This is a genomic window from Chungangia koreensis, assembly GCF_042651785.1.
Classification (GTDB): Bacteria; Bacillota; Bacilli; order Bacillales_A; family Planococcaceae; genus Chungangia; species Chungangia koreensis.
This window is the reverse complement of record NZ_JBHSEC010000004.1, coordinates 1-47,954: the sequence shown is the minus strand read 5'-3', so window position 1 is coordinate 47,954 and position 47,954 is coordinate 1. Positions and strand designations below refer to the sequence as shown.

At 38.8% G+C, this 47,954-nt stretch carries 43 protein-coding genes, 2 tRNA genes, 1 rRNA gene, 2 pseudogenes and 3 riboswitches; of the genes and pseudogenes, 38 read left to right on the top strand and 10 right to left on the bottom strand.

Annotation, left to right across the window (positions count from 1 at the left end):
• The 7 genes from rrf to ACFOZY_RS04330 all read left to right on the top strand — a co-directional run.
• Nucleotides 1-100: ribosomal RNA gene (rrf, locus tag ACFOZY_RS04360) — 5S ribosomal RNA — on the top strand; the annotation flags it as partial.
• A gap of 42 nt (nucleotides 101-142) precedes the next feature.
• Nucleotides 143-218 (top strand) — tRNA-Asp (locus ACFOZY_RS04355).
• Nucleotides 219-396: 178 nt separating this feature from the next.
• A complete protein-coding gene (gene tsaE / locus ACFOZY_RS04350; protein WP_378152663.1) occupies nucleotides 397-849 on the top strand; it encodes a tRNA (adenosine(37)-N6)-threonylcarbamoyltransferase complex ATPase subunit type 1 TsaE in 453 nt (150 codons plus the stop codon).
• Nucleotides 846-1,565: a tRNA (adenosine(37)-N6)-threonylcarbamoyltransferase complex dimerization subunit type 1 TsaB gene (tsaB, locus tag ACFOZY_RS04345; protein WP_378152661.1), complete on the top strand. Its 720-nt coding sequence runs from the start codon at nucleotides 846-848 to the stop codon at nucleotides 1,563-1,565. The genes tsaE and tsaB overlap by 4 nt, the downstream gene beginning before the upstream one ends.
• A complete protein-coding gene (gene rimI, locus ACFOZY_RS04340) occupies nucleotides 1,558-2,016 on the top strand; it encodes a ribosomal protein S18-alanine N-acetyltransferase (protein WP_378152659.1) in 459 nt (152 codons plus the stop codon). The genes tsaB and rimI overlap by 8 nt, the downstream gene beginning before the upstream one ends.
• A complete protein-coding gene (gene tsaD / locus ACFOZY_RS04335) occupies nucleotides 2,009-3,046 on the top strand; it encodes a tRNA (adenosine(37)-N6)-threonylcarbamoyltransferase complex transferase subunit TsaD (protein ID WP_378152657.1) in 1,038 nt (345 codons plus the stop codon). The genes rimI and tsaD overlap by 8 nt, the downstream gene beginning before the upstream one ends.
• Nucleotides 3,047-3,125: 79 nt before the next feature.
• On the top strand, nucleotides 3,126-3,845 hold the full coding sequence (locus ACFOZY_RS04330; RefSeq protein WP_378152655.1) for a YebC/PmpR family DNA-binding transcriptional regulator: 720 nt from the start codon (nucleotides 3,126-3,128) through the stop codon (nucleotides 3,843-3,845).
• Between the two features lie 390 nt (nucleotides 3,846-4,235).
• On the opposite strand, the gene ACFOZY_RS04325 is transcribed toward ACFOZY_RS04330, so the two are convergent.
• Nucleotides 4,236-6,170 carry an ABC-F family ATP-binding cassette domain-containing protein gene (locus ACFOZY_RS04325; protein ID WP_378152653.1) on the bottom strand — a complete coding sequence of 645 codons (1,935 nt, stop codon included), beginning with the start codon at nucleotides 6,168-6,170 and terminating at the stop codon, nucleotides 4,236-4,238.
• A 140-nt stretch (nucleotides 6,171-6,310) separates the two neighbouring features.
• Between ACFOZY_RS04325 and ACFOZY_RS04320 the strand changes: the two genes are divergently transcribed.
• On the top strand, nucleotides 6,311-6,943 hold the full coding sequence (locus ACFOZY_RS04320; protein WP_378152651.1) for a redox-sensing transcriptional repressor Rex: 633 nt from the start codon (nucleotides 6,311-6,313) through the stop codon (nucleotides 6,941-6,943).
• A gap of 37 nt (nucleotides 6,944-6,980) precedes the next feature.
• Here ACFOZY_RS04320 and ACFOZY_RS04315 read toward each other — a convergent pair whose 3' ends face one another.
• Nucleotides 6,981-7,715, bottom strand: coding sequence for a CPBP family intramembrane glutamic endopeptidase (locus ACFOZY_RS04315; protein WP_378152649.1), 735 nt, complete (start codon nucleotides 7,713-7,715; stop codon nucleotides 6,981-6,983).
• A 201-nt stretch (nucleotides 7,716-7,916) separates the two neighbouring features.
• Between ACFOZY_RS04315 and groES the strand changes: the two genes are divergently transcribed.
• Both groES and groL read left to right on the top strand, forming a co-directional pair.
• On the top strand, nucleotides 7,917-8,201 hold the full coding sequence (gene groES / locus ACFOZY_RS04310) for a co-chaperone GroES (RefSeq protein ID WP_378152647.1): 285 nt from the start codon (nucleotides 7,917-7,919) through the stop codon (nucleotides 8,199-8,201).
• 33 nt (nucleotides 8,202-8,234) lie between these two features.
• The gene (groL, locus tag ACFOZY_RS04305) at nucleotides 8,235-9,854 is read left to right on the top strand and encodes a chaperonin GroEL (protein WP_378152645.1); all 1,620 of its coding nucleotides are present in this window, start codon (nucleotides 8,235-8,237) and stop codon (nucleotides 9,852-9,854) included.
• 104 nt (nucleotides 9,855-9,958) lie between these two features.
• On the opposite strand, the gene ACFOZY_RS04300 is transcribed toward groL, so the two are convergent.
• Nucleotides 9,959-10,144 (bottom strand): tyrosine-type recombinase/integrase, encoded by a 186-nt coding sequence (locus ACFOZY_RS04300; protein ID WP_378152643.1) that lies wholly within the window; start codon nucleotides 10,142-10,144, stop codon nucleotides 9,959-9,961.
• A 27-nt stretch (nucleotides 10,145-10,171) separates the two neighbouring features.
• Between ACFOZY_RS04300 and ACFOZY_RS04295 the strand changes: the two genes are divergently transcribed.
• The 10 genes from ACFOZY_RS04295 (at nucleotide 10,172) to ACFOZY_RS04250 (ending at nucleotide 22,948) form a co-directional block, all read left to right on the top strand.
• On the top strand, nucleotides 10,172-10,279 hold the full coding sequence (locus tag ACFOZY_RS04295) for a hypothetical protein (protein WP_378152669.1): 108 nt from the start codon (nucleotides 10,172-10,174) through the stop codon (nucleotides 10,277-10,279).
• A gap of 67 nt (nucleotides 10,280-10,346) precedes the next feature.
• Entirely contained in the window at nucleotides 10,347-10,811 is a 465-nt protein-coding gene (locus ACFOZY_RS04290) for a GNAT family N-acetyltransferase (protein WP_378152640.1), read from the top strand.
• A 393-nt stretch (nucleotides 10,812-11,204) separates the two neighbouring features.
• A complete protein-coding gene (locus ACFOZY_RS04285; protein WP_378152638.1) occupies nucleotides 11,205-11,540 on the top strand; it encodes a hypothetical protein in 336 nt (111 codons plus the stop codon).
• Nucleotides 11,476-12,030, top strand: a complete 555-nt coding sequence (locus ACFOZY_RS04280) for a hypothetical protein (RefSeq protein WP_378152636.1) — start codon at nucleotides 11,476-11,478, stop codon at nucleotides 12,028-12,030. The genes ACFOZY_RS04285 and ACFOZY_RS04280 overlap by 65 nt, the downstream gene beginning before the upstream one ends.
• A 389-nt stretch (nucleotides 12,031-12,419) precedes the next feature.
• Complete coding sequence (locus tag ACFOZY_RS04275) at nucleotides 12,420-13,625, top strand: MBL fold metallo-hydrolase (RefSeq protein ID WP_378152634.1); 1,206 nt, start codon at nucleotides 12,420-12,422, stop codon at nucleotides 13,623-13,625.
• A gap of 11 nt (nucleotides 13,626-13,636) precedes the next feature.
• Complete coding sequence (locus ACFOZY_RS04270) at nucleotides 13,637-17,476, top strand: hypothetical protein (RefSeq protein WP_378152632.1); 3,840 nt, start codon at nucleotides 13,637-13,639, stop codon at nucleotides 17,474-17,476.
• Between the two features lie 357 nt (nucleotides 17,477-17,833).
• Nucleotides 17,834-17,935: riboswitch (purine riboswitch) on the top strand.
• A 122-nt stretch (nucleotides 17,936-18,057) separates the two neighbouring features.
• Nucleotides 18,058-19,215, top strand: a complete 1,158-nt coding sequence (locus tag ACFOZY_RS04265; RefSeq protein WP_378152630.1) for a BMP family lipoprotein — start codon at nucleotides 18,058-18,060, stop codon at nucleotides 19,213-19,215.
• Nucleotides 19,216-19,311: 96 nt separating this feature from the next.
• Complete coding sequence (locus ACFOZY_RS04260; RefSeq protein WP_378152628.1) at nucleotides 19,312-20,844, top strand: ABC transporter ATP-binding protein; 1,533 nt, start codon at nucleotides 19,312-19,314, stop codon at nucleotides 20,842-20,844.
• On the top strand, nucleotides 20,837-21,988 hold the full coding sequence (locus ACFOZY_RS04255; protein WP_378152626.1) for an ABC transporter permease: 1,152 nt from the start codon (nucleotides 20,837-20,839) through the stop codon (nucleotides 21,986-21,988). The genes ACFOZY_RS04260 and ACFOZY_RS04255 overlap by 8 nt, the downstream gene beginning before the upstream one ends.
• Entirely contained in the window at nucleotides 21,989-22,948 is a 960-nt protein-coding gene (locus tag ACFOZY_RS04250; protein ID WP_378152624.1) for an ABC transporter permease, read from the top strand.
• Between the two features lie 104 nt (nucleotides 22,949-23,052).
• Here the strand turns inward: ACFOZY_RS04250 and ACFOZY_RS04245 are convergent, their stop codons facing one another.
• Nucleotides 23,053-23,601: a hypothetical protein gene (locus ACFOZY_RS04245; protein ID WP_378152622.1), complete on the bottom strand. Its 549-nt coding sequence runs from the start codon at nucleotides 23,599-23,601 to the stop codon at nucleotides 23,053-23,055.
• A 301-nt stretch (nucleotides 23,602-23,902) separates the two neighbouring features.
• Between ACFOZY_RS04245 and ACFOZY_RS04240 the strand changes: the two genes are divergently transcribed.
• Nucleotides 23,903-24,412 carry a DUF2062 domain-containing protein gene (locus tag ACFOZY_RS04240; RefSeq protein ID WP_378152620.1) on the top strand — a complete coding sequence of 170 codons (510 nt, stop codon included), beginning with the start codon at nucleotides 23,903-23,905 and terminating at the stop codon, nucleotides 24,410-24,412.
• Between the two features lie 24 nt (nucleotides 24,413-24,436).
• On the top strand, nucleotides 24,437-24,982 hold the full coding sequence (locus ACFOZY_RS04235; protein WP_378152618.1) for a GNAT family N-acetyltransferase: 546 nt from the start codon (nucleotides 24,437-24,439) through the stop codon (nucleotides 24,980-24,982).
• A gap of 63 nt (nucleotides 24,983-25,045) precedes the next feature.
• On the opposite strand, the gene ACFOZY_RS04230 is transcribed toward ACFOZY_RS04235, so the two are convergent.
• Complete coding sequence (locus ACFOZY_RS04230) at nucleotides 25,046-26,836, bottom strand: sulfatase-like hydrolase/transferase (RefSeq protein ID WP_378152616.1); 1,791 nt, start codon at nucleotides 26,834-26,836, stop codon at nucleotides 25,046-25,048.
• A 297-nt stretch (nucleotides 26,837-27,133) separates the two neighbouring features.
• Here ACFOZY_RS04230 and ACFOZY_RS04225 point away from each other — a divergent pair.
• The 3 genes and pseudogenes from ACFOZY_RS04225 to ACFOZY_RS04215 all read left to right on the top strand — a co-directional run.
• Nucleotides 27,134-27,544 (top strand): annotated as a pseudogene (locus tag ACFOZY_RS04225) (cupin domain-containing protein); the annotation flags it as partial.
• Between the two features lie 410 nt (nucleotides 27,545-27,954).
• Entirely contained in the window at nucleotides 27,955-28,485 is a 531-nt protein-coding gene (locus ACFOZY_RS04220; protein ID WP_378152614.1) for a ferritin, read from the top strand.
• A gap of 249 nt (nucleotides 28,486-28,734) precedes the next feature.
• Complete coding sequence (locus ACFOZY_RS04215; protein WP_378152612.1) at nucleotides 28,735-29,010, top strand: DUF1292 domain-containing protein; 276 nt, start codon at nucleotides 28,735-28,737, stop codon at nucleotides 29,008-29,010.
• Between the two features lie 43 nt (nucleotides 29,011-29,053).
• On the opposite strand, the gene ACFOZY_RS04210 is transcribed toward ACFOZY_RS04215, so the two are convergent.
• Both ACFOZY_RS04210 and ACFOZY_RS04205 read right to left on the bottom strand, forming a co-directional pair.
• Nucleotides 29,054-29,127: transfer RNA gene (locus ACFOZY_RS04210), tRNA-Arg, on the bottom strand.
• A gap of 78 nt (nucleotides 29,128-29,205) precedes the next feature.
• On the bottom strand, nucleotides 29,206-29,874 hold the full coding sequence (locus ACFOZY_RS04205; RefSeq protein ID WP_378152610.1) for a hypothetical protein: 669 nt from the start codon (nucleotides 29,872-29,874) through the stop codon (nucleotides 29,206-29,208).
• A 167-nt stretch (nucleotides 29,875-30,041) separates the two neighbouring features.
• Between ACFOZY_RS04205 and ACFOZY_RS04200 the strand changes: the two are divergent.
• Nucleotides 30,042-30,215, top strand: a pseudogene (locus tag ACFOZY_RS04200) (IS1595-like element ISSpps1 family transposase); the annotation flags it as partial.
• A 152-nt stretch (nucleotides 30,216-30,367) separates the two neighbouring features.
• Here the strand turns inward: ACFOZY_RS04200 and ACFOZY_RS04195 are convergent.
• The 3 genes from ACFOZY_RS04195 to ACFOZY_RS04185 all read right to left on the bottom strand — a co-directional run bounded on the left by ACFOZY_RS04195 (nucleotide 30,368) and on the right by ACFOZY_RS04185 (nucleotide 32,195).
• The gene (locus ACFOZY_RS04195) at nucleotides 30,368-30,784 is read right to left on the bottom strand and encodes a DUF6843 domain-containing protein (protein ID WP_378152608.1); all 417 of its coding nucleotides are present in this window, start codon (nucleotides 30,782-30,784) and stop codon (nucleotides 30,368-30,370) included.
• Between the two features lie 53 nt (nucleotides 30,785-30,837).
• The gene (lepB, locus tag ACFOZY_RS04190) at nucleotides 30,838-31,500 is read right to left on the bottom strand and encodes a signal peptidase I (protein WP_378152667.1); all 663 of its coding nucleotides are present in this window, start codon (nucleotides 31,498-31,500) and stop codon (nucleotides 30,838-30,840) included.
• 263 nt (nucleotides 31,501-31,763) lie between these two features.
• A complete protein-coding gene (locus ACFOZY_RS04185; protein WP_378152605.1) occupies nucleotides 31,764-32,195 on the bottom strand; it encodes a MarR family winged helix-turn-helix transcriptional regulator in 432 nt (143 codons plus the stop codon).
• Between the two features lie 139 nt (nucleotides 32,196-32,334).
• On the opposite strand from ACFOZY_RS04185, the gene ACFOZY_RS04180 reads away from it, so the two are divergent.
• The 12 genes from ACFOZY_RS04180 to ACFOZY_RS04125 all read left to right on the top strand — a co-directional run bounded on the left by ACFOZY_RS04180 (nucleotide 32,335) and on the right by ACFOZY_RS04125 (nucleotide 47,490).
• Nucleotides 32,335-32,847 (top strand): CarD family transcriptional regulator, encoded by a 513-nt coding sequence (locus tag ACFOZY_RS04180; protein WP_378152603.1) that lies wholly within the window; start codon nucleotides 32,335-32,337, stop codon nucleotides 32,845-32,847.
• A 140-nt stretch (nucleotides 32,848-32,987) separates the two neighbouring features.
• The gene (locus ACFOZY_RS04175; RefSeq protein ID WP_378152601.1) at nucleotides 32,988-33,971 is read left to right on the top strand and encodes a ring-cleaving dioxygenase; all 984 of its coding nucleotides are present in this window, start codon (nucleotides 32,988-32,990) and stop codon (nucleotides 33,969-33,971) included.
• 169 nt (nucleotides 33,972-34,140) lie between these two features.
• Entirely contained in the window at nucleotides 34,141-35,610 is a 1,470-nt protein-coding gene (locus ACFOZY_RS04170; RefSeq protein ID WP_378152599.1) for a nicotinate phosphoribosyltransferase, read from the top strand.
• A 9-nt stretch (nucleotides 35,611-35,619) separates the two neighbouring features.
• Entirely contained in the window at nucleotides 35,620-36,447 is an 828-nt protein-coding gene (gene nadE / locus ACFOZY_RS04165; RefSeq protein ID WP_378152597.1) for an ammonia-dependent NAD(+) synthetase, read from the top strand.
• 231 nt (nucleotides 36,448-36,678) lie between these two features.
• The gene (locus ACFOZY_RS04160) at nucleotides 36,679-37,629 is read left to right on the top strand and encodes an AAA family ATPase (protein ID WP_378152593.1); all 951 of its coding nucleotides are present in this window, start codon (nucleotides 36,679-36,681) and stop codon (nucleotides 37,627-37,629) included.
• Nucleotides 37,626-38,837: a DUF58 domain-containing protein gene (locus tag ACFOZY_RS04155; protein ID WP_378152590.1), complete on the top strand. Its 1,212-nt coding sequence runs from the start codon at nucleotides 37,626-37,628 to the stop codon at nucleotides 38,835-38,837. The genes ACFOZY_RS04160 and ACFOZY_RS04155 overlap by 4 nt, the downstream gene beginning before the upstream one ends.
• Nucleotides 38,834-41,020: a DUF4129 domain-containing transglutaminase family protein gene (locus ACFOZY_RS04150; protein ID WP_378152588.1), complete on the top strand. Its 2,187-nt coding sequence runs from the start codon at nucleotides 38,834-38,836 to the stop codon at nucleotides 41,018-41,020. Before ACFOZY_RS04155 ends, ACFOZY_RS04150 begins: the two co-directional genes overlap by 4 nt.
• A 35-nt stretch (nucleotides 41,021-41,055) precedes the next feature.
• Nucleotides 41,056-41,157, top strand: a riboswitch (purine riboswitch).
• A 117-nt stretch (nucleotides 41,158-41,274) separates the two neighbouring features.
• Nucleotides 41,275-42,828: a glutamine-hydrolyzing GMP synthase gene (gene guaA / locus ACFOZY_RS04145; RefSeq protein WP_378152585.1), complete on the top strand. Its 1,554-nt coding sequence runs from the start codon at nucleotides 41,275-41,277 to the stop codon at nucleotides 42,826-42,828.
• 191 nt (nucleotides 42,829-43,019) lie between these two features.
• Entirely contained in the window at nucleotides 43,020-43,823 is an 804-nt protein-coding gene (locus tag ACFOZY_RS04140) for a sce7726 family protein (RefSeq protein ID WP_378152582.1), read from the top strand.
• 13 nt (nucleotides 43,824-43,836) lie between these two features.
• Entirely contained in the window at nucleotides 43,837-44,769 is a 933-nt protein-coding gene (locus ACFOZY_RS04135; RefSeq protein WP_378152580.1) for a sce7725 family protein, read from the top strand.
• A 55-nt stretch (nucleotides 44,770-44,824) separates the two neighbouring features.
• On the top strand, nucleotides 44,825-45,868 hold the full coding sequence (locus tag ACFOZY_RS04130; RefSeq protein WP_378152579.1) for an RES family NAD+ phosphorylase: 1,044 nt from the start codon (nucleotides 44,825-44,827) through the stop codon (nucleotides 45,866-45,868).
• Nucleotides 45,869-45,955: 87 nt separating this feature from the next.
• A riboswitch (purine riboswitch) is annotated at nucleotides 45,956-46,057 on the top strand.
• Between the two features lie 68 nt (nucleotides 46,058-46,125).
• Nucleotides 46,126-47,490 (top strand): NCS2 family permease, encoded by a 1,365-nt coding sequence (locus ACFOZY_RS04125; RefSeq protein WP_378152665.1) that lies wholly within the window; start codon nucleotides 46,126-46,128, stop codon nucleotides 47,488-47,490.
• The last annotated feature ends 464 nt before the right edge of the window (nucleotides 47,491-47,954 follow it).

Genomic DNA, 47,954 nt, shown 5'->3' with positions numbered 1-47,954 from the left:
AAGAGGTCACACCCGTTCCCATACCGAACACGGAAGTTAAGCTCTTCAGCGCCGATGGTAGTTGGGGGATTCCCCCTGCGAGAGTAGGACGTCGCTGGGCGAACCATCTTTATTTCTATTAATCTCTTAATAGAAACTATACGGTCCCGTGGTGTAGCGGTTAACATGCCTGCCTGTCACGCAGGAGATCGCCGGTTCGATCCCGGTCGGGACCGCCATTTTAATTTAAAATTTCTGAAACACAGCGACTTGGCTGTGTTTATTTTTATTTATCCAGAAATTAGGGGGACATGTAGCGAAGACGTGGCTCAGTGTAAAGCCTTCACCATTTGAATTTTGAATCCGGTAAAGTACACTATATATAAGAACTTGAACGTGAAAGGAACCTAACACTTTATGAAGGAACTACTAATATCCTCTTTAGAGGAAACTGAAAGATTGGCCCAAACGATTGCCGACCTACTTCAGCCGGGGGACGTGCTTACCTTAGAAGGCGATTTAGGCGCAGGGAAGACAACCTTTACAAAAGGGTTGGCCAAGGGTCTTGGCATTCAGCGGACAGTCAATAGTCCGACATTCACGATTCTTAAACAATATGAGGACGGTCGAATTCCTCTTAACCATATGGACGTTTACCGATTAGCTGATCAGGAAGAGGATTTAGGTTGGGACGAACTGTTTTATGGAGAATCCGTTACCATTATTGAATGGGCGCATCTTATAGAGGATGACTTACCGGAAGAACGATTGGACATCCGGATAGAACGGTTATCGGATACGGAAAGAAAGTTTGTGTTTCGTCCATTCGGAGAACGATATGAAAAGCTTTGTAAGGAGATATACGTATGATTTGGTTAGGAATTGATACATCCAACTATCCACTATCTGTCGCGATTGTACAAGACAACCGTATATTAGTGGAGGAAACAACTAATTTAAAGTTAAACCACTCAATCGCTACTATGCCCACTGTGGAAGAGGTCTTCAGGAAGGCGGGATTGAAGCCTAAAGAAATTGACGCGATTGCTGTAGCGGAAGGACCAGGCTCTTACACTGGGATTCGCATTGGTGTAACAATAGCCAAAACATTGGCTTGGACGCTCCAAAAACCATTGGTCGGTGTTTCAAGTATCCAATCCATCGCGGCCAACGCACTGCGTTTTAATGGAGTCATCTGCCCGATTATGGATGCAAGACGAGGCAATGTTTACTCCGGTGCTTACCGAGCTGTAGAAGGGTCTCTTCAGGAAGAAGTCAAAGATGGACACTATGCATTGGATGATTTATTAACTCGGTTGCTGGAAGCTAATGACCCGGTATTATTTCTTGGCACTGATGTTGCGATTCATTGGGAAAAGATTGAGCAACGATTAGGGACACTTGCGGTTAGAGGTACTCTAACAGAAGACTTGCCACGTGCAACTTCTTTAATTTATTTGGCTGCGCAGGAATACAATGGAGAAGGCGAAAATATCCATCACTTTGTTCCTCAATACCGAAGGATTGCTGAAGCGGAAGCAAATTGGCTAAAGGATCAGCAGAAAGCGGGCAATTCGAATGCATAACGGCATCACCTATAGAAAAATGACCTCGGATGACGTTGAGGCAGTGCATGCAATCGAAGTGGAGTCATTCACACTACCATGGACCAAGGAATCGTTTGCTTATGAAATGGCTGAAAATCAAAACGCTCTGTATGTCATAGCTGAACATGATGAAAAGGGGATTGTCGGCTACTGTGGAATGTGGGTAATTATAGATGAATGCCACATCACAAATGTTGCTGTTACTAACCGTATGCGCGGCTTTGGAATCGGGGAAGGCTTAATGAGAGAGGCGATCCGACTTTCCAAGGAGATCGGAGTGGTACATATGACTCTTGAGGTCCGTGTTTCCAATACAATTGCACAAAATTTGTACAGAAAATTAGGCTTCGCAGAAGGTGGAATTCGTAAGAGCTATTATACGGATAACTTCGAGGATGCTTTAGTAATGTGGGTGAATTTAAATGAATGAAGATCGGTTTATATTAGGAATTGAAACAAGCTGTGATGAAACTGCTGCTTCGATTGTGAAAAACGGGAACACCATCGTATCTAATGTAGTGGCATCTCAAATTGAAAGCCATAAGCGGTTCGGAGGAGTAGTGCCTGAAATTGCCTCAAGACATCACGTGGAGCAAATCACTATCGTGATAGAAGAGGCTTTAAAACAAGCGAATATGGAGCCATCCCAATTAGACGCAGTAGCCGTTACCGAAGGACCTGGTTTAGTTGGGGCTCTATTAATCGGGGTGAATGCCGCTAAAGCCTTTGCGTTTGCTAACGGTCTCCCGATGATCGGCGTGCATCATATTGCTGGACATGTGTATGCAAACCAATTAATCCAGCCGATGGAGTTTCCGCTTCTTGCGGTGATCGTTTCAGGTGGGCATACGGAAATTGTCTTGATGAAAGAGCATGGGGAATTCGAGCTCATCGGGGAGACAAGGGATGATGCTGCAGGTGAAGCGTATGACAAGGTAGCACGTGTACTTAACTTGCCATATCCAGGAGGGCCCCATATCGATCGTCTTGCACATGAAAGCGATGGAGAAATCGTATTTCCTCGGGCATGGCTTGAAGACGATTCTTATGATTTCAGCTTCAGTGGTTTGAAGTCCGCAGTGATCAATTATATGCACAACGCTGAACAACGTGGGGAAACGGTAAACCCAGCCCATGTAGCAGCAGGTTTCCAGAATAGTGTAGTCGAAGTGCTGACAACAAAAGCACTACGTGCAGCACGGGAATATAACGTGAAACAAGTAATTGCAGCGGGTGGTGTTGCAGCCAATAAAGGACTTCGTGCATCTTTGGAACAAGCATTTGCCGATGAAGGGATTCCATTTTATGTTCCGCCATTGTCTTTATGTACCGACAATGCAGCTATGATTGCGGCAGTGGGCGACTCTATGTTTACTGCCGGGGTAAGAGGGAATTTAGCTATGAACGGCCGTCCTGGCATGCCGCTCACTTCATGGTCGAAAGGCATAGCAACCGAGTAGGACTTGTAGTATAATTTTAAAGTAAAAAAATGTATTTATCCTTTAAATGGTTAAATAGTTTGAAAGAGAGTGGAATCATATGGGTCGTAAATGGAATAACATTAAAGAAAAGAAAGCCTCCAAAGATGCAAACACGAGCCGGATCTATGCGAAATTCGGACGTGAGATTTATGTAGCAGCTAAACAGGGCGAACCTGATCCGGAATCGAACCGTGCCCTCAAAGTTGTGTTAGAACGTGCAAAAACGTATAGCGTACCAAAGCATATTATTGAAAAGGCGATTGAAAAAGCAAAAGGCGGCTTAGATGAGAACTATTCTGAGCTTCGTTACGAAGGCTTCGGGCCGAGCGGCTCCATGGTGATTGTTGATGCATTGACGAATAACGTAAACCGAACAGCATCTGATGTTCGTGCAGCATTCGGCAAGAATGGCGGGAATATGGGTGTCAGTGGTTCTGTTTCATATATGTTTGATGCGACAGCAGTCATCGGCTTTGAAGGAAAATCTGCAGATGAAGCACTTGAAATTCTATTGGAAGCGGATGTAGACATTCGTGATGTGGAAGAAGAGGATGGAGCAGTAATTGTTTATGCTGAACCAGATCAATTCCATAATATCCAAGAAGCATTCCGTAATGCTGGAATTGAAGAATTCACTGTTGCAGAATTGACCATGCTTCCTCAAACAGAAGTACAACTTTCAGAAGCTGATCAAGCTTTATTTGAAAAAATGGTTGATGCAATTGAGGACTTAGAAGACGTTCAGCAAGTCTATCATAATGTAGATTTAGGAGAATAAAAGTTAAGTAAAGAGACCGGTATGAGTACCGGTTTTTTTTATTCGTCAATAGAGAACGTTTGTACTTATGCACATTCGGTGGATAACTTGTTTATAACTTGGGATAAAACAATATATTGTACGAAATTATCCACGAGCGGATTGTGGACAATAAAGATAAAATCTGTGGATAATGTGGATAAGTCTGTTGATAGGTTGATAAATGTACAATAATAATGTGAATAAATTTGTGGAAATGAAGTTGTCGAAAAAAAGGGGTTGACCAATATATATGGTCATCTCGCTATCTCTTTAGAACAATGTGAAAGTACCTCTTGGAAATTAAAGGGTTTTGTACACTTATACCCGAAATAGACAAGAAAAAACCCGGCAATTAGCCGGGTGTATTCATTATATTAGCTGTTCTAATTCTTCTTGGAGCTCCAACCATTCATTCATTGAAGCTTCCTGTTCCGACTTCAATTGATCCAAGGAGCTTTGAATTTCTAAAAGTTTCTCATGATCCTTGAATATTGCGGGATCACTCAGTTGTTCTTCTACTCTTTGAATGCTTTCATCAAGATCAGTTAATTTCGCTTCCAATGACTCCAAATTCCTTCTAATTTGTCGTTCCTTTTTCTTCGCTTCCTTATCGATTTGGGAAGTTGTTTCTTTCGAAGGGACAGCTTGAACCGTCTGAGCGGCATTCAATTCTTGCGATAGCTCCTCCAATTCCTCTTTTTTCTCCAAGTAATAGTCATAGTCACCCAAATATTCGAATGATCCATCCGAAGAGAGCTCAATCACTTTAGTCGCAATCCGATTAATGAAGTACCGGTCATGAGAAACAAATATGATGGTTCCGGGATAATCAATCAGTGAGTTTTCCAATACTTCTTTACTGTCGAGATCCAAATGGTTCGTCGGCTCATCCAAAATGAGTGTATTGGCTTTCAGGAGCATGAGCTTGGCTAATGCGACCCGTGCCTTTTCACCACCCGATAACGACGTAATCGGTTTTAGCACATCCTCACCGGAGAAGAGGAAACGTCCGAGAACGTTCCGGATATCTTTTTCATTCATTTGAGGCCACTCATCCCAAAGCTCTTGGAGCACTGTGCGGTTTGAGGACAACTTCGCCTGTTCCTGGTCGTAGTACCCGAACTGGACATTGGTCCCTTTTGCAATGGTTCCTTCCAACGGTGAAAGGTCGCCGATCATTGTTTTTAATAGCGTCGATTTGCCAATTCCATTTGGCCCAACGATCGCAATACGGTCTTCCCTGTAAACACGGAAGTCGATGTGATCCGATACTTTCTTGTCTTTATAGCCAACGGCCACGTCATTCACAGACAGGACGTCTTTCCCGCTTTGACGTTCAATTGCGAAAGAAAAATTCGCGGATTTTTCGCTTCCATCCGGAGCCTCCATCCATTCCGTCCGCTCCAACACTTTACGTCTGCTTTGCGCCATTTTCGTAGTGGAAGCCCGCGCAATATTACGCTGGACAAAATCCTCTAATTTCGCCTTTTCACCTTGTTGCTTTTCGAAGAGTTTTAAATCACGTTCATACGTTATGGCCTTTTCATCTAAATAGGAACTATAGTTTCCTTTAAATCGTTTTACTTTATGACGCGAAACTTCATAGACAATATTGACGACTTGGTCGAGGAAGTATCGGTCATGGGAAACGATGAGCAATGCCCCTTCATAACCTTGTAAATACTTCTCGAGCCAGCTGAGTGTTTCAATATCCAAATGGTTTGTCGGTTCATCGAGTATGAGGAGTTCCGGCTTCATCAATAATAGCTTTGCCAAAGCAAGGCGAGTTTTCTGTCCGCCGGATAATAGCCTAATCGGTTTCTCATAATCTTCTGGAAAGAATTTCATGCCGTGAAGGACGGAGCGGGTATCTGACTCGTATTGATAGCCTCCGCGATCTTTGAAATCATGTTGCAGCTGATCATATTCGTGCATCACTTTTTCATAAGCTTCCTGGTCATTGTATATAGCGGGATCAGCCATCTGTGCCTCTAAACCTCGTAAATTGTTCTCCAATTGACGGAGAGGTGCAAAGATATCCATCATCTCCGCCCAAATTGTCAGGTCGGATTCAATGGTTGTTTGCTGTGCCATGTACCCGATTCTGATTCCTTTAGGGATGATCAGCTCTCCGCTATCATAGGACATCACGCCCGCAATGATTTTCAGTAATGTCGATTTGCCTGCCCCGTTGCGACCGACCAATCCCACACGATCGCGGTGCTGTACTTCCAGCTTGATATTGCTTAAAATCTCTTCCGCGGCAAATGATTTATATAATTGATTGACTTGAAGGACAATCATGAAAAACACCTCAATTCTACCCTTTCAGTTTACTGGATACGGCTATTACTGGCAACGGCCTGCCCTTTACAGAATAGGGCGAAAGATGTAAGATGGAAACGATTTAACGGAGCGGAGGGCTTAACGTGAAAGATGAACACATGAAAATTCCGCAGGCTACGACTAAGAGATTGTCTCTCTATTACCGCTTTCTTCAACACTTTGCTAATGCCGGAAAAGAGCGGGTATCATCGAAGGAACTGAGTGAAGCGATGAAAATCGATTCCGCCACTATTAGAAGGGATTTTTCATACTTTGGCGCACTTGGACGTAAGGGATACGGATATGACGTTCCATACTTGCTCCGTTTTTTCCGTGAAACGTTGGATCAGGATGTTGAAACAAATGTGGCCCTCGTCGGAGCGGGAAACTTAGGAAGTGCCTTTTTAAAGTACAATTTCCATAAAAACCACAATACGAAGATTGTCGTAGCGTTCGACAACCATGCCCCGATAGATGGTGAAATCATTAGCGGCATCCCAGTTTTCCATCCGGACCGAATGGAAGAATTACTCCCTAATTACGATGTGGAAATTGCTATTCTAACCGTCCCATCTCGGTCTGCACAAGAGATGGCTGATCGTCTTGCGGAGCTGGGTATTAAAGGAATCATGAATTTTACGCCTGTCCGAATTTCAGTTCGTGATGACGTACGCGTACATACAATAGACCTGTCAGTAGAATTGCAAACCCTCATTTATTTCATTAAGAATGATGGGAAAATAGAAGAATGAAAAAACAAGAATCTGGATTTTACAGATTCTTGTTTTTTTACATGCCCGTTTTTTGGAGTTGCTCCATGTATTCAATGAATTGTTGGATCTTATCTTGGTTAAGATTAATCAAGACAACGAATCCGTTCAATAGCATATGGGCAATAATGGAGGTAAGCAGCCTTTTTGTACGATGGTAAAGAAAGGCGAATATAAACCCGGAGACAGCATACAGTAATATGTGAGAGAAATCTATGTGGATAATGGCAAAGACAATAGCACTTACAGCAGCCGAAACGAAAAAGTTTGTCTTTTTCATGAGGGAAGCGAAAATGACACGTCTGAATATGAGTTCCTCTAAGATAGGCGCAAAGAACGCGATTGCGAATATGGCAACAGGCGCAACTTTGGCAATTTCTATCAGATTCATGGTATTCTGTGAGCCAGGGTCAATTCCGAACATTTGCTGCTCGATCATACCGGCGAGCATCTGTCCGAACAACACCAAGAAAAATCCTACAATCCCCCACACGATCACAAGCCAAGTCGGCGATTTAACTCCTTTGAATACATCAAAGAATTTTTTATCCTTCCATCCAAAAATTGCCACAATGATGACTGCAGCTAACATGCTAACAAAGATCCACCAACCAGATGCGAGTAACTCAGCTTTAGACTGATCCATACCGGAAGATGTAAAAAAGGCAAAGAGAAGTGGAGCAAAAAGCAATCCTGATAACTGCATTACGATATATGTAATGAGGATGTAAAGCGCTGTTCTTTTACTTTTCACAATCAGACCCCCAAAGAAGTATACTTACGATTTTAGAGGGTTTAGACCTGCATCGCAAAGGAAACGAAAACTTGGGCAATTTTAGTAGTTCAAACTTGCAAAAGAAAACCACTTTAATTATTATTATAAGTGTGTTAGCACTCTTTGTTGGAGAGTGCTAATAAATTGAAAAACAACTTTTTTCAGAGGAGGGTGTTTCACTTGTTGAAACCACTAGGCGATCGAATCGTTATCGAATTAATCGAAGCTGAAGAAAAAACTTCGAGCGGCATTGTACTTCCAGATTCCGCAAAAGAAAAACCACAGGAAGGTAAAGTAGTTGCTGTGGGAACTGGCCGCACTTTGGAAAATGGCCAACGTGTTGAATTGGAAGTCAAAGAAGGCGATAAGATTATCTTCTCGAAATATGCCGGTACAGAAGTGAAGTATGAAGGAAATGAATATTTAATTCTTCGCGAAAGCGACATCTTGGCCATTGTAGGCTAATACTCAATAAGGAAATTAGGAGGAGGATTACGAATGGCAAAAGAAATTAAATTTAACCAAGACGCACGTGGCTTAATGCTTCGTGGAGTAGATAAATTAGCGGACACTGTTAAAGTAACGCTTGGACCAAAAGGACGTAACGTCGTTCTTGAGAAAAAATTCGGTTCACCACTTATTACAAATGACGGTGTAACAATTGCGAAAGAAATTGAATTAGAAGACGCATTCGAAAACATGGGTGCAAAATTGGTAGCAGAAGTTGCTTCCAAAACAAATGATATCGCAGGTGACGGTACAACTACTGCAACGGTTCTTGCGCAAGCAATCATCCGTGAAGGTTTGAAAAACGTAACAGCTGGGGCTAACCCTGTCGGTATCCGTAAAGGAATCGAAAAAGCAGTTGCATCTGCAGTTGAAGGCTTACGTGAAATCTCCAATGAAATCAAAGGCAAAGAAGAAATCGCTCAAGTAGCATCTATTTCTTCCGGTGACGATGAAGTTGGATCTTTGATCGCTGAAGCAATGGAACGCGTTGGCAACGACGGCGTTATCACAATTGAAGAATCCAAAGGCTTCACGACTGAACTTGACGTTGTAGAAGGAATGCAATTCGACCGCGGATATGCTTCTCCATACATGGTAACGGACTCTGATAAGATGGAGGCTGTTTTGGATAACCCATTCATCTTGATCACTGACAAGAAGATTGCAAGCATCCAAGAAATCCTTCCTGTTCTTGAGCAAGTAGTACAACAAGGAAAACCATTATTGCTTGTGGCTGAAGATGTTGAAGGTGAAGCGTTGGCTACACTTGTCGTCAACAAACTACGTGGTACATTCAACGCAGTAGCTGTTAAAGCTCCTGGCTTCGGTGATCGCCGTAAAGCAATGCTTGAAGACATCGCTATCCTAACTGGTGGTGAAGTCATTACTGAAGACCTTGGTCTTGACCTTAAATCTGCGAACATCACACAATTGGGCCGCGCAGCGAAAGTCGTTGTTTCGAAAGACAACACAACAATCGTTGAAGGCAATGGCGACTCCGACAAGATCGCTGGCCGCGTGAACCAAATCCGTGCGCAACTGGAAGAAACAACTTCCGAGTTCGACAAAGAAAAACTACAAGAACGCCTTGCGAAATTGGCTGGCGGCGTAGCAGTCATCAAAGTTGGTGCTGCAACTGAAACAGAATTGAAAGAACGTAAACTTCGCATCGAAGACGCATTGAACGCTACTCGTGCGGCAGTTGAAGAAGGTATCGTATCCGGTGGTGGTACTGCACTTGTCAACGTCTACAACAAAGTTGAAGCAGTTGCTGAAACAGTTGAAGGCGACGAAGCTACAGGTGTACGCATCGTTCTACGTGCCCTTGAAGAGCCACTTCGCCAAATCGCGAATAACGCTGGCCTTGAAGGATCCATCGTTGTAGACCGCCTAAAACGCGAAGAAATCGGTGTCGGCTTCAACGCAGCTGACGGCACATGGGTAAACATGATCGATGCAGGTATCGTTGACCCTACTAAGGTGACACGCTCCGCACTTCAAAACGCAGCATCCGTTGCAGCATTGTTCTTGACTACTGAAGCAGTAGTAGCAGACATTCCTGAAAACAACCCAGCTCCAGCAATGCCGGATATGGGCGGGATGATGTAATTAATAGAAAAAACCAGTTCAATAAGGGGTTTCAGGAATGAGAGTAGCGAAATGCTCACATTCAATATAAGACTTTAAATTATGAAAGGCCTTCCTTGAGTTTACTAAACTTTTGGGAGGTCTTTTTTTCTATGTTCATTAGTCATGTTAGCGTAGATATTCATTGTGGTATTAATATCTGAGTGTCCTAAACGCTCCTGAAGCTCTTTCATACCAGCTCCAGCTTCCATGGGTATTGAGTTTTGGATTTGTCTTAAGGAATGTGGTGTAATATCATTATTAATGATCATTATCTTCCCAAAGAAATACACCGTTAAATAACACATGCATTTAGTTTATTGAATTATCTTTCTTACAAAGAAGTAGAAATTATGACAGGTATATCGAAAAGTATATTAATTCGAGCAAAAAGAAATAAATCTTGATTTAGTTCCTAATTACATCAAGATGAAATCTGAAATTTATTGCATTCTTAAAAACGGAGATGAAACTATGAAATTAATAAAAGATGAGAACCCCATGTGGGATGATAATAAAAAAACTATAGTTGAAGAAGGGCCCTTTAATTTGAAGAATCCTGAAATTGGGAGTCCTCTTGAAGAAGAATGGTGGAAGCTAATTGATATGGATCAAAATGTTTTGGGTTATGGTTGGATCACTATGGAAAATAATGATTTTGAGATTTCAGTAGCAATTCATAAGAACCATCAAGAATTAGGTTTGGGGACTTACATTTTAGGAGAATTAGAACAAATCGCTAAAAACAGGGGGTTCAAAGCAACTGTATCTGTAGTTAGAAAGAAAAATGACAATTCCGAGAGTATAATTAATTGGTTGTGCCGAAAGAATTATATTTCTCATTGGTTAGGGATTAAAGGAATGGAACCGAAAAGTAAAGAATTTGCAATTAACGTAGTAAAAAAATCAGACATTACGCTAATAAAGAATCTTGAATGACAGAGTATTATAGCTGCGAAGAATTTCGCATCATACTGCTATCTTTTGGTAGGATTACTTACAATTGTTATCACTTTAATATCTCAATTGTAAAGCACCTTAATAGGTGCTTTTTGCTTTCAGTAAACTTCATAGCCAGTGAGTAAAGGATTGTGTACAAATTTTGTTTCATAATCCTTTTTTTGCATCAAATTTAAGGATATATAATAGATGGTAGACTATTGAATTATTGATAACTGGATTAAATCTTGGTAATAGATTACGAGAAATAGCACATAGGGGCATTTATTTGATAATACCTTCACTATAGGGGGAGTAATTTGGCGATCATAGCTTAAACTTTAGGAGTACTTACGGAATAGAAGCGCTTGGAATAAGGAGGACAACAAATTTATGAATGAATATTTTAATAACCTAAAAGATTATAAAAATAAGTATACAAATTTACATAGTGACCCGAGACATTACTTAAGAGACCATATTGAAAATGAATTTTATCCGAAAGAGTCAGTAACCAAAAACTTTAATTTAGAATCTATAATTATTGAAATATGGGGAAGTATAGAAGTTCATGAGGCACACTGTTTCAAAGTAGAAAGTTATTCTTTAGTTAATTCTGTTTTCAAGTCAGTTGTGGAAGCTGCAATTTCAGGAAATAAGCTATATGATACAGTCTTTGCAAAAAAAAAGATTGTTACCAATATATTTTATAACAGTAGGAGAAGATGAGAAACAAAAAATTGTTTATATTGGTCAAACATTAAGGGGCAACAGGTTTAAAAAGGGTCATCTTGCAACGCAAAAATTGAATGATCCGAAATATGATTCCAAATTAAAAAAAGTTCATTTTGCTCAACTTTGGCTTGATTACTCAAATGAGGGTGAGAATTTAACTTGTCCAATTGAGTGGATTAATGATGAGAACTTAGTCACGGACATTGTTTTTTTATTAGAAAGGATATTAATGATTCATTTTTCCAGAAATGACGAGGAACTCATTAATATAGCAGGAGTGAAGAATAATCCTTTTATGGATTTATCTTGGGGCGCTTCCGGAATTCCTTCATTAAATAATAATAAAGAGAGAGAGTACGAATCAATTTGCATATTAGATATGTGTGGTTCAGGATTTGTTAGAGATATGTATGAAATCAAAAGTCCCGAAATATATAATATTCTATCCGAATGGAAAAAAGAGATTCCTGATAGAAATGAATGATAGACAACGAAGGATACGGTGATGAGTTTGCTTACTTCTTTTTTATAAAATATTTCTTTCTATATAAAGCACAAATTATACACCTTTAATTTGTTAGGGTGTCCACCAGTTATTAAAGCTGTTTCAGTGGTATGTAAATGGTTGGAAGGATGTTGAAGGTTGTTTAATTCTAAATAGTTAGTAAAGACAAGACTACTTCCTGATAAAAAGGGAGTAGTCTTTTTGTTATTTGTAATATGCTTAATTTATTGGAGAGAAAGTTTGGAATAATTTTATTGTCCTAATTTTTATTCGAACAGAGGGTTAGATATTGGCTAAATAACATTGGATTATTATGGTAAGATATAGTAAAACTCAAAGGAATTTATAATAAAATTGTGGAGGTATAAATGGTCCAAATTAAAATGTACCCGGCAAAGAATGGAGATTGTTTCTTAATCTCTTTAGGAGAAATAGAAAAAAAACACATATTAATAGATTGCGGATATATAGACACTTACGAAAATTTTTTAAAAAGAGATTTAGTGAAAATAGCTGAATGTAATGAAAAGATAAATTTAATGATCGTTACTCATATAGATTCTGATCATATCTCAGGTGCTATAAAATTTATTGAAGATAATAATAAAAACAAATTCATTGAAATTGACGAAGTTTGGTTTAATGCGTATCGTCACTTACAAAGTTTTAAAAAAGATGAAGACGAACTACAAGAAATTGAGAAGGATTTATTAGAAAGGGAGATAGCTTTAGGGAAATCACATTTAAATAGATATAATCGAGATGAGATAACTAAAGACGAAATTAGTGCAAAACAAGGATCTACTTTAGGAGCCTTGTTGTTACAAGGGAACTATAATTGGAATGGTAAATTTAATGGAGGTCCTGTAGTATCCAAAGATAATAAGCCCATATACATAGATGAAATTAAAATTAATTTATTGTCACCGGATGAGGACAAATTAAATAAATTAGAGGCAAAGTGGGTTAAAGAATTAAAAAAGAAGAAATGGAATTTCACTATTAATAAAAATGAATTATTTGACGACGCATACGAATATATGCAAATGATGTATGAGGATGATTCTAATATAACTGTTAGTGACATTTCCAGACAAAGTCAGGAAGGAACAAAGATATTAGAAGAATCAATTGAAATAGAATTCCCCATTGATGAAAGCGTTAACAATGGTTCTTCAATTGCAATTTTAATAAAAAGTAATGAAACAAAACTCTTGTTTTTGGCTGATGCCCATCCAAATATTATTATTGATAAATTAAGAGAAATAGGCGAAGAAAATTTTGATTTAGTAAAAGTATCACATCATGGGAGTTTAAAAAACACAAATTACGAATTGGCTTCAAATTTACAATCTACCAAATATTTATTTTCAACTAATGGATTTAAACATCTACATCCAGATCCTCAGACTATAATAAAATTGTTAGCTGCTAACCCGATGTGTGAAAAACAATTATATTTTAATTATAAGACTGAAACTTCAAACATATTTGAAAGTACTGAGTTACAAAATAAATATAATTATAAAATTATTACTGGTAATGGCGAAATGCCTATAGTAATTGAACTTTAGGGAGGATAAGTATGAAATTTAAAGATAATTTATCTATACCGAAAATAAAATGTAATGGAGATGTTTCATCAGGATTTCTAATTTCAGAAGATAAAGTTATCACAACCGTTCACTCAATAAAAGAATATTTATTTGATAATAGTATTTTAATTGAGATTATTTTCAAAGATACCAATGGAAAGAAAGAAATTAGATACGGAACACCTCTTTTACCTATTAATGAAGAAATAGGTGAAATTATTGCTTTGCAGCTTAATGAACCTATGGGGGAGACAAAATCGTTAGAATGTATAAAGTATGATTTTGAAGATCAAGCAGATGTTTTTACCTATGGTTATCCAGCTGTTAGAGAAAATGAAGGTACTCTAATTGAACTTAAATTAATCGGAGATAACGGTTACTTTGATTTAAAGGTAAATTCAGATTCTATTAAGGATTTCCAAGGATGTTCAGGTGGTCCAATAATTTATAAAAATTTTGTAGTAGGAGTAATGTTAGAGCAAGTTGCCGAAAATGGTGAAGCAAGCCGTATTGGAGCGGTGAGTTTGGTGAAATATGAAGATTATTTCGAAGAAATTGGCTTTACCTTATTTGAGAAAGCTTCGGATATTTATAGTTTTGAAGAATTTTTAATGGGATGCACTAACCCAAAAATTTCTTTGGATTTTTTCAATTACGAAGAAAAAGATTTTGAAGAGAATTTTTTAAGTATGCTAAATACTCAAAGTACAATATATTTGCAGGGTAAAACAAAAGAAGAAGTTATGGGATATGTTTTCTATATTATTAAAACAAAAACTAGACATTTAATCCCTAAGGTGTTAATAGTAGAAGGATTACAAGAATGGAATCAATTAAGGGAAAGCTCTGAAGGTAAAATTATTATACCAAATTTTAATGCTAATGAAATCACTCCTATACAAGGAAACATAAATATTATTTTGTATGGCGAAGAAGATTTTGTTGGTAATAAAAATCCTTTGAAACTTAATAAACGAACTCTAGATAATATGCGTGATAAGTTAACTGATGAAATTGGTGAGGCAACAATGGCGCACCAGTTAGTTCGCCAATGTAATGGTTTATATTCTATTTTCAAAAGAAAAGTATTTGAAGGAAAAAATGGTAAACCTAAATGGGAAGAACACACAGATTTAAATTTATTACCGGCATTATTAGCGGGTTCATGGAAAAATAATTCCAAAGATAAATTATTTATAGAACGATTAACTAATATGGATTATTACGAGTATATAGACTCTATTAAAGATATTACGAATGGCGAAGATCCATTTATTTTACACTACAACACTGGTTATGAAGATGTATTTAAATTAGCAAATATTGAAGAAAGTTGGGAGATTTTATTTTCAAAAATTACAAAAGAAAAGCTACAGATATTTGAAGGCTTAGTATTGGAAGTCTTTAGTGAAATACCAGCTATATTTGATTTGCCTGTCGAGGAACATTATCGGTCTGGATTACTAACTGATGAGAAAATAGAGTACTCTAGCATTCTAAAAAGAGGAATTATTAGATCTCTGGTAGCTCTGGCGTTAATAGAAAATGATACTAATACAAATAATAATCAAAGATTTGTAGATAATATTATACAAGGCCTATTAGTACAAACGCAGAATTCAAAACAGTGGTTTGCAATAGCAGAGTTTTTACCTCTAATGGCAGAAGCCTCTCCGCTAATTTTTGTTGATTTTTTAGAAAAGGAAGTTAATAATCCAGAATCAAAACTGTGGGACTTATTTGAAAGTACATCCGATGGTTTTTTCGCAAGGAATTATTATACACATGTTCTGTGGTCTCTTGAAAAGTTACTTTGCTTAGAAAGTATAGCACCTAAATCCATACAAATACTAGTTAAACTTGCAGAAAGGAACCTGAGTTATAAACTTTCTAATAGTCCATTATCCACACTATCTCAAGCTTTATCTGGTTGGTTACATGTGATTAATGTCAGTTTAGATGAAAAGATTGATTTAGTTGAATATATTGTTGAAACTAGCTCAATTGGATGGGGAATTTTGGAGCAAATTCTACCTGATAGAAGTAACCACGGCTCGTTTTTAAGTATGACTCGTTTGGATTATAGACCATATGAGTTTAAATATAAATTAAAATTTAGTGATCAATTATTTAAAACTTATAAGGCTTATACTTCAATTGCAATTAATAATGCTAATAACGATTTAGAAAAATGGAGTGTATTATTCGATAAATGTTTCTTTATAGAGTTAGGACTATATGATTTAGTAAGAGAGAAATTTGTTCAAGCTCTCTCTAATAATGAAATAGATGAAGTTAGATATACATTTAAAGAAAAGGTAAGAGATATTATATATAGGCATAGATTTTTTAAGGATTCCGACTGGGCTTTAAGTGAAGAAAATGTAAAAAAGATTGAAGAACTATTTAATCTAATTACTTTTAAATGTGATATTTATAATTATTTGCATTTATTTACGAATGAAAAGCTAGTCGAGTTGAATCCGACTCCATATGATAGAAACGAAAGAACTAACTGGGAAAAGCAAAAAGAAAAATTGAAAGAAGAACGCATAAAGGTACTAAAGTTGATTATTGAAAAACCACAGGATTTTTGGAATATGCTTGAGCTTTTAAGAATTCATGATACAACAAGTCGTTCACAACAAGTTATTGGAAGTATTTTAGCTAGTGATATTTATAACTATGATTTGAATTTTAACTTTTTTGATGAGGCTTTAGCAAACTCAGCCGAACTCTTTTTTATTTCTTATGTTGAAAAGGTTTATATTAAGGAAGGAGAAAAGATAATTAAATCTATATTAGATTACTTAGAAGGAAAGGCTGAACTGGTGCTTCCTATATTAAAAATTCTACGCGTTGATGAAAAAGTGTTGGACATAATAAATACGTATTCAGAAGAATTACAGGATAAATATTGGACGGATTTTGTAATACATTGGGATATAGTTGATAATTCAGTAAAGGAGAAGGTATGGTCAAAACTTATAGAGTACAAAAATATAAATGCTCTATTAAGAATGATAGATATATACTTTGAAAAAGACATAGAGAAAAATTTAATATTATTAGAAGAAATATTGTCAAATCAAGAAACATTCACTATAAACAGTCAAAATAGCTATTTAATTCTTGAAGTGTTTGAACACATTTACAGGGAAACTAATTCAAATATTGATAGAAATCTCTATTTAAGAATTTGTTATTTAGAATGGGCATACTTTAGTTTAATAATTGATCAACTACCTCCAAAATATTTAATGGAAGAACTTAAAACTGATTCCAAATTGTTAGCTTCATTAATCCAAGCTGCTTATAAATCTTCTAAAGAAGAAGAAAAAGATATTGATGAAGTGAAAAAAAGGTTAGGGAAACAGGCATGGGAAATCTTATTTAAACTAAAGTTTTGCCCGTGCGTAGACGAAAATAACGAAATATCAGAAGAGAAATTAGAAACATGGGTTAAAATATTTTTAGATGAAATTGATAGAACTGGACATGAGAAAATAGGAAGACAAATTCTGGGTGAATGCTTTGCTTATTCTCCTAAAAATGAAGATATATTTCCACAAATTGCGGTGTGCAAGGTATTTGAAAAGTATTACACAGAAGATGTTGGAATAGGTTTTGAAATGGGGATCTTTAATAGCAGAGGTGTTTATTGGGGAACTAATGGTAGAGAAGAAGCAGCACTATCAGCTCAATATGACAATTATGCAAGAAAAGTTCGAATTAGGTACCCTAAAGTATCAACCGAATTACTTAAAATATCTCAGAATTATAAAAGGCAAGCTTTCCGTGAAAGAGAGCGTGCTTCATATGAGTTATAAAATAACAAAAGAGAAAAATCTATTCGAAAGATTTTATTGGAAGAGTGTTATTTATTTCAAAATATTTAGGAAGTAAGATTACAGACAACACTAAAAGAAAACCTTGACACATAAGTATCAAGATAAGCGGAGTGAAATGCGGAATTTTTGTTAATATAGTAAAGTTTCAACAAGTCCCCTATAAGTGGAGAAACTTATAGGGGTTTTTTTATTCTATTAGTTCCTCTGGTGTCTTTCATATGATTCTTTATTCCTAATTGACACACTAATCACACAACTCACGAACAATTGTTTAAATTTCAAACAAAATATTCGGATTTTGTTGACAGCCCTTATTATTGATGTTAAATTGAGTTTGTAAAAATTAAATATTATTCTCGTATAATATTGGGGATATGGCCCAGAAGTTTCTACCAAGCTGCCGTAAATGGCTTGACTACGAGGTTGTGTATATTCATGGGCGATTATTCTTTTTTATTTTTCTTTAATTCCCCATTGTCTACCTTCCTACAGTCAAGCACCGGTGAAAACTCGGTGCTTTTAATTTTTGCAAAAAAGCAAATCAACAGGAGGAAACAACATTGAAAAATCATTCAAAGAAATATGTAATGGTGTTAATCATTGCTTTCATAACAGCATTTTTAGCAGCGTGCGGAAGTGACTCAGCAAAAGATCAAGAAGCAGATGCTGCGTCCGGATCAGATGAAGAAGGACTGAAAATTGCGATCATCACAAGCCCTTCCGGCGTTGATGATGGCAGCTTCAATGAAGATAACTACAATGGTATTTTAAGCTTCATTGAAAACCATCCAACAGCAACAGTGAAGGCTGTTAGAGAAGAATCTGGTGACCCTGCTGCGAGTGTACAAGCTGTTGCTGATATTGTGGCAGATTATGATGTTATTGTAACTCCTGGGTTCCAATTTGCTGGAGTTTCTACTCTTGCTGTAGAAAATCCAGATAAGTTCTTTATTATTAATGACTCTGAGCCAGCTCCTGTAGATGGCCAAACGGAATTCGATAATATCTATGCGATGAATTTCGCTGAACAAGAAAGTGGCTTCTTTGCAGGAATGGCTGCAGCACTTGAAACAAAGACAAACAAAGTAGCGGTTGTAAATGGGATCGCTTATCCTTCTAACGTTAACTATCAATTTGGTTTCGAATCAGGCGTGAACTACGCGAACAAGGTTTATGGCAAAGATGTTGAAATTGTTGAGTTGTCTGGTTATGCAGGAACTGATGTAACGGGTGCTGATGTTGGTGGTAACTACGCAGGTTCTTTCTCAGATGAGGCAACTGGTAAAGTGATTGCAAATGCGCTAATTAAACAAGGTGTAGATATCATCTTCCCTGCAGCAGGCGGCACTGGTAACGGTGTATTCACAGCTGTCAAAGAAGCGAAGGACGATGTGAAAGTAATTGGTGTGGACGTTGACCAATATGATGACGGTGCAAACGGTTCTGAAAATATTGTGTTAACATCTGCTGTGAAATTCATGGCGATGAACATTGAAAAGTCATTGAATTCTGTTGTTGATGGAACATTTGAAGGCGGAAATGTCGTTCTTCATGCGGATACAGATTCAACTGGTTTCATTAAAGAAGAAGGTCGTCACCAACTTTCTGACGATACGCTAAACAAATTGAATGAAGCGTACGAGTTAGTGAAAGATGGCACGATCGTACCTGCATCTAACTTTAACGAGCACACTCCAGAAGAGTTCCCAGGACTATAAGATAAATTAGAGACACAATCACAATAGAAGTTTGTCAGTTCCCTATGGGAATGATGAACTTCTATTATTTTTCCGGTTGTGAGGAAGGAGAACAGGATGTCTGATTATATCGTAGAAATGAAACACATCACGAAACGTTTTCCTGGAATCGTAGCGAATGATGACGTCTCCATCGGCATTAAAAAAGGAGAAATCTTTGCTTTACTTGGAGAAAACGGTGCAGGTAAATCAACATTGATGAGTATGTTAAGTGGAATGTACGAACCCGATGAAGGAGAAATCTATATTCGGGGAGAGAAAGTTCAGATCAGTTCGCCGAACCATGCAGCAAACCTGAACATCGGAATGGTCCATCAACATTTTAAGTTGGTTGAGGATTATACGGTTACAGAGAATATCACTTTAGGAGTCGAGCCGATCAAAAAATTCGCTGGTCTTTTTCCATACGTAGATATTCGTAATGCCAATCGTAAAATTGAAGAATTGTCCAAGAACTTCGGATTAGAAGTGGAACCTACTAAAAAAGTTGCTGATCTGACGGTTTCCATGCAGCAACGTGTTGAAATTTTAAAGGTGCTTTATCGTGAAGCCGAAATCCTCATTTTTGATGAACCAACAGCAGTCTTAACGCCACAAGAAATCGACTTCTTGCTCGGTATTATTGAAGGTCTGCGGAATAGCGGAAAAACAATCATATTAATCACACATAAGTTAGAAGAAATTAAGAAAGTGGCCGATCGATGTGCCGTATTGAACAAAGGGAAGTTAGTAGACGTATTGGATGTAAAGACCACATCAGTCAAGCTTATGGCTCAGTTAATGGTGGGACGAGAGGTAAATTTTGAATCTGAAAAAGTACCTGCTCAATTTATAGAGGAAGTATTGAGAGTAGAACATTTAACCGTGAAAAATGAGGCCGGATTTGAAGTAGTCAAAGACGTTTCCTTTACGATACACAGTGGTGAAATCTTTGCGATAGCGGGTGTCGCGGATAATGGGCAAGTCGAAATAGCGGATGCTATTGCCGGATTGACGAAGGCTAGCGCAGGAAAGATAGTGCTTAATGGCAAGGACATTACCCATGACAGCATAAGAAGCAGAACTGAATCTGGTATCTCTTATATACCAGAAGACCGTCAAAGATTCGGATTGTTTTTGGACTTTGATTTATCCACGAATTTAGCTTCAAAGCAGTACTACAAAGAACCCTTTTCGACGAAAGGAATCTTGAAAGAACACGAATTTGAGCAATTCGGCAGCCAGTTGATTGAACAATACGATATTCGAAGTGGGCAAGGCAACAAGACGCAAGTCCGTTCGATGAGTGGCGGTAACCAGCAAAAAGCCATTATTGCCCGTGAAATCGAATTGCAATCCCCGCTTATGATTTTCGTTCAACCAACACGAGGAGTAGATATTGGTGCAATAGAAAATATTCATAGAATGATGATCGAACAGCGCGATCAAGGCAAAGCGATCTTACTCGTTTCGTTGGAGTTGGACGAAATTATGAATGTAGCGGATACGATCGGCGTGATCTATAACGGCCAACTTCAAAAGATCGCAAAAAGTGAATCATTAACGACCAATGAAATCGGCGAATATATGATGGGGGCTAAGCATGAGTAAAGATCAAAAGAAAAGTAGCTTAAGTTATCGTCTGTTATGGCCAATACGGAATGAGAAATGGCAACCGATCACAATTCCGGTCGCCTCTATAATAATCAGTTTCATCGCTGCAGCAATTGTCATACTACTTCTCGGCAAAAATCCGATTCAAGCGTTTTATAACTTATTCCAAGGGGCAGGAATCTTGCCGAAGGCTTCTTATGCTGGCTATAAGAGCATGCTCACTGACTTTTTGAGTTTGCTGGATTCTATGACACCGCTTGTGTTTGCCAGTTTGGCAGTCGCTGTTGCTCTTAGAGCGGGCTTATTTAATATTGGGGTTTCAGGTCAAATGCTGGTCTCCGGTTTCTTGGCGACCATCATTGTTGGTTACAGTGGATTGGATGCTGTCATGGCAAAGCCTCTTGTATTGCTGATTGGACTTGTTGCCGGCGGTTTGATGGGCGGATTAGTAGGGTGGTTAAAACATAGATTTAACATTCATGAAGTAGTATCTACGATCATGTTAAATTACATTGCCCAATATGTGATTAGCTTCTTTATTCAAATGTATTATATCGATCCGATTTCAAGACAATCCAAATATATTTCAGAAGCAGCACGACTGACATTAGTGAATGTAGAGATGGCAAACTTGAAAATGGACATTCCATTGGGCTTCATTTTAGCCATTATAGTCGCGATCTTCATTAAGTTCCTTATGGACAAGACAGTGGTTGGTTTTGAAATTAAAGCAGTAGGATCCAACCGGGATGCTGCAAAATATACAGGCATCAAGGTCGGAACAAATACAGTGTTAGCCATGATCATTTCTGGTGGTTTAGCTGGTCTTGCCGGTGTGACGTATTATTTAGGTTATTTCTCTTCCATCCAACCAAAAGTTTTATCAAGTATCGGTTTTGACTCGATTGCGGTTGCACTATTAGGAAACTCCCATCCAATCGGGATTATTTTCTCGTCCTTGTTAATATCAATTATTGACCAAGGAAGCACGTATATGAGTTCGCAGGCAGGAATCAGACAAGAAATCGCTTCTGTGATTATCGGGCTCATCTTATTGTTTAGTGCGTGTGGTGCGTACGTGAAGCATAAAGTCAGCCGCTTGAAGGAAAAAGAAGTGGATCGAAAGGACAGTGAATCATAAATGGATACGATTATTATTGATGGATTATCCTTTGCTCTGCCTCTTTTTATCATGGCGATAGGCGGTATATATAGCGAGAAAAGTGGGATTACCAACTTAGCACTTGAAGGCTTTCAAGGATTCGGCGCATTCATCGGTGGCCTGTCAGCTGTGCTAATCGCAAACGCTTCAGGAGCAGCTATTGAAGATATGTTCTACGTAGCGTTATTATTTTCGATGATTGGCGGAATGGGATTTTCCGTAATTCATGCGGTATTAAGTATTAAATTTAAGGCCAATCAAGTAATCAGCGGTGTTGTCATCAATATTTTGGCGTTAGCTCTCACGACTTTCTTAACAACACAGATCAATGCGGTAGTATTCGGAGCGGCTTCGGACAAGTTCCGTTTAGGTGTATCGGAGCGGTTTACGATTGACGGTTTAGCTAATATACCAGTGATTGGTGCAATTTTTACAGATGTGTATCCGTTCCAAGTGATCATTGTTGTGATTGCCATTTTTGCTTGGTATGTCTTATATAAGACCAGATTCGGTTTGCGTTTAAGGGCGAGTGGGGAAAATCCACAATCTGTTGATGCAGCAGGTGTAGATGTAGCGAAGATTCGTTTTTCTGCCGTACTAATATCAGGTCTTTTATCCGGTCTCGCTGGTATGTGTTTTGCCTATTCCATTTCCGCTCAATTTTCTTCCAACATTTACATGGGGTATGGATTCTTGGCGATTGCAGCGTTAATCTTCGGCAACTGGAGGATTCTCCCGACTTTAGCGGCATGTCTGTTATTCGGTTTTGCCAAATCAGGAGGGACGTTCATAGCTCAGGCAATGGCATTGCCAAGCAGTTTCACTGATTTATTCATGATCTTACCGTATGTATTAACATTATTGTTGTTGATCTTCTTCTCCAAATCGAACCGAGCACCGAAAGCATTAGGTGAGATTTATGATAAAGGGAAGAGATAAATAAAGATACTATATTCAATTTGAAATAATTTACTATGAAATAGCCACTTCTCCTAAGTTGGAGAGGTGGCTATTTATATGGATGTTCTATTTACACAGGTTGTTTATAAAAATGAATGAATTAAAAATAGAATGGCAAAGGCAATTCCTGATCGTAAATGCCATTTCTTGTCCATTCTTTGATAGCGAAATAGTCCGGATATCGGAACAGGCAGCAGGACGAACAATGCAAGCAATCCATTTATATTGTCAAAATCAAATTCGAAGCCGTGCAAGAAGACTGCTACAGTATGCAAGATAATTAAAGCGATGGCGAGTATCGCTATTGGCGTATGCCATCGTCTGGAAAATCGCAGTAGAGTGGACAACCATTTTTTTAGATTGATCTGCCCTTTTAAAAAACGTAACTTCATCAGTCGAAGAAGTACATAATATGTAAGGACAAAAAATAATGCAATCCTTGCAATTGAACCAAAATCCTTCATTGTATCTTCAAACTGCTCGCTATGCAGATAGGCTAATGAATGTTGTAATAGTCCATTAATTTCCCAAAACAACATGAAATCAGACACCATTAGCGCAACGATTATCCAGATCCGTTCTTTTTGGGGGACCAATTTTCGTTTTTGTACATTGTTTTCCCGTGTGCTCATTGGCTTGTCCTCCTCTTAAGTGGTTGTGGAGAGCGTTCATCCGTGTATTGAACAATTTACTAACAACTGTCTATTAACGTTGGCATTGTCATTGAATCCTATTCATCATTGTAATAAACCCACCATAACTTTTTAAAAACAATGTAACACGGTAAAGGGAATCAGGTTCAATATATATGAAATCTTAATGAAAAATTCATCTGAAAAATCGTTAGTGAGCATTCAACTTCTCAACCCAGTTCTGTAGTATGGAAGATAAGTCTCGGAAGATTTGAATATTATAAGTAGATCACGAGTAGATTTGGAAAGGATCAATTGGATGAAAATCAAACGCAAACTTAAATATTCCCTTCTTCGTCTATTTCGATTGAAGGGAAGTCCACATCAAATAGCGGCTGGTATGACCATAGGTTTTCTGCCTAATTGGTTTCCGACGTTCGGATTAGGCCCTGTCCTATCAGTTGCCTTAGCAAGGTTGATCAAGGCGAATCTGTTTGCGGCCGTCTTTGGAGGTCTGATCGGAACCCTTATTTGGCCATTCCTCTTTCTTTTGAATTATAAAGTCGGAAGTCTTCTTTTAAGTCAAAGGCCAAAGATTGATGAAATTAAAGAAGTGGATTATATAGAAGCCCTCAATCATACGGTAGATGGATTTGAGAATTTTCGTAACGGCGGTTACATGTTCTTAATGGGAGCGGCAGTGAATATATTGGTTTCTTCAATTGTGATTTATATTGCTGTATATTGGATCTTTAAGAGGTACCGAGTAGGGTTATTGAATAAAGTAAGATTCAATGACAAAAGGATGTAATTTCTCTTGGATTGGGGCGTTTTTATGTTTAGTCAAAAAGAAGTTTTTAACGTTAAAGGTATACAATACATCATCCGATCTGCTGAAGAGAAGGACGCGAAAGAGCTTGCTGCTGTCCGTCTCCAAATCGATGGAGAGACCGAGAATTTAGATCGGGAAAGAGGAGAGGGTTTCATCGATGAGGAAGGGTTTAAACAACGTATTCAGACTGACACGGAGCACCCGAAAAACCTCTTTTTAGTTGCTGAAATCGACGGGAGAATTGTCGGATTTTCCAGATGCGAAGGAACGAATTTAAAGAGATTGTCTCATAAGGTAGAGTTTGGGGTCTGTGTCCTAAAGGATTATTGGGGATTGGCGATCGGTAAGAACTTGTTAGAAGTCTCGATTAATTGGGCAGATTCCCATGACATTCGGAAAATGGTTCTCAGCGTATTAGAAACGAATGAAAAAGCGATTAAACTCTATGAAAGCTACAACTTTGAAGTGGAAGGAATAGTAAAGAAAGATAAGAAGCTCTCCGATGGTAAGTTCTATAGCACGATTTTAATGGGAAGATTTAAAGAGTAAGGGACAATATTAGTATTGGAATGAACAAATACCACTTCTCAATTTTTGAGAAGTGGTTATTTTTTACTTTCCATCTTTAATTCCCAAACTATTGCCGTTTGAAGGAGTAATGCGTTTCTTGTCTCGCTGTTCATTTAAAATTTGATTGAGCAGCTTCTGCGTGATTTTCAATTCACGCGACTGATGGTCTGGATGGGCCAAATTGATAGCTTCAAAAGGGTCTCTCGTTAAGTTATAGAGTTCATATTCATCGGGAACAGGCACTGTTTTTATTGTAGTTATACAAAGGGATGCCGTTTTGTTATTAGTTACTGGGGTGGTTCCGTTTTGGACTGTAGTTATATCTTCAACACCTGGATTACTCCAAAATTGAGGATTATCAAAGTATCTGGTGTATTTCCAAGTCTCCATTACATGGTTGTTTCCGGTCGGAAGTTTTACAATAACTGATTCGAGGTGGTTTGGCTGAATGACGGACTCATAAGGATTTCCAGTAAGTGTGAACTGATTAAGTCCTTTAGAGAATTCGTCATCTGTCATGAAATAGAGCGGTTCATTGGCTCGGGGGAAGTTTGCCTTGCCGTGGAGTAGCGGACTCAAATCCCGGCCGACCAATGGATGTACTTCCGTATGATTCTGCTTCAAGTGTTCTTGAGCTTCCAAAACATCGATATTTGCGATGTGTAGAAGAGTAGGAACGATGTCTACATGGCTTGTGAGCATATTCGTTTTAGTAGGTGACGTGAAAAGAGTAGGGTTGGAAATAATTAATGGAACATGTAGGGCTTCTTCGTAGGCGTTGTGCCATTTCTGAAATAATCCGCCATGTGATCCGACCAAACTTCCGTGATCAGCAGTGAACACAACGATGGTGTCTTCAAAAAAGATTGAATTTCTTAATGCTTGGTATACCTTGAACATCTCTTCGTCTACCTGTTTGTGAAGTGAATAATACAATTGGCGGTAAAACGGCGAATCCAATGTCGGTTGGAGTGCCTTTTGGTAGACGTCACGGTAACTCGCTTGTGCGGAAGGTTTAGTCAGTAAATCTTCATCAGCAGTTGGTGAGGCTGGGATGAACGGAACAGTATGATCCAGTTCGAAATTGAAGTTCGGAAGGAAACGGGTGAACTCTCCGAATAAGGTAATGTCATGAGGGTTGACGAATGAGGAGACAATCAGCCAAGGTTGGTCATTTTCACAACTTTGTTCTTCAAGCTCCTCGATCAGTTTTACGACATCATGGGCGTAGACGACATCACGTCCGCTCACACCTTTGGCCGCAGAAGATGCAGAGTTCCGAGGACTTGAGCCATGTGGTTCCGGTCCTATCCATCCGCTAAAACCATAAGGATCAAGCCGATCGGCATTCAAGTATAGTTCTTCCCGATCATGATTAGGTGCTCCGGTTTGCGGGTGATAGCTAAGTAATGCATTGTGGGTACCCGGGATTAATAGATCTTCATCGCTCGCATGCCATTTGCCTTTCCAAAATGTTTGATATCCGGCAGTTCGGAAATAATCACCGATGGTTGGAACTGTATTTGGGTCCAGCCAAAATACATCTGGATCAAATGCCCCTTTTGCAGCCCCCGTTGTTTGTGTTACCCCATGAAGTGAAGGATATTGACCGGTGTATAGTGTAGTCCTGCTCGGTGAACAAGCTGTACTTCCGATATAGTGATTCAAAAAAGTCATTCCAGTTTGCTGCAGCAACTCATGAGTTTTTAAGTGGCGTTTTCGCCATTCCAACAGTTCTTTATTCTCGTAGGCACTTGGATATCGTTCTTCATCGACAAGCATGATCAGTATATTTGGATGTCTCTTGGGAGGTCGATTCTCATTAGTAGTCAAAGTTTTCTTCTCCTCATGAATATAGTTATTTTCTATCATATGTAGAAGAAGAAAATATTGAGTAGGATGTGTGGAAAATAATCTTATAAGTCAGAGATAACTTCATTGTAAAAGGAATTACTAAGTACCTTCGCCGATCATCTTGCATAACATATTTTTATCATTGCGAAGGGATGAGAAAAAATGTATTATGTTCCCTATTTCCATTATCACCCTCCCGGTTACGTCAATATGGCCGTCTACCCGGTAGGAGGACAGCCTTATTCTGGATTGGCTGTAACTGATCCAATGCCACAGATGGGTAGAAACCAAGGGATTCCATTAAAGGAGTATGGTCCAAATCCTTTTACCATTAATATTAATGAAGCGTCAAAGCGCAACACTAACTATCGAACGGCACTATGGACGGGCAAACACCTGCAAGTTACTTTAATGAGTATTAATGTGGGTGAGGACATCGGTTTAGAAATACATCCGGAAGTGGACCAATTTTTGCGTATTGAACAAGGGCAAGGCGTTGTTCAAATGGGCAAGACCAAGGAGAACTTGACATATCAACGAAATGTCATGGACGATTCTGCGATTATGATTCCGGCAGGCACTTGGCATAATGTCATCAACACCGGGCCAATTCCGTTAAAGCTTTACTCAATCTATGCACCGCCTAATCATCCGCCAGGAACCATTGATGTGACAAGAGCCGCTGCCATGGCAAGAGAAGAGATGAGTGGACATGACCAAGCGGTACGTGTTGATGGGAAGACACCAGATGAATGGATTCAATACACAGAGTTTTTAGTGAAGGAAGGATTGGAAGACGTGGAAAGAGGGATTAATGCCACGCATATTCTTCAGGAATTCATCTTAATGGGACTGCTTGTAGGTAAGGGGTATTCACCAGAAAAAGCTTATCAAACTGTTGAGGATTGGGAGCGTACGGGAGTATCAAAGATTCTTCAAGAAAGTAAAAAGATGTAACATCACATGTAGGAGCGGTTAGTCTTTATACCGTTCCTTATTTTTTCTTTGTTATGATGATCAATCGTGACAAGTAACCAGTAACCATCTATAGGTAAATGTCATAACTTACAGTATGTGAATTTGAAGGAGAGGAAAAATTGAACGAAGAATTACAGAGATTAATCAATAATCTGATACAAATTGAAAATTACTCATCTGCCTTATATTTGGCAATGTCCGCTCAAATGGGAAGATTAAATTATACGGGAATGGCGAAATGGCTAAGATTACAATCAGAGGAAGAGCGGACGCATATGTTGACACTGATCAACTATATGGTTGATAAAGACGCAACCGTCAATCTAACTAGCGTACCCGCATTTCCAACTGATTTTGGTTCACCACTTGAATTGTTCCAAAAGGTTCTCGAACATGAAAAATATGTAACAAACGCTTATCGACAAGCGTTCAACTATGCAAATCAAGCAGATCCTCAAGCTGCGGTCATTATTCAAGACTTCTTAAGAGAACAGATTAACGAAGAGGCTCAATCTCAAACAATTGTTTCAAGACTTACGTTAGCTCAGAATAATCCTTCTGCTATTTTGCTGATTGACCAGGAATTAGGTCAGAGACAGGCGGCTGGAGCAGCTCCCGCAGCTAGTGGTGCCGCCGCAGGCGGGGCATAATTCTATAGTGAATTGAACATAACCACTTCTTTGATGGATCTTTTTCGCTCCCATATAAATTTAAATTGAATTTGAGTAATAAAAAATCCTATAAAACTTAGTTCATTTTGAAAAAATGAAACACAGTAACAATGATAACTTTCACTATGTTTTCAAGGAAGTTCGTCATATTAAATTCCTCAAGTTATGAGTGTGATCTGAAAAATAGGGTAACTTAATCGTGAGGAAATTACGATTGGAGGAATCCACATGGAAGAGAATTTAGGTAAAATCGAAGTCGGAAACTTATTCACAATAGTAGATGAAGACGATCAAGATCAACAGATGGAAGTATTAGGTTTGCTGCCTGTAGAGGGAAATGATTATGTAGCAGCAGCCTTTGTTGAAGAACTGGAAATGGATTCCGAAGAGGATATTGATATTTATTTCTTCCGGATTGAGGAAGAAGGAGATTTGACCTTCATTGAAACCGATGCTGAATTCGATAAAGTATCCGCTGCCTTTGAAGAAGCCGGAGCGGAATAATAAAAAGGCTTTCCGATACACCATCGGAAAGCCTTTTTCATTACCTCCTCTACAGGATTTGAACCTGTGACCTACAGTTTAGGAAACTGTTGCTCTATCCTGCTGAGCTAAGAGGAGATGACCTAAATAGGACATCAATCATTATAACATATTTAGTTCCTTCATTAAAAGGCTACTTCAAATCAGTCCAACATTTTAGTTAACTGTTAACTCGTCCTTTAAGAGTTTCCGTTTTGTCCACATTAATGATGTCAACAAGATGAGTTCGAAAAGATTGGTAATAGCATTACTTTCAATCTCTAATGGCACGGCACTGCCAATCGTCATAATCACGACACCGATGAAAAATACGTACCAGCCTGTTTTCTTCCATAGGATGGCACTCACAACGAGCATTGCAAGTGTAATCATGAGAATCATGATGGGTGGTCCGTTCGGTCCTTCTGCAGATGAATAACTGACCACACCATAAGCTTTGTCCACTTTAAGCTGAAGATCTGCAGTAACGGAAATGACTTCCATGACAATTGCGGCAATCATATAGAGCAAAGCAATGATCGTTACCCAACACTTCTTCACCCAAGCAACACCGCTTTCCCGAAGTGTTCCTATTGAAAAGATTACTAATAGAGGGGTAATAAAAGCATGAAACCAAAACCTGGCTGCATTCAAGTTCTTAAGTAATTCTCCTTCACCAATCCAATCACCGATTGCCAATATGAAGTTATCATAGATCAGCGCTCCAACAACCACAAAGAGGACACTCGTCCACTTTTTGAAGGCTTTGGTACTGATCCCTTTTAATCCCCACACGAGTAACCCTATATACACAATGGTGAATAAAGCGAAAAATAGTTTATCCATAATACACCTCTTTTCCTATTACTGTGCTTTCCCGTTATTTTCCGACATCTAACAAAAGCTCAATCATGCTTCAAATTTAAAATTTGAACGAGCTGCTCATTCATATAGTCAACTGTATATTCGAAGTCCGTTTCATCCATTCCACAATGAGTCCGATGATGGCATATGTTAATGGTGTTTCTACGAAGTATTTACAACTTTATTTAGGATGGTTTCAATTTCTCGACAAAAGGAAAATGGAAAGTGAGTTGAGCAAGAAAAAGCAGATGCTTATTCTGGCGAGTGATCATGGAACTTGGGAAACAGCAGATAAGTTAAGGTTGAGGAACTTGGCATTCTAAATGTGAAGAATACCCATGTTGTTTTATGTACTAATGCACATAAAAAATGAGCTGGAGAATTACCTCCAAGCTCATGTATTTTATTATTCGTTTTTTTACTAATGCCTCTATTCTTGAAGAAGGTAGCGAATTTTAGTAGGCTTTTCTAAGACTTAATAACAATAATCCGACCTACCATCAAACGATATAGTGAATCTTGCTGACTTAGGGTCGCTATTCGTTATTGAATCCAATCCGTTTTGATACATTGATTTAGGAATTTCCATTATTCTTTCCCCTGAATTATTCAAGTAATACGCCTCTGTTTTATGCCATCCAATTTTATTGAAATCTTCCTGAGAGGTAGAAGTTATTACCTTCCCATCTTTAGGTATATCTATTATTATTTCATTATCCTTCATGTCTAAGGGTTCATATCCTTTTTGACTAAAATAGATTGTCATACAACCTTTAAATCCTTCAGGAACGTGGTAAATAACTGTCTCTTTTGAGGTATCTATGTTAGCAATTAATACTATGAGAAGTACCCCAATCAAACCAATCGCAGCCCATCTCTTCTTCCACTTCAACAAGTACTCATCCCTTTTAATTAACATAAGTTTCTGCTAACGCTTTGTTAGTATTAATTCTCCTTCAAATAACCCAAAACCTTCCCTTCGATTTTAGAAACCTCTATGGGTCCGAAGTCAATGCTGCTTGTTCCTCTCATCCAGTAATCACTTACAACAAATACAGAGGTTTTTGGAACAGTAATTGGCTCAGTGTTAATTTTAAAATCCTTTTCCGTTGCGAAAGATTCAAATGCATCACTATTTTTGTCGAGCTCAAACCATTCATCCATATTCCTACCTAAGGCTTGGGTATAACCATAAAACGTATCAAGTTTTTGTTCATCAATATAAATATGTCCATCTCTTAGTTCAACTGTTTCACCTGGTAATCCAACAACTCTTGCCAGGTAATAATCAGGGTTGTAGTTGGACAGCCCATCATCTTCAGGGTATTTAAAATAGACGATATCCCCCCGTTGAACTTCATTGGTCTTTTCCAATACTGTTTTTGATTTTCCGTCATATGAGACAAAATTATGGTAACCCCTATCCATATTATCGATATGATACTCTATGACAAAAGTGTTGTCGCCCGCTTCAACGTACTCAATAGTTTCTTTCGTGTATTTGTCAGTAATAACTTTCTTTTCCGCAGCATCTCCAATATTAGAAGAACAACCTGCTAACAATAATAATAGTCCTGTTCCTAAAACTAAATTTAAACAACATTTCATTTGTTCCAACTCCCCTTTACAATATTATACCAAGAATATCCATTTTCTCCTCAAAATTAAATGAATTTTCTGTGAATAATGAAATAGATAGATATCCAGTAGTGTAAAAGGGTTTACGTAATCAACCATTTCCTTTAAACATAGCGTTTGTTTAAGTCCAGTTTTGTAAACGGGATCTTGTTGTAGTGGATGCTGGTTGGACAGCTGCGTTCTTATTTGAAAGCAAAAGGCATTGAGAACAGCAATTCTCAATGCCTTTTTACTTATTCAATTTTCCAATCCGAAGCCAATATGTCTTTAAGAATTGTAAACTTTTCTTCTCCGATGGTCGCTATAATTTGGTTCATAAGATTTTCTTTAATGGAAAGATAGCGCTCATAGTTCTCGATACCGAGTTCGGTGAGGCTTAAAGTTTTCTCCTTTTTGTTTCCCTCAGCCTGTTGTACTTCAACTAACCCTTTTGATTCTAAGCCTTTGACCAATTTATGAGTCGCTTGACGCGTAATGTCTACACTCTTGGAGATCGATGCAATGGTAGGGCTTTTTTTATAGACCTTTGCTAATATGAACCATTCCGAATTTGAAACACGTAGCTCGCTATTGTCGTTCCAGTATTCTTCGATTTTCCCCCGGAGCATTAAATGCCGCTCACTAATCAGGTCAATGACGTCCAAGTGGAATAAGTCAGACATCATTTTTAGTCACCCCGTATATTTTTGAGAGAAATATACTATAGAAACGGGAATGATGTCAACTAAGTTGACAATTAGCAAGAATGGGTGTATGATTAAATTGTAAACTAAGTTGACAAAATACAGATGGGAGATAGTGTAAATGTTCAATATTGGAGATCTAACTATTTACTCGTCACTTGGCATTTGTAAAATTGAAGATATTTGTGAAAAGGACTTTAATGGTGAAACAAAGAATTACTATGTCCTACACCCTATGCAGAACCCGACACTTACGATTAATGCCCCGGTCGGCTCCGAAAAACTAAAGATGTACGAGATGATGAGCAAGAAAGAAGCTCAGGTGATCTTGGAATCATTTGCAGGGCCTGGTGCTGAATGGATTGAGAAAGTGACCGCGAGGCAACATGCTTATATTCAAATCATTAATAGTGGCGACCGCAAAGAAATTGCGAAAGTCGGCAACACTTTAATACGAAAGAAATTAGAACTTCAAGCCATTAATAAGAAGCAGAGTGAGTACGATCGAAAGATGTTGACCCAAATCGAAAGTATACTGTTTACTGAAATGGCGATTTCATTGGAAATGGATCTTGGGCAAGTTTATACAACAATAGAAGAATATTTAACTGAAAGCAGTGCTGCGATTATATAATCCGGCACTGTTTTTCTGTATTTGCCTATTGCCTATTTGCATTTTAAAAATACACGTGATACAATTATCTTGAATTCGAGATAATATATTATCAGACGGGAAATGGGAATAATTGAAGGAAGAGACAGGAGGTCGTTCACATGAACGGATTAAAAGGAATGCACCATGTAACAGCGATTACGAGTAGTGCTGAAGAGAATTATAAATTTTTCACATATGTATTAGGGATGCGTCTTGTCAAAAAGACGGTCAATCAGGATGATATCCAAACGTATCACTTATTTTTTGCGGACGATCAAGGCAATGCAGGCACAGACATGACCTTTTTCGATTTCCGAGGAATCCCGAAAGGAAGTCATGGTACAAATGAAATCTTCAAAACCGGTTTCCGTGTACCAAGTGACGAGGCATTAAACTATTGGGTGAAACGGTTTGATCGCCTTGAAGTGAAACACACGGGCATTCAGGAACAGTTTGGTGTCAAGACGCTATCGTTTGTTGACTTTGACGATCAGCAGTATCAGTTATTCTCTGATGAAAATTTGGATGGCGTAGCTCCGGGAATCCCTTGGCAAAAAGGACCGATTCCATTGGAATATGCCATTACAGGACTTGGGCCGATTCATGTCCGGATTGCCCAGTTTGATTACTTTAAAGAAGTATTGGAAAAAGTGATGGAGTATAAAGAGATTGCCAGCGAAGGATCCCTTCATTTATTTGAGGTAGGCGAAGGTGGAAACGGTGCACGTGTAATTGTTGAGAAAAATGTAGTGCTTCCTGCCGGCCGCCAAGGATTCGGCACAGTTCACCATGCCGCTTTCCGTGTTGAGGATCGGGCTGCTCTCGATTATTGGATTAACCGTATGGCACAATTCGGATTCCAGACATCAGGTTTTGTTGATCGTTTCTTCTTCGGCTCCCTTTATGCACGAGTTGCACCTGGTATCTTATTCGAATTTGCGACAGACGGACCAGGTTTCATGGGAGACGAACCGTACGAAACACTTGGTGAGAAATTATCTTTACCACCGTTCTTGGAATCGAAGCGTGAGGAAATCGAAGGCATGGTGCGTCCAATTGATACAGTTAGAAGCACTACAGATTTCGAGAAGGAATACGAGTAAGGATAGGTTCAAGAAAAAGAAATTCACGGGAAGTGGATTTCTTTTTCTTATAGGAAGATGGTTTGGTTCCTTCTCTAACAGGAATAGTAACGATAGGTAGAAGTTCTCGGCTTTTGTCGAATTGGTGTATACTCTAACTAATATTGCTATGTGAAAAGAGGTTTCTTTGATGACTCGCATCTATGAGGACGATAGTTTGGCATTACACACCGATCTTTATCAAATTAATATGGCACAGACATACTGGGCAGAAGGTCTCCATGAGAGGAAAGCAATCTTTGAATTGTATTTCCGAAAACTTCCGTTCGGGAATGGCTATGCAATATTTGCCGGTTTGGAGCGGATGCTTCAATACTTGAAGGACTTTAAATTGAGTGAATCGGACTTAAGCTATTTACAAAATGAGCTTAATTATAATGAAGATTATATCGAGTTTCTCCGAAATCTCCGTTTTACTGGAGATGTCTATTCGATGCGGGAAGGGGAATTAGTATTTGGCAATGAGCCTCTTGTTCGTGTTGAAGCACCAATCGTCGAAGCACAGCTCGTTGAAACAGCTTTGCTGAATATCGTGAACTACCAAACGCTGATTGCAACGAAATCCAGTCGTATAAAACAGGTCGTGAAAGATGATAACGTTGCTGAGTTCGGGAGCCGGCGGGCGCATGAGATGGACGCGGCTATTTGGGGTGCTCGTTCTGCAATTATCGGCGGACTGCAATCGACGAGTAATGTACGTGCCGGAAAGTTATTCGATATCCCAGTTTCGGGTACACATGCACACTCGATGGTTGAGGCGTTTGACACGGAATATGAAGCATTCCATGCGTATGCAAGACAACATAAAAACTGTGTATTCCTTGTGGACACGTACAATACATTGAAGATAGGTGTTCCTACCGCTATTAAGGTGGCAAAGGAATTAGGTGACTCCATTAACTTCATTGGTGTCCGGATTGACAGCGGGGATATCACATTTCTATCCAAGGAAACACGGAAAATGCTCGACGAAGCCGGGTTCTATGATGCCAAAGTTTTTGTTTCGAATGACTTGGATGAATATACAATCCTCAACTTAAAAGCACAAGGCGCAAAGGTTGATGTGTGGGGCATTGGCACGAAACTGATCACGGCCTATGACCAACCCGCATTAGGAGCCGTATATAAACTGGTTTCATTTGAAAATGAAAACGGAGAAATGGAGGATACCATCAAGATTTCCGGAAATGCGGAAAAGGTGACGACTCCCGGCAAAAAGGATGTATACCGGATTATCGACCGGGCTACGGGTAAGTCTCAAGGGGACTACATTACAATGAGTGATGAAGATCCACAGATGGAAGAACGTATTAAGATGTTCCACCCTGTCCATACATTCATCTCTAAATTCGTAACGAATTTCGATGCAGTGCCATTATTGACACAGGTTGTCGCTAAAGGGGAAATTACTTATACATCCCCAAGCGTCATGGAGATTCAAGAATATGCAAATAACAACTTAAATCTCCTATGGGATGAATATAAACGTTCATTGAATCCGGAGGAATATCCTGTTGACTTAAGTCAGAAGTGTTGGGACAACAAGATGAGGAAAATCCAGGAAGTCCGTGAGATGGTAGAAAATTTTTTGCAAAGGTAGGGATCCGAAGTGCAATCGTTACAACAGCAAATTATTGAGGAATTGAAAGTCAAGCCGACCATCGATCCAAGGGAAGAAATTCGGAAGTCAATCGATTTTCTGAAGGAATATGCCCAGAAACATTCCTTTCTTGAAGGATTTGTATTGGGGATATCAGGTGGACAAGACTCGACCTTAGTCGGAAAGCTTGCCCAGTTGGCGGTGGATGAATTGAATGACGAAACGGGTTCTGACCGCTATAAATTCATCGCAGTCCGACTTCCTTACGGCATTCAGTTCGACGAGGACGACACCCAGGACGCGTTAGAGTTCATTCATCCTTCGATCACATACCGCGTGAACATAAAAGAAGCGGTCGACGCAAGTGCCCGTGCGCTTGAAGAAGCAGGCGTGAAGTTGACGGACTTTGCAAAAGGGAACGAAAAAGCAAGGGAACGTATGAAAGTCCAATACTCTATAGCGAGTATGCACAACAGTGTCGTTCTTGGAACCGATCATGGAGCCGAGGCGATCACAGGATTCTATACGAAATACGGAGATGGCGGAGCGGATTTAATGCCGATTTTCCGTTTGAATAAGCGTCAGGGGAAACAACTATTGAAAGAGTTAGGTTGTCCTGAACATCTTTACACGAAAGTGCCGACAGCGGATTTGGAAGAAGACCGTCCAGCCATTCCTGACGAGGTCGCTCTTGGTTTGACTTATGATCATATCGATGAATATTTGGAAGGGAAAGAGATTCCGTCCGATGCCCGTGAGAAATTGGAAGGCTACTATTTAAGATCACAGCATAAGCGTCATATGCCAATTACCATTTTCGATGATTTTTGGAAATGAATTTGAAACTTTCAATGGATATTATCCGTCTAAACAGAAGCATCCTTTTTGAATGAGGATGTTTCTGTTTTTTTATTTGTATGATTCTTAGTAAAGAAGAGCTGACAACTTTAACTTTTCTGCAGTTTCGTCTAGTTGTGAGGACCTATTCTTATCTGCTACACTTATGGTAGTCTTTTTCTAATTTTCTAATAGTTTGGAACTCTATTTATATATTGGGGGAATTTTAGGATGCTGCAACAGGAAAAAGTAAAAGCGATTGTAGACAATATTGAAAAGGTAATGATCGGCAAGCGCAATATCGCCGAATTGAGTGTCATCTCCTTATTGGCACAGGGGCATGTGCTTTTGGAAGACGTCCCAGGAGTGGGGAAAACGATGATGGTCCGTGCTCTTGCCAAATCTGTAGGAGCCCAATTCAAACGGATCCAATTCACGCCTGACCTACTGCCATCCGATGTAATTGGGGTTTCCATTTACAATCCTCGTGAACTCGAATTTGAATACCGTCCAGGACCGATCATGGCAAACATCGTCTTGGCAGATGAGATTAACCGAACTTCACCTAAGACTCAATCTGCTCTACTTGAAGGGATGGAAGAATCTTCTGTCACGATTGATGGGAAGACGTTGAACATCCAGAAACCATTCTTCGTCATGGCTACTCAAAACCCGATTGAATATGAAGGTACTTATCCACTGCCGGAAGCACAATTAGACCGTTTCTTGATGAAAATAAAAATGGGTTACCCTTCACATGTTGAAGAAATCGAAGTGTTGCGGCGTGCTGAAAAGTCAGCACCAATTGAAACATTGAGTGCCGTTATAACATTGGAAGAACTGATTCAGCTTCAACAATCCGTAAAAGAGGTCACGGTCGATGAAACGATCAAGAGCTATATCGTAGACTTAGCGTCGAGAACGAGAAAAGATCCTTATGTCTATTTAGGGGCAAGCCCACGTGGTTCGATTGCTCTAATGAGAGCCTCCCAAGCGCATGCATTCCTGAAAGGAAGAGATTATGTAACACCTGATGACGTCCAATACTTGGCGCCATTCGTGTTCAGCCACCGTATGATTTTACGATCTGAAGCGAAGTACGAAGGTATTACAGCTGAAGAGATCGTTGAACGGATCTTGGCTAAAACAAATGTGCCGATTAAAAGGTTAGTGAAACAATGAAACGAGTATTAGCAATCTGGAATGAGGGGAAGAAGTTATTATTTGTTCTCTTCCTTTTGATATTTTCCTTGGTATTTGCACTCTTCCAAGGTGGTTTTGTGAGCTGGTTCATCTTTTATTCAATCTTGCCGTTCACCCTTTACTCGATGTTTTTCTACTTTTATCCGCTATCGAAGATGGAGGTGCAGCGATCCATCAAAAATGTGCGAATTGGCAACGGCGGGAAACTTTCTGCCACCGTCAGCTTGGAACGGAACTCCTCTTTTCCGCTATTTTATCTGGTAATGTCCGACAACACGGATAGTCCTGTCCTGAAGGAGAAGAAGGACCAGATGAAAAGCTTTGAACTACTCGGTTTTAAGAAAAAGTTTGAGTGGTCTTATGAAATCCATGAAATGCGGCGGGGAGAGCATCTGCTTTCAGGAATTGAAATAGAATGCAGTGACTTGTTTGGATGGGTTAAGAAAAAGACGTTCGTTCCACTTCCTCAACGTGTCATCGTTTACCCGAATATTACGGACATGGTTTATGTACCGATTGAAACGCGCTATGACCAAGGGGCAGCGGCTTCCCCATTTACTATTGTGAAGGATACAACAATGGTTACTGGAACTCGAGACTATCAGCCGGGTGACCGAGTTTCATGGATTCATTGGAAATCGTTTGCCCGCACTCAATCTCTTCGGACGAAGGAATTTGAGGATCGGCAATCCCAAGATTTATTCGTCGTGATTGACCGTACCCCCTCTGACCTTTTTGAGGAGGTTGTCACGTTGACGGCATCCATTTTGAAGGCTGCTTTACGGAAACAAGCTACCCTCGGCTTTTTGTCTATCGGAGCAAAACGTGAGTATTTCCCTGCCATTCAAAGTGAAGAGCATTTACAACGTGCTCATTACCACTTGGCAAAAGTAGAGGACGACTTACAGCAGCCGGTTGAGGCGGTTTTTGCGGGTGATCAGGCGTTGGCCGGTGCAGCTTCCATCCTATTCGTGACCGGAAAATTGACGATGAACTGGATCGATACACTTTCACGAAATGCGAAGAATCTAAAGGGCTGTGTGATTTTTGTTGTCAATAAACGCGGGTCCAAAATGACAAGGCAAGACCAGGCGCTCCACCAGGCAGCCCGTGCAAGAGGAATGGCCGTACGAGTTTTGACACCGGAACAATTCAAGAATGCTTTTTCAGAGGTGAACCGCTCATGAAGTATTGGACAGAAAATCGATTATTGCTTTTTACGCTTTTTGTCTTAGTATTCTTTCTGCTTCGTGAGTGGCTATTGCCTGTTATGGAACTGACGGATACTAATTATTTGAAGCTATTCTTATTCTTCATAGCGCTTTGTCTCGTACTCGGACTGTTTCCGCTTAAATGGTGGATTACTGGGCCAGTTAAACTGATCTATATTGGTTGGACACTCACATACGTGTATAAAAGCGATCGGCAAGACGGTATTTCATTTTTGCTTGACCAAGCAATAACGAATACGGCTGCCATTTTCACCGGAAATTTTGGGGCCATTACGGATCCGTTCAGAACCGTTCTGTTTTTTGTCTTACTGTGGATGACGGTGTACTTGATCAACCACTGGATCGTCGTAAGGCATTCCATCTTTTTATTCTACTTCTTAACTGTCATTTTCATTGCGGTGTTAGATACTTTCAGTCCATATGAGGGCAATAGCGCTATTTTACGTGTCATGCTAATTGGATTGTTATTGACCGGTTTCTTGAAAGTGACCAAATTGGTTCAACAACATCAGTTGGATATGCCGAAACCAAAAATGACTTGGGTGTTCGTACCATTAGCATTTTTTGTTGGGTTCTCAGGTGTTTTTGCATACTTTCTTCCAAAGGCTGATCCCGTTTGGCCAGATCCGATTCCGCATATCCGTTCCTTTGCTGAAGGAGCAGGTTCAGGTGGAATAGGAGGCGGTGTAGGGAAAATTGGTTATGATGAGGATGATTCGCGTCTTGGGGGCTCTTTCGTCGGCGATGATTCCGTCGTGTTCACGGCTGCAGCGAACAGTGGGCAGTACTGGAAGATTGAAACGAAAGACACGTATACTTCAAGAGGCTGGGAACAATCCTCTGCTATAGAAGAAGTCGATATCCACGGATTTGGGGATCAGATCCGAACTGGGCTTGCTCCGGGGCCGGATGAAAAAGCGGATGTTGCTAAGATTGACATGGAACTAACGTATCCGTTTGTCATGCAGCCATATGGCATGATTCAGGTGGAAGGTGATGGTGCCGTCACATTGAATTATGAACAGGCGACACAAAAACTGAAAACGTACGAGCAAGGGCAAGAGGTTGACTTAAAGGACTATGCCGTAGTATACAGTGAACCTTCTTTCAGTTTGAAGGCTTTACGAGCGACTACTGAAGAAGATTTAACCGAGTTACCAAGTGATATGGACCGTTTTCTACAATTACCTGAGGAACTCCCTCAACGTGTTAAAGACTTGGCAGTTGAAGTAACTGCGAATAAATCTTCACTTTACGAAAAGGCAAGGGAAATTGAACGATACTTCTCCATGAACCGATTCACTTATGATCAGAGGAATATTCCTGTCCCTCAAGAAGGCCAGGATTACGTTGATCAGTTCCTATTTGAGACACAACGCGGTTATTGTGACAACTTCTCCACTTCGATGGTTGTTATGCTGCGGTCGATCAGAATTCCTGCACGCTGGGTTAAAGGTTTTGCAGAAGGTGAAGAAATCGGAACAAAGAATGGGCAGCGAATCTTTGAAGTGACGAATAATAATGCGCATTCATGGGTCGAAGCTTATTTCCCTGGAATCGGTTGGATGCCATTCGAACCGACAATCGGTTTTAGTGGCGCCTCCAATATTAACTTTGACTTAGACATCGACCAAGAAGGTTCAACAGAGCCGACACCACAGGAACAGAAAGAAAAGCCTCAGCCTGAGGAAATGAAAGAAAAAAATCAGGCAGTAGCAGGGTTTAGCTTCAAAGACTGGTTTGGGGATACGATGGGGAATATTGAGGACAATAAGGGGAGAATCCTCTTCTGGTCCGTCCTCGGTGCAGTTTTTGTAGTTGTCATGTATCGAATCCGTTCAAAGTGGCTTCCGAAAGTGCTCATACCTGCAAGTAGAATGAGGAAAGGGAATTGGCGGACATTCGAATCGAGCTATATGCGTCTACTAAAACAATTAGAACTATATGGCTTGAAACGGGAACAAGGCCAGACTCTCTCCTTATATGCTAAACATATTGATGATTACTTTGGTACAAGAGACATGAAGATTTTGACTGAAGCGTATGAAAAGGGCTTTTACGGCGGTAAAATAGAGGAACAACAGTGGAAGCAGCTGAGGGAAAGTTGGGAAAATTTAATCAATCGGACCGGCAGTTGATTTTACGTATGACAACCTGTAAAATTGAGAAAAAATTATAGTAAACAGGTTGCCCTCATATATGTCCGATAATACGGTTCGGATGTCTCTACCAAGTCACCCTAAACGACTTGACTATGAAGGCGGATGCAGCATGTCTTTTTTGCTGCATTCGTCTTTTTCATGTAGAGGCTTCAGAACGCGTTAGAAAGATGCTTTCGGACGCGTTTTTTTATTAGGGTCAGCTTTTCATCAAATAGGAAGAGGTGGAACTATTGTCAGCAGCGCCTTTATTAAAAGAGCAAGAAAAAATCGTCGTTCTCGACTTCGGCAGTCAATATAACCAATTGATCACCCGTCGGATTCGTGAATTCGGAGTCTATAGTGAATTGCATCCCCATACGTTGACTGCAGAGGATATCAAAAAGATGAATGCGGTCGGTATCATTTTCTCTGGTGGGCCTAATTCGGTATATGATCAGAACTCCTTTGACATTGATCCAGCGATTTTCGACTTAGGAATTCCGGTTTTAGGAATTTGCTACGGAATGCAGCTTATGTCCAAAAAATTGGGCGGCCGAGTTGAAAAGGCGAAAAACCGTGAATATGGTAAAGCAGAAATCAACATCGAAATGAAAAACGAATTGTTCCGTGACTTACCGGAAAAACAAGTCGTTTGGATGAGTCACGGTGACTTGGTAGTCGAAGCTCCAGCAGGATTTGACGTTATTGCAACGAGCCCATCTTGCCCAATCTCCGCAATTGCCAATGACGAACGTAAATTCTACGCGGTCCAATTCCACCCGGAAGTTCGTCACTCCATTTATGGCAATGAATTGCTCCAGCAGTTCGTCATCGATATTTGTGGAGCAACTGCTGACTGGTCAATGGAAAGCTTCATTGATATGGAAATGGAAAAAATCCGTGCACAAGTAGGGGACAAAAAAGTTCTTTGCGCGCTGAGTGGTGGTGTTGACTCTTCTGTAGTTGCCGTTTTAATCCACAAAGCAATCGGTGATCAATTGACGTGTATCTTTGTCGACCACGGCTTACTTCGCAAAGACGAAGCTGAAGGTGTCATGAAAACCTTCTCCGAAGGCTTCCATATGAACGTGATCAAAGTCGATGCTCGTGAACGTTTCATGAACAAGCTCGCAGGTGTTTCCGATCCTGAAAAGAAACGTAAAATTATCGGCAATGAATTCATCTATGTATTCGATGATGAAGCAACAAAGTTGAAAGGCATAGAGTTCCTTGCTCAAGGTACGCTTTACACGGATATTATCGAAAGTGGTACGGCAACGGCACAAACGATTAAATCCCATCATAATGTTGGTGGTTTACCAGAGGACATGCAATTCAAGCTGATCGAGCCATTGAATACATTATTTAAGGATGAGGTTCGTGCACTTGGAACAGAGCTTGGACTTCCTGATGAAATCGTATGGCGTCAGCCGTTCCCTGGACCAGGACTTGCAATCCGCGTATTAGGTGAAGTGACAGAAGAGAAATTGGAAATTGTGCGCGAATCTGACGCAATCCTTCGAGAAGAAGTAGCGAAAGCAGGCTTAGAGCGCGACATTTGGCAATACTTCACTGTTCTTCCTGACATCCGCAGTGTAGGTGTAATGGGAGATACTCGTACGTACGATTATGCAATCGGAATTCGTGCAGTTACCTCTATTGACGGCATGACATCCGACTGGGCACGCATCCCATACGATTTGCTGGAAAAAATCAGTGTGCGTTTAGTCAATGAAGTACCTCATATCAACCGCGTGCTGTATGATGTAACGAGCAAGCCGCCTTCCACAATTGAGTGGGAATAAGTTTTAACAAAAAGAAAAAGCTCCTTCTTAGCTGCTATTGGCACTACAGAAGGAGCTTTCCTATTTTGAAATCTTTTAGAAAGAAGGATATTGATTAATAATGTAGAATGTAAAATAAAACCCAACTGATATTTACGATTAGTGTTTCCATCTTAAATATACTTGATAGCTTTTCAGGAAGTGAATAAAAATTGCAAAATAGATTAAATTTAAACAGATTCTTTAGTAAGGGACTAATTAATCAATTACTTGAAGAAAATAGTGATGTCAGATTTGATGAAATAATAGGTGAAGTTAAAAGAGTGTATAAATATTTAGGTAGTGCTTATAGAAATGAATATTATTATAAGAACTCTATATTTAATAAAATTGTATTAGGTAGATATGGTTTAAAAACAACAAAGGCTTTTAGTGAAATTGCAATAGGTAAGTCCAAAGCAGATTTTGTATTTCTAAGTAAAAATAGAAACATTGTTTATGAGATAAAAACGGATCTTGATAACTTAGATAGGTTAATTTATCAAATAGTTGACTATTCTTTTGTATTTAGTGAAATCTATGTTGTTACTTCAGAAAAAAATTATTATCCTGTCTACAAATTACTAAAAGAAGCTAACTCAACCGCTGGAATAATTGTATTAACCAATAGAGGTACCCTAAGTATTAGGAAACATGCAATATTAGACGATAGTAAATTGAAATATGAATTTTTATTTAAATTATTAAGAAAACCTGAATATGAAGAAATACTTCAATTGAAGTTCAGACAATTACCTAAAGTAAAGCCTGTTTGTTATTACAAGACATCTCTTGAATGGTTTAAGAAGATTGATATAAAGGAGGCTCAAATACTGGTCTTTAATCAACTTAGAAAAAGACAACCGCATTTGGAAGTAGATTTAATAAAATCTCTTCCTTTTGAAATAAGATGGTTGGTTTATAATGGAATTTACAGAAACAATGAATTAGTAAAAATAACTAGTAGAATTAAATAAAGGGGGGCTGAATTTGTACTATCCATTTATTCGTGGACGACAATATGATTTATTAGCTTTAAGAGAGCTTCAGTCAAAGGAGTTATTAAGTAATAAGATTGTACCTATAATTGAGCCGATTAAAATGAGTTCTACACTATCTACGACAGTAAAAATTTTTAATGAAGCACAAAGGAATTTAATTATTATCACCAATCCTAAGGTAGGTTCTTTTACGGGTGAACTTGAATTTGAAAGTATTAAGCAACAGTTTAAAGAAATTTTATCCTACGAGTATATATATCCGGCAGTTCATTTAAATCGAGAATCTTTTACTCACATTGAAAGAATACAAAGAGAATTGGAAATCGAATTATCGGATTTTGCTTTAATACATAGTGATCGTAGTTTAGTCTCCAAATATAAAGAGTTTTTTAATGATTTCATTCCTTCCTATAATATTATACCATCGGAAAATTCTTTTAGAAGATTATTACGTGGACAGAATATAATAGGGTTAGATGACAAATTTAATAAGCTACTTAGAAATGCAGATTATTTAGAACAAGTCAGTGAATTCTTTTCGGAAGAACATTTATTTTACTCAGAAGAAGGTTATATTGGATTTTCTGACTATTCTGTTGTGGGGGAAGAGTATAGTGAGAGTGGGTTTGCACCATATGCCGTAGCTATACACATTGTCTATCCTAATGCTGATGATGCACTGGAAATTATGCATTTTGTTTCAGATTCTAATGATGATATAAGTGATCCAGCTGGAAAATTTTCAGAAGCATTGCGGAAGTTGATTGAATGGTATGAAGGCATATACGACGATAGAATGGATACCTTAGCAATGAGGGTTTTTTCTGAACACTATAAAGAAGGGACCTACCCAGGTTTACCGACATTAAAAAAGTTATCAATAATGCATCATTTGGAATTAATGGGTAAACTCTTAGAGTAGGAGTGGGAAAATGAATTGTTGCGAGAAATGTTTTCTGCCTTTAGAAATTAAAAGTATGATTAGAAGTCTTGATAAGATTGGTGATTGTGATTTCTGTGGAAATAGAGAAGTGTATATCTATGATTTACAGAGAGATCAAGGCTTAGATTCGCGGTTTAATGACGTTATAAGCATATTTAAATTAAGTAATGATCTGCCCAATGATTACCCACCACACAAATTAGTAATGCTAAAAGATGAATTTGCAAATAATTGGAATATTTTTAACGGGCTATCTTCTGAAAAAATATATACTTTACTGAAGTCACTTCTGGAAGTTAACTATTCTGAGAAGATTTCATTATTAAATTCCACTGTGGGAATTTTGGAGTTTATTAATGAGGAGTATTTAAATAATAACTCATTATTGAAAAACCATACTTGGGAAGACTTTGTTAATTACTTAAAACATATAAATAGGTTTCATTTAAAACATATTAATTTGGATGTTTTATCAATATACATAGAAAGATTAAGTACAACTTTAGAAGACGATTTGTTTTATAGAGCAAGAATTTCTAATGAAGAAGAATTGGATTTTGCTAAAATGGGAGCACCCCCTGCAAGATTTGCCAAAGCTGGAAGAGCTAACTCAGAAGGTATTAGTCACTTGTATTTAGCAAGCGATATTGAAACTGTTATTAAAGAGATTAGACCAAGTTCAAGTGATTGTATTTTTATCGGAAGATTTCCAGTTCCTGAAAACACTAAAGTAGTCGATTTTAGAATACTTAAGAAGATTAGTGTTTTTGATTTTGAGGATCCTGCTATGTTTGCAATAAATATCGATAATTTTAATAAAATGAGCAATGAGATCTCTAAACCTGTGAGGAGTGGGGATAGTAAATTAGATTATTTACCAACACAGTTTATTGTTGATTTTATTAAAAGTAGAAACGAAACTTTAGTGGAACCTATTAGAGGGATTGTCTTTGATAGTACCCTTAGCACAAGCGGTTATAACTTAATGATTTTTAATCCAGAGTTCATTAGTTGTAATAGAATTATCAAAAAATCAATATCTGAAATAAGTTATTCACACATACCTATTGAAGATTGAAATGTTTTCCGAACTTTAAAGTATATAATCTAAAAAATGTTCGGAAAAACTATTGATTCACTATAGGACAAATGATATATTACTCATGTAATTCAAATAAAAAGTCGTCGTATAATGTCGGGGATATGGCCCGAAAGTCTCTACCGAGTTACCGTAAATGACTCGACTACGATTATTGGAAAAGCTTTTTCGGCTTTTCCACCTTGAACATGAGGAATCGGGAGACGTGCGACAGTATTGTTGCACGTCTTTTTTATATGACCGGCGACAAAAAACGGAGGAGTAAACACGTGAAAAAGTATTTTCAGTTTGACGAGCTCAATACGAATTACCGTAGAGAGATCATCGGTGGGTTAACGACATTCTTGTCAATGGCGTATATCCTGGTTGTCAATCCGTTAACATTATCTCTGGACGGAGTGGAAGGTCTTCCTGAAGGATTAGCGATGGACAAAGATGCAGTATTCGTTGCAACGGCATTAGCCGCAGCGGTAGGTTCATTGTTTATGGGACTCATAGCGAAGTATCCGGTGGCACTTGCTCCAGGTATGGGCTTAAATGCATTCTTTGCTTTCTCCGTCGTATTAGGAATGGGTATTCCTTGGCAGACAGCCTTAACAGGTGTTTTATTCTCAGGACTTATTTTTATCGTGCTTTCATTGACAGGTTTAAGAGAAACAGTGATAAATGCAATCCCTTCCGAATTAAAATATGCGGTCGGAGCGGGTATCGGTTTGTTTATTACATTCATCGGTTTAATCAATGCAGGTATTATTGTAAATAATGATGCAACATTAGTAGGATTAGGAGACTTAAGTCAACCTAATACATTGTTAGCTATATTCGGTTTAGTATTAACGGTTATCTTTATGGTGCGTGGTATTAAAGGCGGTATCTTCTACGCGATGTTGGTCACTGCCATTGTCGGTATGATTTTCAAATTAGTAAATGTACCAGACAAAATCGTTGGAGCGATTCCAGACGTATCACCTACCTTTGGAGCAGCTTTTGAAGCTTTCTCTGATCCGGGTCATATGATGACAGTTCAATTTCTTGTAGTTGTTCTTACTTTCTTATTTGTAGACTTCTTTGATACAGCGGGTACCTTAATGGGTGTCGCCAACCAAGCAGGTTTAGTAAAGGACAATAAATTACCTCGAGCAGGCAAAGCTTTGTTAGCTGATTCACTTGCAACGGTGACAGGAGCGATTTTTGGTACTTCTACAACTACTTCTTATGTAGAATCAACTGCAGGCGTTGCAGCTGGTGCACGAACAGGATTTGCATCTGTAGTAACAGGAGTATTATTCCTTCTGGCATTGGTGTTTTTCCCGGTTCTTGACGTGATCACTCCTGCTGTAACGGCGCCAGCATTAATTATTGTAGGTGCATTAATGGTTTCATCTTTAGGGCGGATACCTTGGGAGCGTTTTGAAATTGCAGTTCCAGCTTTCTTGACAATCATCACTATGCCATTGTCGTATAGTATCGCGACTGGTATTGCAATTGGATTCATCTTCTATCCAATTACAATGACTTTGACAGGGAAAGTAAGACAAATCCACCCAATCATGTGGGGTCTATTTATCATCTTTATCCTATATTTCATTTTTATCGCATAATACTTCGAAGGACTCTTCCTACTATATATAAGGAAGAGTCCTTTCTTGATATAGAATTGATATAATTGTAACCGCGTTTTAACTTGAATTTTCTGAAGAAACTATTATAATTGTGGTCACAAAAACTTTATTGAGAACTGTTGACTTATCTTTCTTAGGCTGATATATTTAGAAAGCTCTCTTAAAGAGGGCTGCTTACTGAATCACTTCAACAACATGGATTGAAAAAAGTTGTTGACAACGTTTTGGGAAAGTGATAATATATAAGAGTTGCTGTTGCGATGGCGACTCAAACATGAACCTTGAAAACTGAACAGCAAAACGTCTAACAAACACTTGTTTTGATCCGACCTCCGTCGGACAGAACAGACAACAAATTTGGACATCATTATGATGCCAGCAAAACTTATGAGCTTAACTCATACTCTTTATGGAGAGTTTGATCCTGGCTCAGGACGAACGCT

Coding starts and splice junctions, on each gene's coding strand:
- tsaE (WP_378152663.1), top strand. CDS start 397: ATGAAGGAACTACTAATATCCTCTTTAGAGGAAACTGAAAGATTGGCC.
- tsaB (WP_378152661.1), top strand. CDS start 846: ATGATTTGGTTAGGAATTGATACATCCAACTATCCACTATCTGTCGCG.
- rimI (WP_378152659.1), top strand. CDS start 1,558: ATGCATAACGGCATCACCTATAGAAAAATGACCTCGGATGACGTTGAG.
- tsaD (WP_378152657.1), top strand. CDS start 2,009: ATGAATGAAGATCGGTTTATATTAGGAATTGAAACAAGCTGTGATGAA.
- ACFOZY_RS04330 (WP_378152655.1), top strand. CDS start 3,126: ATGGGTCGTAAATGGAATAACATTAAAGAAAAGAAAGCCTCCAAAGAT.
- ACFOZY_RS04325 (WP_378152653.1), bottom strand. CDS start 6,170: ATGATTGTCCTTCAAGTCAATCAATTATATAAATCATTTGCCGCGGAA.
- ACFOZY_RS04320 (WP_378152651.1), top strand. CDS start 6,311: ATGAAAATTCCGCAGGCTACGACTAAGAGATTGTCTCTCTATTACCGC.
- groL (WP_378152645.1), top strand. CDS start 8,235: ATGGCAAAAGAAATTAAATTTAACCAAGACGCACGTGGCTTAATGCTT.
- ACFOZY_RS04300 (WP_378152643.1), bottom strand. CDS start 10,144: ATGATCATTAATAATGATATTACACCACATTCCTTAAGACAAATCCAA.
- ACFOZY_RS04290 (WP_378152640.1), top strand. CDS start 10,347: ATGAAATTAATAAAAGATGAGAACCCCATGTGGGATGATAATAAAAAA.
- ACFOZY_RS04285 (WP_378152638.1), top strand. CDS start 11,205: ATGAATGAATATTTTAATAACCTAAAAGATTATAAAAATAAGTATACA.
- ACFOZY_RS04280 (WP_378152636.1), top strand. CDS start 11,476: ATGATACAGTCTTTGCAAAAAAAAAGATTGTTACCAATATATTTTATA.
- ACFOZY_RS04275 (WP_378152634.1), top strand. CDS start 12,420: ATGGTCCAAATTAAAATGTACCCGGCAAAGAATGGAGATTGTTTCTTA.
- ACFOZY_RS04270 (WP_378152632.1), top strand. CDS start 13,637: ATGAAATTTAAAGATAATTTATCTATACCGAAAATAAAATGTAATGGA.
- ACFOZY_RS04260 (WP_378152628.1), top strand. CDS start 19,312: ATGTCTGATTATATCGTAGAAATGAAACACATCACGAAACGTTTTCCT.
- ACFOZY_RS04255 (WP_378152626.1), top strand. CDS start 20,837: ATGAGTAAAGATCAAAAGAAAAGTAGCTTAAGTTATCGTCTGTTATGG.
- ACFOZY_RS04250 (WP_378152624.1), top strand. CDS start 21,989: ATGGATACGATTATTATTGATGGATTATCCTTTGCTCTGCCTCTTTTT.
- ACFOZY_RS04245 (WP_378152622.1), bottom strand. CDS start 23,601: ATGAGCACACGGGAAAACAATGTACAAAAACGAAAATTGGTCCCCCAA.
- ACFOZY_RS04235 (WP_378152618.1), top strand. CDS start 24,437: ATGTTTAGTCAAAAAGAAGTTTTTAACGTTAAAGGTATACAATACATC.
- ACFOZY_RS04215 (WP_378152612.1), top strand. CDS start 28,735: ATGGAAGAGAATTTAGGTAAAATCGAAGTCGGAAACTTATTCACAATA.
- ACFOZY_RS04205 (WP_378152610.1), bottom strand. CDS start 29,874: ATGGATAAACTATTTTTCGCTTTATTCACCATTGTGTATATAGGGTTA.
- lepB (WP_378152667.1), bottom strand. CDS start 31,500: ATGAAATGTTGTTTAAATTTAGTTTTAGGAACAGGACTATTATTATTG.
- ACFOZY_RS04185 (WP_378152605.1), bottom strand. CDS start 32,195: ATGATGTCTGACTTATTCCACTTGGACGTCATTGACCTGATTAGTGAG.
- ACFOZY_RS04180 (WP_378152603.1), top strand. CDS start 32,335: ATGTTCAATATTGGAGATCTAACTATTTACTCGTCACTTGGCATTTGT.
- ACFOZY_RS04175 (WP_378152601.1), top strand. CDS start 32,988: ATGAACGGATTAAAAGGAATGCACCATGTAACAGCGATTACGAGTAGT.
- ACFOZY_RS04170 (WP_378152599.1), top strand. CDS start 34,141: ATGACTCGCATCTATGAGGACGATAGTTTGGCATTACACACCGATCTT.
- ACFOZY_RS04160 (WP_378152593.1), top strand. CDS start 36,679: ATGCTGCAACAGGAAAAAGTAAAAGCGATTGTAGACAATATTGAAAAG.
- ACFOZY_RS04155 (WP_378152590.1), top strand. CDS start 37,626: ATGAAACGAGTATTAGCAATCTGGAATGAGGGGAAGAAGTTATTATTT.
- ACFOZY_RS04150 (WP_378152588.1), top strand. CDS start 38,834: ATGAAGTATTGGACAGAAAATCGATTATTGCTTTTTACGCTTTTTGTC.
- ACFOZY_RS04130 (WP_378152579.1), top strand. CDS start 44,825: ATGATTAGAAGTCTTGATAAGATTGGTGATTGTGATTTCTGTGGAAAT.
- ACFOZY_RS04125 (WP_378152665.1), top strand. CDS start 46,126: ATGACCGGCGACAAAAAACGGAGGAGTAAACACGTGAAAAAGTATTTT.